The sequence below is a fragment of the Arthrobacter sp. STN4 genome (assembly GCF_024539665.1).
Taxonomy (GTDB): Bacteria; Actinomycetota; Actinomycetes; order Actinomycetales; family Micrococcaceae; genus Specibacter.
Genome location: NZ_JAKZGX010000021.1, coordinates 1 through 56,253 on the forward strand (window position 1 = coordinate 1; position 56,253 = coordinate 56,253).

The following is a 56,253-nucleotide window of genomic DNA, read 5'->3' on the forward strand; positions in this document are numbered from 1 at the left end:
GACGAGTCCACCGAAAGGCACGTTTAACGAATCAACGGCCAGATCAAGGCTGAGTCACATCCGGGTGGATTCGCACCATCCTGCCAGCCGGTGCCAGACCAGCCAAATCCAATTAGAGATCAAGGCTTAGCCCGCGACGGCACCGCCGTCGCCAAGCAGGAAACCACACGACGGTAGATATTGTTGGCCCCTTCGGAGTGGCCCGTTGAACGCCCGACCAAACCATAAAGCGCGAGGGCAACGTCACCGGCTGGATCCGCCTCGCCTGACCATTCTCGTCACAACCAGCACCGACACGCCCTGAGCGTGAATTCCGTACAGATCTTCCACATGCCCAAAGCGTGCCGTCTTTCCGTCATTGACGCTGACCCCACCATGCCGGACACTGCCTGGCCGGCACAATACTCGGGTCCGCAGCGCCTTGCCCCCACGTCCACCCGCCGCCACTCCCTGAGCCCTGTATGCGGCAGGGATGGGCCCGCGAGCAGGGCGTACAGTGGAAAATATGGATGCGTTGACAATCTTCACAGAAAAGCACCCAGCGCGTCCCATTCACCACCTCCTGCAAGATGCCCAGGCCGGCGGAGAACAGGCGAGGCATTGATCGGGCCCGGGTGGGCTCCCGCCCCGCACCACTCGAGGCGAGCCATGGGCGCGCAGGCCCGCAGCGCGTTCCTGGCCGTTGTGACCGCGGCCGCGTTCCTGACATTTACGCAGGCGTTCATGGTGGCGCCGATCCTGCCACAGCTCGCCGCCGCCTTCGGCACGGAGGTGGGCACTGCGGGGCTGGCCGTCCCCGCCTACCTGATTCCCTACGGGCTGATGACCCTGTTTTGGGGTCCCCTCTCGGACCGAATCGGCCGGCGCCCCATCATTCTCGGCTCCTTGGTGGTCTTTGCCGTCTTGACGGCCGCGACAGCGCTGGCGCCAGGGGCCGAGGTATTCATCGTCATGCGCACAGCCACGGGCATTGCTGCGAGCGGCGTGGTTCCCATCTCGCTGGTATTGATCGGAGACGTTTTTCCCTTCGCCGAGCGCGGCCGGGCCCTTGGCTGGCTGTTCGGAGGGATGGCCGGTGGAATTGCAGTGGGCTCGACGGCGGGCGCGCTGGCCGAACCCGCCGTCGGCTGGAGCGGGCTGTTTCTGGCTTCCGGGCTGGCCGTCCTGCTCGTGGCGGGGTTCGCGGCTGTTCTTCTTCCTTACCGGCAGCACGCCCCGGCAGCGCTGCCCTGGCGCGCGGTGGCCGGAGGGTACTGGCTGCTGCTGGCACATGCCAGGGGTTTGCGCACCTACGGCTTTGTCCTGGTCAATGCCCTGGTCCACTCCGGCATTTATACCTGGCTGGGCGTCTACCTCGTCCAACGTTTCAGCTTGGGCCCCGTCGGCGTCGGGCTGGCCCTGCTGGGCTACGGCGTGCCCGGCTTCGTCTTCGGCCCGCTCATTGGACGCCTCGCCGACACCTTTGGCAGGGCCCGCATCATTCCCTCCGGCATGCTCGTGGCAGGCTCATGCGCTCTGGTCCTTGCGGTGGATCCCCCATTGTCCGTCGCAGTCGCGGCTATCGCCGTCCTTTCCCTGGGGTACGACATGACCCAGCCACTATTCGGCGGCATCGTCACCGACCTTCCCGGCAGCACCGGCCAGGCCGTAGGCCTGATGGCCTTTGTCCTGTTCCTCGGCTTCGGCACCGGAAGCCTGGCCTTCCAAGGTGTCCTGGGCGCAGGATTCCCACCCGCCTTTACCGTCTTCGGCGCCTGTGCGCTTGTCGCTGCAGCCCTTGCCGTGCCACTTTTCCGTTCCGAACGCCCAGGCGCAAGCCTCTTTCAAAAAGGGGACGGGGCAACGTAGGATTCGATCCAGCCTGAGACGAAGGAGCCGGCCATGGCGCACGCAGAAAATGAAGTGTTCATCAAGCGCAACACCCGCGACGTTTACGACTTCCTGGCCAACGGACTCAACAATCCGCTCTGGCGCCCCGGGGTTACCCAGGTGCGCCTCGCCAGCGGGCCGGCCTCCGGGGTCGGTGCGGTGTACAGCCAGCGGATGGCAGGCCCCGGCGGGCGGAGCATTGACGGCGACTACCAAATCAACGTGGCCGAGCCGGGGGTGCGGCTGGGTTTCGACGTGGTTGCCGGCCCGGCACGGCCCACCGGCAGCTTTGCCCTCTCCGGGCACGACGCCGGCACCACGGTGTCCTTCAGCCTGACCCTGGAGCCCAAGGGGCTGATGAAACTGATGGGGCCCATGGTCACCAAAGCAATGCAGGCGGAAGTGGCCCAGCTGGAAAACCTGAAACGCGTGCTGGAGCAGGATTCCTAAAACACACCTGGTAAACAACACCGCGGCCAGCCGTCCACGGTGCCGGCCCCATGCCCCATGCGTGGCCGGCCCCGACGGGTCGTCCGAAATCGGCCACACCGCTAGTTCAAGCGAGCAGGGGCGCGCGCCCGGCAATGTCGGCGCGCACGGAACTGTTCGGGCGCAAGTGCAGGCCCGCGCCGCACCGAATGGGCAATTTTGGCCGTGGGGACCTGGGCGGCTGCCTTTGCTGCCGGCGCCAGGCGGTTCCGTTCCCAGGCACCCGTCCCTTGACATTGCCAAAACGTTTTTGTAATGTCTCTCACAGACAATGCCAAAACGTTTTGGAGGACTTGATGCGCAGCAGGATCGGAATCCGCGAGGTCGCGAAGGCGGCCGGCGTTTCGGTGACAACTGTCTCCCACGCGCTCAACGACGTGCAGGGCGCCCGCGTCAATGAGGAGACCCGCCAGCGCGTGCTGGCAGTGGCGGCGGACCTGAATTATGCGCCCAACCGGCTGGCGAGCGGGCTGCGCAACCTGCAGTCCCAGACCATCGGCTTCATCAGCGATGAGATCTCCACGACCCCCTTTGCGGGGAAGATGATCCTGGGGGCCCAGCACGCGGCCAAGAAGCACGGCCTGCTGCTGATCATGATCAACACCGACGGTGACGCCCAGGCGGAGGCACAAGGCATCCAGGCACTCCTCCAGCATCAGGTGGATGGCATTGTCTACGCCACGATGTACCACCGGCGCATCCAGGTCCCGGACTCACTGAAGGGCATTCCCGCCGTCCTGCTTGACGCCACGTCGCCGGAGGCCTCCCTGCCTTCGGTGGTCCCCGACGAATTTGGCGGTGCACGCGCCGCCATGCATGAACTGCTGGCCGCCGGCCACCGGCGGATCGGCTTTGTCTCAAACCAAGACGCCATTCCGGCAACTGCCGGCCGGCTCGACGGCGTCAAGGCGGCCTTTGCCGGGCACGGGCTGCCTTACGATCCGGCCCTGACGGTGGCGGCCGAGTCCAGCACGGACGGCGGCTACACGGCTGCCATGCAGTTGCTGACGCTGCCGGCACGTCCCACGGGCCTGTTTTGCTTCAATGACCAGATGGCCATGGGGGCCTACAGGGCTGCGGCAGAACTGGGCCTGAAAATTCCGGCCGACCTTTCGGTCGTCGGCTTTGACAACCTTGAATTGATTTCAGGATTTCTCCACCCGCGCCTGACAACGGTGCAACTGCCCCACTACGAAATGGGGGTATGGGCCATCAACCGGCTTGAGGAGGAGATCGCCCGCGCCAAGGACGGGCCACATGAACCGTTGCGGACTGCGTTGGATTGCCCAATCGTCCGCCGTGCCTCCGTCGCACCGCCACCCCTGCTGTAAGCGGGGTGGCGGGTCCGGGGCAACGGACGCTCGTTGCAGCGAGCGTTTCCGGCCGGCAAAACCACCGGTCAATACCACAATGGAGGAAATACAGTGAAGTTCCATAAATCGCGGCGGCTTCTCACCGCCAGTATAGCGGCCATGGTCATCGCGGCACCGCTGGCGGGATGCAGTGGCACCGCCAGCGCTTCCGGCGGGTCCGGGGGATCAGGAAACTCGATCACGCTGTGGACCCACAATGCCGGAAATCCGGCGGAATTGGCTGCGGACCAGAAAATTGTTTCCGCCTTCAATTCCAGCCAAAGCAAATACAAGGTCACTGTCCAGGCGTTTCCGCAAGCGTCGTACAACCAGTCCGTGGTGGCTGCCGCCGCTTCCGGCAAACTCCCCTGCGTCCTGGACATGGATGCACCGAACGTGCCCAACTGGGCCTGGGCCAAGTACCTCGCGCCGCTGGACCTTGGCACCTCCCTGAAGGGACAACTGCCCAGCACCATCGGCAAGTGGAACGGGAAGGTCTATGCGGTTGGCTATTACGACGTGGCCCTGGCGATGTTTGCGCGCAAGTCGGTCCTGACGGCTGCCGGCATCAGGATCCCCACCATCGACACCCCGTGGACCCAGGACGAATTCAACCAGTCCCTGGCCGCGCTGAAGAAGACCGGCAAGTGGGCTGCCCCGCTTGACCTGGGCACCAGCGGCACCGGGGAATGGTGGACGTACGCCTACTCGCCCCTTTTGCAAAGCTTCGGTGGCGACCTGATCAACCGCACCAACTACCAAAGCGCTGACGGGGCACTCAACGGCGCCAACGCGGTCAACTGGGCCACGTGGATGCGCGGGCTGGTCACGCAGGGCCTCATTGCCCAGAAGTCCGGCGCGGATGCCAACGCCGACCTCACCAACAACAAGACAGCCATCGAATACAGCGGATCCTGGGCCGCGGCGCCCCTGTCCAAAACGCTGGGCAAGGACCTGGCGGTCATCCCGCCGGTCAACTTTGGCAGCGGCCCCAAGATCGGCGGCGGGTCCTGGGAATGGGGCATGACGAACACCTGCGAGAACAAGGCGGCTGCCACGGCCTACCTGAAGTTCTCCCTCCAACCCCAATACCAGGCCTCTGTGGCTGTCGCGGCGGGAACAATCCCCGCGACGTCCTCCCCCGCAGCCCTGAAGCTGGACCCCAGCTACGGCCCCGGCGGGTCGAATGAAATCTTTGCCCAAATATCGCGCAAGTATGCCGAGCTGCGGCCCCCGACGCCGGCCTACCCGTTCATCTCCACCACCTTCACCACGGCCGCACAGAACATCCTGGCCGGTGCCGATCCCAAGAGCACCCTGGACCAGGCGGTACGCGGCATCGACGCGAACATCAAGACCAACAACGGCTACAAGTAAGCCGCCACTCCCCCTCGTCCGGGTGCGGGCTGCCGCCCGCACCCGGACCCACACCTTTGGACAGCCCATGGTTCTCATTCACCCCTCCCGCGCGGAGACAGCACCGTCAGTGAAAAAACCCAGCCCACCCCGCAAGGTCAACCGCGGCCGGCGGAAAGAATCGCTCACAGCCCTGGGCATGGTGGCCCCCGCGGTCCTGCTCCTGGCCCTCTTCATTTTTGTCCCCGCCGCCTTGGCCTTCGTGTTGGCATTCACCAACGCCCAGCTCATCTCGCCCAACCCGATTGGGTTTGTGGGCCTGACCAACTTCATCCAGCTCTTCCAGGATCCCGTCTTCTACCGGTCCCTGCTCAATACGCTTTACTTTGCCGCCGTCGTCGTCCCGGTCCAGGGCGGGGCCGCCTTGGGCCTGGCCATCCTGGTCAACACCAAGACCCGTGGCACCAGCTTCTTCCGCACCGTCTACTTCCTGCCGGTCGTCACCTCCATGGTGGTGGTATCGATGCTCTGGCTGTTCATGTACCAGCAAAACGGCCTGATCAACGAACTTATCCACCGCCTCACGCTCGGCCTGGTCACCGGACCGGACTGGCTGAACAACCCCGCCACCTCCATGCCGGCGATCATCCTGATGTCGGTGTGGCAGGGCGTCGGCTTCCACATGGTCATTTGGCTTTCGGGGCTGCAAACCATCGCCCCGGATTTGCACGAGGCAGCCTCCCTGGACGGAGTCAGCGCCTGGCAGCGCTTCCGCTTTGTCACCTGGCCCGGCCTACGCAACACCCGCGCCCTGGTGCTGGTCACCATCACCATCCAGGCCCTGAGCCTGTTCACCCAGGTCAGTGTCATGACCCAGGGCGGGCCCCTGTACTCCACCTCAACGGTGGTCTATGACGCCGTCCAGACCGGCTACCAGCAGCAACAGACCAGCTACGCCTCGGCGATCTCCCTGGTGTTCTTCGCCCTGGTCCTCATCGTCGCCGCGATACAGCGCTTCCTCACCCGAGAAAAGGCCTAACCCCATGGCTACCACCACAGCCCCCGCACGCCGCCGGCCCGCCCAGGCCCTCCGCCGTGCCCCGAAACCGCGCCATATTGTAGGCACCGTGGCCAAAATCGTCCTGGCCCTGGTCTTCGTCCTGCCCATCGTGTTCATGTTCGTCTCCTCCCTGAAGCCGGACGCGCAAATCTTTTCGGACCTCGGCTCGATCAATGCGTTCCTGCCCACCGGACACATCTCGTTCGCCAACTATGCCGGTGTGTTTGACCGCGTGCCGATCGTGACCTTCCTGATGAACTCCGTCGGAATCTCGGCGGCCACCGTCATCCTGGGCCTGCTGGTGAACTCGTTGGCCGCCTTCGCACTTTCCCGCATGCGCCTGCGGGGCAAGAAGATCATTCTCACCGCCATCATCGCCACGCTCATCGTTCCCTTCGAAACACTGGCCCTGCCCCTGGTCTGGTGGGTCAACCAGCTGCCCTGGCTGCAGGTCAACGGCTTTAGCCTGGCCCTGACGCACGGCTGGCTGGACACCTACCGGGTCCAGATCATCCCTTTCATCGCCAATGCCTTCTCCGTCTACCTCTTCCACCAATATTTCGACAGCATTCCCAAGGAACTCGACGAGGCAGCCCGCATGGACGGGGCCGGCTGGTTCCAGATCTACCGCACGATCATCATGCCGCTCTCCGGGCCGGCCATCGCCACCGTGGCGATCCTGACCTTCCTTCCGGCCTGGAACTCCTACCTGTGGCCCATCATGGTGGTCCAGTCCGAGAACCTGCGCCCCGTGATGGTGGGTGTGGAGTACTTCTACCAGCTCAATGTGGCCTGGGGGCAGATCATGGCCTACACCACCCTCATCACACTGCCCATCCTGGTCCTTTTCATCGCCTTCCAGCGGTCCTTCGTCAACAGCATCGCCTCCACCGGCGTCAAGGGCTGAGAACATCCCAAGACCCGGCCCTGGCCCGCCAACCACCGCCGAAAAGCACCTCCACCCGCCACCAGCAGAACCCGGCACCGAAAGAACCCCACCTTGACTTCCACCACCATGCCCGATTCCTCCAGCACCGCAATCGCAGGCACTGCCATCGCCAGCGGGGACCGGCCACAGGACCGGCCATCCAACCTGGCCCGGGAACACGGACGCCCCGCGTTTCACTACACCGCACGGGACACCTGGATCAACGATCCCAACGGCCTGATCCTCCACAACGGCATCTACCACCTGTTCTACCAAAACAATCCACGGGGATCGACCTGGGGCAACATGTCCTGGGGCCACGCCACCTCAGTGGACCTGCTCCATTGGACGGAGCATGCCCCGGCCATCGTCACCGATGCCTGCGAGGACATCTTCTCCGGCAGTGTGGTCTTCGATGCGTCCAACAGCTCCGGCCTGGGCACCGCCGAAACACCGGCGCTCGTTGCCATCTACACCAGCGCCTTCAAGCAGGAGTCGGAGCACTGCGGCGAACAGGCCCAGTCACTGGCCCTGAGCCTCGACGGCGGCTATACCTGGGCCAGGCACCCCGCGAACCCCGTACTGACCCGCAATTCCGCCAATTTCCGCGACCCGAAGGTCTTTTGGTACGGCCACGGCCCCGAGGCCTGCTGGGTCATGGTCGCCGTCGAGGCCCAGGAACGCAAGGCCGTGTTCTATAAATCGGGCAACTTGACCGATTGGGAATTCCTGAGCGAATTCGGCCCGGAGAACGCCACCGGCGGCGTGTGGGAATGCCCGGACCTGTTTGAACTGCCCGTCGAAGGGGCTGCCGGCGCCACCAAATGGGTGCTGACCATCAATTTGAACCCCGGAGCCGTGTCCGGAGGATCCGGCGGGCAGTACTTCATTGGCCATTTTGACGGCACCACCTTCGTCCCTGAAAGCACCGTGACACAAGGACTGGAACCCGATCCCGACTGCCTGCGCCGTTATGGCTGGCTTGATTGGGGGCGGGACTACTACGCCGCGGTTTCCTTCAACGGCGTGCCCGGCGGCCGGCGAATCATGGTCGGCTGGATGAACAACTGGGACTATGGCGCGGACATCCCGACGGACCCCTGGCGCGGGGCCATGGCCCTGCCACGCGAAGTCCGACTGCGCACCATCGACGGACGCATCAGGCTCACACAATCGGTCGCAACGGAGGTTCTCCAGGCCGGCGGTGCCGAACCGTCGTACACTGCCGTCCCCGGCCCCATCGAGGAAGGCCGCCACCTGCTGCCCGTCCCGGCCCACGGGACAGCCCAGCGCATCGACGTGGACTTCACCCCCGGGACGGCGTCCACGTTCGGCCTGATCGTGCGCGCCGGCGCCGGCGGCGTCGGAACAAAAATCGGCTACGACACCGCGAGCGCATCCGTGGTCGTTGACCGGACCGCATCTGGGGACACCGGATTCAACCCGTCCTTTGCCTCCATCGAGCACGCCCCGGTGGCGTTGGCCGGCGGCCACCTGAAACTGGGCATCCACCTCGACAGCACGTCCGTGGAAGTATTCAGCCATGACGGATTGACAACGCTGACGGAACAAATCTTCCCACCGGACACCGCCCGCGAAGTCTGGCTCTACGCAGAAGGGGGAACCGCCCAGCTCCACCAGCTCACCACCACCCCCTTCGGAAACTAGCCCGCAGGCGCCATCCCTTTGGGGGGCACCCGGCGCGACGCTGATTCCCGTCCGGTCCCGGGAGCGGGAGGGACCGGCCCTGAGGGCAGGAGCCGCCCCGGCACCCTGCTGCGAAGCAAGGGCGCCACCGGCATTCGGGCACAGCGGCGGCCGCCCGGCGCCTTCCCCTGGTCCGGGCCCGTGCCCCTATCCGAGGACCAACCGGGTGGTTGCGGCAAAATTAGGTGCCGTCCGTTCGTCATGGGCGGTGCATCGCCGCCCGAGCAGTGCATTGACGGCTTCCTCGAGGCAGCGGGTCTCAGCCGGCACACCCCTCCGGATGGTGCCGTCGCCGTCGATGACGACACAGCCCCACGCATACAGGGCGTCGCAGCCCAGCGCACAGGTGAGCATGGCGTTGGCCTCGAAGTCCATGCGTTCCCGGTCGGTGGATTGCTCGCGCGGCTTGATGTGACCGGCGTTCAGGAGCCGGGCGGGCAGATCTTCGCCGCAGATGGAGCAGCTCGCACTCCGGCGTCCGCGCAACAGGTTTTTATGGAGATACTCCTGTTCCAGGCGGGTGGCCGAATCGGCCGGGTCTCCAGTGCCCCACACACTGCCCGGGCGTCCGCGCAGGCTCCCCGCCGGCGACGGCAACCCGTCGATGCGAGCTGCAGCCAGGAGTGCCGCGCCGTCGTCGTCGCTGAGGGGGGACACATAGCGCCGCACGGGTTTCCCCGACTCGGTGAACGGCCCCGGGCCGCCGCGCCCGGACAGTTTCGCCGCGCGGTCCCGGTGGACGCATAACCCGGTCGCGACGGTGTTGACCCGGACGAGCCAGCCGTCGTCGCCCTCCCCCACCAGCCGCTCGTATCCCTCAGGCCGCGCATGGGCGTGCCGTTCCTTCGCGACAACGCTAACGGCCCGCACGTACGGCCCGAAGTAGTGGAAGACGACATCGCCCTGTTCCATCTTTTTCAACGCCTCAAGGCTTTGCGCCGGGGCCCCGTCGGCCGCGTGGCAGACCCAGAGGGTGCCCTTCTCGATCGCTGTCCCGTAGTTCCGGCCATGGTGGACCCACCAATATCGCATCTGCAGTTCTCCTTGCGTGTTACCGGTTTTCGCCGTGGATCCGCTGTGGATCCACGGCGCCTGCATCGGGGATGCCCGTGGCGTTTCCCGCATTGCCAGTTTCACAGGACCACGCTGAGAAGCCGCTGAGAAGGTCCGGGACGCCCGGGCGCGGTGCGGTGACCGCAGCCGACGCCGCGACGGTCCTGCCTTTTCCTCAGGAACGTCTCAGCTTGGGTGCGCCATACTCATCTACGAGGGAAGGAGATGGATGCGGATCTTATTGGTGGAAGACGAGACGCTGTTGGCCGAGACGGTGCGGCGCGGCTTGACGAATGAAGGATTTGTTGTGGAGGTCGTCCATGACGGGGTCAGCGGCCTGTGGGCTGCAACGGAAAATCCCTACGACGTGATTGTCCTGGACTTGATGCTGCCAATGAAGAGCGGTTATGACGTGCTCAAGGAATTGCGCGGGCGCATGATCTGGACACCGGTCATGATGCTCACGGCCAAGGACGGTGAATATGACCAGACCGATGCCTTTGACCTGGGCGCGGATGACTACCTGACGAAGCCATTCAGCTTCCTGGTGCTGGTGGCCAGGCTGCGGGCCCTGATCCGGCGCGGGGCACCCGAGCGTCCCGTCGTGATGACGTTGGGGACGTTGCGGCTGGATCCAATGAACCGCAGCGTCCACCGCGGCGACACGCTGATCCCCCTGACCGCGCGCGAGTACGGGCTCCTGCATTTCCTCATGCGCCGGCATGACGCGGTGGTCTCGAAGGCCGAAATCCTCGACAACGTCTGGGATCCTACCTTTGAAGGCGGCGACAACGTCGTGGAGGTCTACATAGGGTATTTGCGTCGCAAGATCGACGCCCCCTTCAATCTGTCAACCCTCTCCACCGTCCGTGGCATGGGTTACCTGCTCTCCGCAGACCGTGACCCCGCCCAGGCCCCCGTCCACGGCACCCGGGGATAGGAGCAGTTCAAAGCGGCAGCCTCCGGCCGGCGTCGAGCTGGTGGTAATGGTGCCGTGGTGGGCCTTCATGATGGTGGCGGCGATGGCCAGGCCCAGTCCGCTGCCGCCGCTTTCGCGGGAGCGGCTCTGGTCCAGGCGGACGAACCGCTCAAAGATCCGCTCGCGGTCGGCCTCCGGTACGGGGTCGCCGTCGTTGTCAATGACGACGCGCACCAACCCCGGGCCTGCACCCAGCCCCACGTTGATGGCCGACCTTGCGTGGCGGTTGGCGTTGTCCAGCACGTTGCGCAGCACCTGGCCCAGGCGGTGTCCATCGCCGGTGACCCGGGCAGGGGTCAGGCTGGCCGTGATGTGATGCGGGCTCAGGGACCGCAGCCGGCGGATTTCGGCCGCCAGGATGTCGTCCAGGTCGACGTCCTGGGCCGTGACGTGGATGCCGTCGTCATTGGCCTTGGCCAGGGTGAGCAGGTCATCGACAAGGTAGCTCATGCGGGCCGTCTCGCTGCTGAGCATGTTCTGGAGTTCCCGCCAGCTCTCCCCGCTGTGGTCGGCGACGGCGATTTCCAGCCCGGCGCTGATGGTGGCCAGGGGGCTGCGCAGTTCGTGGCTGGCGTCGGAAACGAAACGGCGTTGTTCGACGTCGGAGGCCTGGAGCCGGTCGAGCATGGTGTTCATGGTCAGGGCCAGGCGGTGGATTTCGTCGTTGGTGGCCGGGACGTCCACCCGTTCGCTGAGGTGGCTGGCATTGATCCGGGCCACCTGGCCGCGGATCCTCCCGACCTGGCGCAGTGACCTCCCCACCAGGATCCACACCGAAACGCCCACCACCACGAGAAGCACGAGTGTGGCGCCCAGGAGGAACCAGGCGACCGTGGCGACGGAGTCCGCCTCGACCTGCACTGTCGAGGCCACGACGACGGTGTAGGTGCCCTGCCCGGTCTGCACACCTTCGGCGGTGATGAGGAACGCGTCCGTGTCGCCAATGCCCTGCAGGCTGGAGACGTCCTCGGTCTTGGTCGCACCCGGGCCGGGGCGCAATTGCGAGAGCGGAGCCCTGGCCGCCGATTTTTGCGAGGCCGCCACCACGGCCCCCTGCGGGCTGATGATTTGCACGTACTGGCCGGTGTGGGCCGTGGTGGCCAGTGAATCCCCCGCATCCTCGACATCCTCGCTGGTGATCATCGCCACCACGTCCGATGCCGTGGACTTCGCCGCCCTTTCAGTGGTGGCGATGAGTGAGCTCTGCAGGAGCACCAGCAACAGCAGGCCGCCGGCAACCAGGGCAAGGGCAACCACGGTGACGGCCGTCGCCGTCGCCCTTTTGCGAACGCCCCAGGCACGCCCTCGGCGTCGGGACGGGCGGGGCCGCGGCTTGGGTGGAATCATGGTTCAACCTTGCCTCCGCGGGTGTCGATTGCCTAATTGCCGCCCCCTGCCTTCTCAGCGTCCCCCCAGCGACGGCGCGGCACCGTCCGGGGAGCCCGTGCGGCGCTGGTTTACTGGGCCGTGCGGCGCTTGCGCAGGTCCCAGGCCAGGATGATCGTGGAGGCAACCGCGGCCACGGTGGCGTACATGCCGAATGCGGGGACCGCCGGGCTGATCACGAAGACCACAATGACGGAGACCAGCACCGCGATGACGGCGGTCCGGGGCTGCTTGAGGTGTGCCAGGGCCTGGACGGGCACCGCGCCGAACACGGTCGCCACAATGTAGACCTGCATGACGTGCAGGATGGTCGGCGGGAGATTGGCAATGAACCACGTGCCGAAGAACCCGACGACGAGGACCAGCGAGGTCAGGTGCACCATCACGGCCCCGCTGATGGCTGACACCGGGGCCGGCCCGCCCCGTCGGGTGCCCGGGCGCGCCCCGATTGCCGTTTGTGCCGTCAGTGCGGCGGGGAGGAGCTTGTTGGCGATGTTGCCGATCATGAACGCCTGGTATATGGAAGACTCGCCGAGGATCGGGAAATACGTCACGGGCTCAATCATCCACAGGAAACCGAAGGCCCCGGCGACGGCCAGGAAGGCGGTGAGTACCTGGGCCGGGGTGGCACCCAGCCCGGCGAAGAACAGCAGGTAGGCCGGTGCGGCCAGCGAGATGGCGAGGCCAACGAGCATGGTCAGCCGTCCCCACCGGGACGTGGTCCGGTCGAACTCCCTGAGGCCGTCCCGCGTGGCTGCGGATATTCTCGGTGGTGCCTGGCATGGTCATGGCGTCCCCTTTCAGTGCGCGGTCGTGATGAAGTAGGCGACGGCGAGTCCGACGACTATCGAAATGCCCTGGGACCATTCGGTGACCCATTTCTTCCGGGTGGCCCGGGAGATGAAGATGCAGGCTGCCATGGCGCCGGCAGCGCCGAGGTAGGCGAAGATGTGTGTGCTTGAGATGGTGAACTGCTCAAGGCCCAGGGTGAAGAATGCGGCAAGCATCGCCGCGGCCGGAACGATGGCCAGCAGGGTCGGGTTGGTGTGCGTCAGCGCCGTGTTGCCCTTCATCAGAAGGGGCGTGAGGACCAGGGCGCCGATCATCCACATGGCCCCGCCCAGGCTGATGGCGGCGAAGGCGGCGATGGCACAGAGCCACAGGAATGGCTGGTTGGCAACGGCGAGCACAGCTCCGGCCGCCGTCTTCCCAAGCGTGGGGTGCGTCGATATCTCCCTGTAGGTAGGGCTGGCCTGTTGCCGTCAGCGTGGGCCGGCGGCGGCCGCAAGGGACCCGGCGTCGGCCGGTGAGGTGTGGGACTTCCTGTGGTGTTCGATCGTGGCGGTCCGGGTTGCCGCGTCGGTTTCCTTGTAGTCGTCCTGCACCCAGTCGAAACCGATCGCCTCGTGGAGGAGGAGGTCCGTTCCGGAGGCCAGCGCCACCAGGTTCCGGCACGGGGCGGTGTCGCCCGAGATCGTGACCGAGCGTCCGGGGCCGGGTTGGCGTTCGGCCCGTAGCCGGTGCCGTCAGGGATCCGGATGTCCTCGGCGGAAAAGATGCTGTGCGGGGAGTCCCGCAGGGAATCGAACATCCTGTCCGTGGTGTCAGCAGGGTAGGCGCGCAAAAGATGGCCGACCCTGGCAACGGTCCCGGCCGTCGGGGTGTCCGCGAAAAGCGGGGCAACGGTGGAGGCGGCCCGGGGGTTGACGGGTGGCAGGAGCACACGGTCACCGGGGCCGATGATGCCCACCGCCGGCCCGGCCGGCGGTCCCGCATCATCCAGCCGAACAGCAGGAGGTTCGGCAGGTCAACCGTGTGGTCTGAGTGGAGGTGGGTGAGGAAGACGGCCCGAAGGTCGTGCGGTTCAAGCCCGGCCTGCGCGCATTGCCCGCCTGCCCCGCGTCCGCAGTCCACGAGGTAGACGGCGTCGCCCACCACGACGGCGGTGGAAATGCCATGGCGGGCGGGCCTGCCGCCCCGGGACGGCCACCACCGCGGGCCTCCGGCGGTACCGAGCAGAACAACGCGTGGATTCAGGTCCGGCAAGGGATGTGCTCCTCAAGGGGACAGCTGGGATGTCTCCACTATGAGCTGCGCAACATATTATGAAAAACGAAACTGTTTCCAAACGATATTTGAGTAAATCAATGAATCAGGCAGTCACCCTTCGCAGCTCGAGTACTTCGTCGCGGTTGCCGAGGAAGGTTCGCTCGTCACCGCAGCCAGGCGCCTTCACATCACCCCGGGGTCGCTGTCCGTTGCGCTGAGCGGGCTCGAGCACGCTCTGGGCCTCCAGCCGCTGGTCCGCCGCCGGGCCAAGGGTGCCTCCCTCACTGCCGCGGGGCGCGATCTCATCGCGCTCACCCGGCACGTGCTGGGCGCCGCTGCGTCCCTTCAGACGGCGGCGGGGGACATCCGGGGCGAGCTGCCCGGTCCGCTCAACCTCGGCTGTTTCGACACGCTCTTCCCCTGGCCCATGCCGCTGGTCCTGGAACACTTCGCCCGACACCACCCGCGGGTTGGGACCATCCTGCACGAGGCGTCATCGGACGGCCTGCAGGCCCTGCTCCAGGGCGGCCAGCCCGATGCCGCCTTCATGTACCGCCTCCACGCCAGCGTCCCGCTGGAGAGCACCACGATCTCGGGGATGAGGCTCCAGCTCGTGTTGCCGGCAGGCCGCCGGCTTCCGCGCCAACATCAAGTGGAGGTCCCGCAACGTCGAAACCATCCGGGCCGTCGTCGGGCGGGGCCTGGCGTATTCGGTCATCATGGGCAGGCCGCTGGGTGACCGCACCTACCGCGGCGACCCGCTGGTCTACCAGGAGATCGCCGACGACCTCCCGGCCAACTCGCTCCAGCTCTTTTACCCGCCCGGCTCCCTGGGCAACGCCAAGGTGCGGGCGCTGCGGGATTTCAGCCGCGACGTCCTGGCCCGGAACGGTGCACCCATGACGGCACTTGCCGCCGAGCAGCCCTGCCGCGGGACTGCAGGAAGCCCGGGGACCGGCCGGCTACACCGCTTCGGGCCCCGTGGCCCCGAAGGCGGCGGAGACGACCCCGAGGAACCGTTCCAGCGCAGGCGAGGGGCGCATTTGGGCGGAGCGGATCAGGGCCGGCCGCAGCGGCGCCACCCCGCCGGCCACCTCAGCGATCCGCACACCCGGCGTAAAGGGGCCCACCAGGTCCATCGGCATCAGGCCCACCCCGATGCCCGCCGCAACCAGGGGCAGCGTGGTCTGCAAGGTGGAGACGTACTGCACCCGGGCCGGCCTGAACCCCTCCCTGCGCCAGAGCTCGTCCGCCAGCTCGGCCAGCCCGGGGAAACCCGGCACGGCCTCCGGGATGATCCAGGCGTCCTGCGCAAAGGAGGCAGCGTCCACGGGACCGCCGGCCTGCTCCCGGTCCAGGGGCGTCACCAGCCCGAGCGGCATCTCGGCCAGCGGCTCAACGACCAGCGACGGGTAGGCGGCCGCCACGGATGCGGTATCCGTCGGCGCAATGAACCCGACGTCGGCGCCGCCGTCGGCAACCAGGTTCAGCACACGCAGCGGCTGCGGATCGGACAGCAGGACCTCCACTTCCGGCGCCTCCACACGGAAGCGCTTGAGCAGCGGGGGCAGCAGCGACCAGGAGATCGAGGGCACGCACGCTATCCGCAGCCGCCCTCCCAGCCCCTGCCCGATCCGTTGGACCGACTCCCCGACCCGCTCGGACCACCGCAGCAGGTCCCGCCCCTGTTCCGCCAGCAAACGCCCTGCGGCCGTGGGCTCGACCCCGCGCGGCAGGCGCTGCAGCAGTTCCGTCCCCACCTCGCGTTCCAGGGCCTGGATCGCCTGGCTCAGCGGCGGCTGCGTCATGTGCAGCCGGCGCGCGGCCAGGGAGACGGACCCTTCCTCCACCACGGCCAGAAAATATTCGAGTCTTCGCAGGTTCATAGTCGCATTTTATATGGGGTTAGGCGGTAATTGATATTTGTCATATGCATATCCCTGCCCCAAGCTGATAGTGATTCACAACACACCAACTTGTCTTAGCGGAGGTCCCATGAGCCGTGCCCCATCCATCACCCGCCGAACAGCCATCGCGCTGGCCGGCCTGTGCGTGGTCCTGCCCATCGCCGGGTGCGGCGTGGGCATGGGCAGCGCGAAAGTCCTTGGCGCAGGCGATCCGATCAAGGTCGGCGTCATCCCCGTGGCGGACTTCGCGCCCGTCTACATCGCCCAGGAGGAAGGCTACTTCAAGGACGAAGGCCTGAACGTCCAAACCCAGGTCATGCAGAACGCCGCCGCCATCGCCCCCTCCGTGATCAACGGCCAGCTTCAGTTCGGCACCGCTGCAATCACGCCGTTCCTGGCTGCGGTCCAAAAGGGGCTGCCGCTCAAGGCCGTCGCCAACGGCTCCTCGATCGCGGCAAACCCGGCCCTGGACCCCTCCGCACTCGTCGTCGCCAAGGGCAGCACCATCAAGGGCCCCCGCGACCTCGAAGGCCACACCGTCGCGGTGAATGCCCTCGGTTCCATCGTCCACGTTGTCGCGGCGGCTGCCATCAAGAAGGACGGCGGCGATCCCTCGAAGGTCACCTTCGTGGCCATGCCGTTCCCCGACATGATCCCGGCGCTCCACCGCGGAGCCATTGACGCCGCGTCGCTGGTTGAGCCGTTCCAGGTCAAGGCCGTCGCCACGGGTGCCCGGGTGATCGCCCACCCGTATTCGGCCAGCCTGACCCCGGACGGCACGTTTACGGTGATCTTCACCGCCGGCCCGTTTGCGGAGAAGAACCCGGAGACCGTCAAAAAATTCCAACGGGCCATGGACCGGGCCAGCCTGCTCGCGGCCAGCCACCCGGAAAAGGTGGGGCAGGTCCTGGCGAAATACGGCAAGCTTCCGCCGGAGGTCTTCGCCAAGATGCGGGTGCCGATGTACACCGACAAAATGAGCATCCCCGCCATCGAAAACACGGCAAAACTCATGCAGGAACTGGGCTTTTTGCCCGGACCCGTTGACGTCAAAGGAGCCGTCTGGCCATGACCACCAACACCACCGTCCTTGACTCCGGGGCGGCCCTCCGCCCCTCCCCTCCACAGGCACGACGGCGGCGCCACCCGGCCGCCACGTCCGCCGGCCGCTTCGTGCTGGGAGCCGGCACCGTCGTCCTCGCACTCGCGTTCTGGGAGGTCCTCTCCCGCACCGGCGCCCTGCCGCCCGACGCGATCCCGCCGGCGTCCGCGGTGCTCGCGGAGTTCGCCGCACAGCTCTTCCTGCCGGCGTTCTGGGCCTCGCTCTGGGCCACACTCTCCGTGGCGCTTCTGGGCCTGGTGCTGATCATCGTGATCGCCACGCCGCTGGCCCTGTTGATCGGGCTGGTGAAGCCTTTCGCGGAGTCGACCTGGTTCCTCGTGGAGTTTCTCAAGCCCATCCCGCCCGTCGCCCTGATCCCCCTGGGCCTGCTGCTCTGGGGTCCCAGCCCGGGAATGAAACTGTTTTTGATCGTCCTCGGTGCCCTCTGGCCGCTGCTCACGCAGCTGGTCTACGGCGTGAAGGAGGTCAACGGCGTCGCCACCGACATGGCCCGCAGCTACCGCCTCGGCTGGTGGCTCACCACCTCCCGCCTGGTGGCGCCGTCCATCCTTCCGTTCGCGCTGACCGGCCTGCGCATTTCCGCGGCCATCGCCATCATCGTCGCCGTCGTCACCGAAATGATCGGCGGCGCCACGGGCCTGGGCCAAGGCATCGTCGTTGCCCAATCGGCCGGCGCCCTTACCCAAATGTACGCGCTGATCCTCGCCGCCGGCCTGCTGGGCCTGGGCCTCAACGCGGCCTTCCGGGCAGCCGAAAAGCCCCTGCTGTTCTGGCACCCGTCCATGCGCGAGGAGGCGTCCCGATGACCACCACCCGCGCCGCGGCACGCGCCGTCACCCAGACCGCCACCCGCGCCACAACCCGCCCGCATCCCCTGCGGCTGCTCGCACTGCGCACCTGGCTGCCAGTTGTCCTGATCGTTTGGTGGTGGCTCGCCTCCGCCGGCAGCAGGTCGCTGTACTTCCCGCCACTGTCCACCATCCTCGAGACGCTTCAGCACGACTGGCTGGGCCCCGGCCTGACGGCAAACCTCCTCCCCAGCCTGGGCAAGTTCCTGGCCGGCTTCCTGATCGCCGCCGCCTGCGGGATCGTATTCGGGCTGCTGATCGGCATGTCGCGCACCCTCGCCGCCGCCGTCGAACCGATCGTGCAGTTCCTGCGCTCCCTGCCACCGCCGGTGCTGCTGCCGATCGGGATCCTCGTGTTCGGCATCGGCGCCCCCATGAACATCGCCATCATCGCCTTCGGCGCCGTCTGGCCCACCCTACTCAACACGATCGACGGCGTCCGGTCGCTGGACTCCCAGGTCCGGGACATGTCCCGCTCCTACCGGCTGACCCTGGGCCAGCGGGTGCGCTACATCGTCGTGCCCAACGCGGGGCCGCAGATCTTCGCCGGCCTGCGCACCACGCTGCAGATCTCCATAATCCTGATCGTCGTCTCCGAAATGGTCGCTTCCGTCAACGGGATCGGCTACTACCTGCTCAACTCCCAACAAACCTTCGCCGTCCCCCAGACCTGGGCCGGAACCCTGCTCCTCGGGGCCCTGGGCTACGTCGCCAACCTTCTCTTCCTGCGCATCGAGTCCCGCGTCCTGCGCTGGCACTCCGGGATGCGCGCAGCCTCCGGAAAGGACGCCTGACATGACCACCCAACCCACCACCACCGAGCCCAACCCCGAGGCGCCCAACCCCGCGGCCCCCGCCACACCGCCCTTCGGCGACGTCCTCCTCGAACTGGAACAACTGCGCAAAAGCTACGGATCCACCCAGATCCTCGACGGCGTCGACCTCTCCGTGCGCAGGGGCGAATTCGTGTGCATCGTGGGCCCTTCCGGCTCCGGAAAAACCACGCTCCTGAAATGCATGGCCGGCCTGCTCGATCCCAGCGGCGGCCGCACCGTCTTCGAAGGTGAGACCGTCACGGAGCCGCCGGCCAAGCTCGCCGTCGTCTTCCAGGACTACTCCCGCTCACTGCTGCCATGGATGACCGTGGCCGCCAACATCGGGCTCCCGCTGAAAAACAAGCTGCCCAAGGCCGGGCGCCCGGCACGGATCGAGGAAGTCCTGCGCGCCGTCGGCCTGTCCGGGAAGGGCGGCCTGTACCCCTGGCAGATGTCCGGGGGCATGCAACAACGTGCCGCCATCGCCCGCGGGCTGGCCTACCAGCCCGACGTCCTGCTCATGGACGAGCCCTTCGCCGCCGTCGACGCCCAGACCCGCATCGAGCTGGAGGACCTTGTGCTGCGCGTCCGCCAGGACTTCGACACCACGGTCATCTTTGTCACCCACGACATCGACGAGGCCGTCTACCTCGGCGACCGCGTCATTATCCTCTCCGGGGCACCCACCAAGGTCACCCGCAACATCACCGTCGACCTCCCCCGCCCCCGCGACCAGCGGGACACCAAGCTGCTGCCCGACTACGCACGGCTCCGCGCGGAGGTCTTCGAACTCATCCAGGCCGCCCAATCCCACGCCTCCATCGCCTAGCACCCCTCGAGGAAAATCCCCATGGCACACCTCCCCCTCACGGCCGAGCAGGCCGCCCTGCACCGCACCCGCGTCACCCTCCTGGGCACGGCCGGCGGCCCGCCCTGGTGGGACGGCTCGGACCGGGCCGGCATCTCCACCGTCATCTCCGTCGGCGACGAGCACTACCTCATCGACTGCGGCGAGGGCTGGGGCCCGCAATTCCGCAAGTCCGGCCTGGGACCCGCCGGCTTCCAAAAGGGCCTGGACAACCTCCGCGGCGTCTTCATCACCCACCACCACTCCGACCACATGATCGACTACCCCAACCTGCTGCTGCTGGCCTGGCACAACGGCTCCGACGGGCTCAAGCAGCCCATCCAGGTGGTGGGCCCGGGCGACCGCGGCGCGCTTCCCCCGATCTTCGCCGAGGAAAGGCGCGAACACCTTCCCGAGGTGTTCAACCCCGATTCCCCCACCCCCGGCCTCGTCGAATCCACGCAACGCCTCCTGCAGGCCTACTCCATGGACATCAACGACCGCATGCGCGACAACGCCAAGCAGGACCTGCGCGAGATCTTTGAATTCCACGACATTGAACTGCCCGGCGGCACCGGCCACGACCCGAACGGAAACCCGTCCCCGGCCATGGAACCCTTCGAGGTCTACCGCGACGAGAACATCAGGGTCACCGCGATCCTCGTGGACCACCGGCCGATCTTCCCCGCCTTCGCCTTCCGCTTCGAAACCCCCGACGGCGCCATCGTCGTCTCCGGGGACACCGGCGTGTGCCAGAACCTGGTGACCATCTCCCAGGGAGCCGACATCCTGCTCCACGAGTGCATCGACATGGACTGGGTCGACGGGCTCATGGGCCCCGACTCCCCCAAGCCGGACCCCAACCTGATGCAGCACATGCTCGCCGCCCACACCGCCATCGAAGAGGTCGGACCCCAGGCCGGGAAGGCCGGCGTCGACACCCTCGTACTCACCCACCTGGTCCCCGGCAACACGCCCGTCGAAAAGTGGGAAAAGGCGGGCGTCGGCTTCTCCGGCACCCTCGTCGTCGGCGAGGACCTCATGGCCTTCGGCCTCGGCGCACCCGACGGGCCCCCACGGACCGGAGGCGCGTAGCTGCAGCGCGCACGTGCCCTGCGCCGATGGTGCAGGGCACGGACACCCGCCTACACTGGAGACACATGTCACATTCAGGCACCACACTTCCAGCGGGATTCACCCGGTTTTCAACCGACGGCCTGCCGAGCGGGCGGCGCATCCCCCAGTGGGAACGCCACAACGCCCGTGCCCTGGTTGGCCTCGCGGCGGCCACCGACGGTGCGGCAGGGCTTCGTGCCACGGAACTGAACCTCTCCCTGCCGCGGCTCGGCCTGGCCAGGGTCACGGGAACGGCCCACCGGGTGTCCCGGGACGAGGCGCAGGTCGCCGCCCACCCGGCCGGCGGGATCGTCGCCTACCTCGCGGTCCGGGGTGCCGGGCGCTTCATGCACCGCGGCGGCACCGAAACGGTGGCCCCCGGGCAGGGCCTGCTGATCGACGCCGACCAGCCCTTCGAGCGGGACTTCGCCGAGGGCCTCACCGAGCTGGCCGTCAAGGTGCCCCGCGGCGTCCTGGCCGGCGCCGCGTACCTGGCCCAACCACGCTTGTTCGAGTTCGGCGGTTCCGCCGACGCGCCCGGCGCCCGGCTCGCCGCGGCCGCCGGCAGCGCCCTGTCCGGACGCCCTGCACCCTGGGACGCCCTCGAGGACACACTCATCGGGCTCGTCACCGAACTCCTCACGGACGGGCCCGCCGCCGGGCACCTGGAGGCAGCCGAGGCCTTCATCCGCACCCACTACCGGCGCCGGGAACTGTCCGTCCCCGGCATCGCCACGGCCATCGGCCTGTCCGAACGCCAGCTCTCCCGCGTTTTCGCCGCCTCGGGACGCAGCGTGCCCCAGGCAATCCTCGCCGCCAGGCTCGAGGGCGCCCGCCGGCTGCTCGGCACCGCGGCACTGGGCCACCTTCCCATCTCCGACATCGCGAGCCGGTGCGGATTCTCCTCCCAGGCCCAGTTCGCCCGCAGCTACCGGGACCTGTTCGGCGTGCCGCCCCTGCGACACCGGCGCGAGCTCCTCGCCACACCATAGCCGCCCTGCAGTGGACGCTTTTTTGTGTTTTTCCGCCATGATCGCCCTCTCCCTGCCGTGAGACGCCGCTCACACCCATGATTGATTCAACCCCGCCGGCCGAGCAGCCGGCCAACAACAAGGAGTTCCCATGGTTGTCTTCAACGACGGCGTCGCCGAGACACAAACGCCGGACACCACGCTCGTGGAGACCGACGTCCTGATCGTCGGTTCCGGCCCCGCCGGCTCGTCCGCGGCCCTCTTCCTGTCCTCGCTGGGCGTGGCGAACATCATGATCACCAAGTACCGCTGGACGGCCAACACGCCGCGGGCGCACATCACCAACCAGCGCACCATGGAGATCTTCCGCGACCTCGGGATCGAGGAACAGGTCCTGGCCGAGGCCACCCCCCACGCGATGATCGGGGACACCGTCTTCTGCACGTCGATCGCCGGCGACGAGATCGGGCGGATCCTCACCTGGGGCAACCACCCGGCACGCCATGCGGACTACGAGCTCGCCTCCCCGTCGCTGAACTGCGACATCCCGCAGACGTACCTGGAGCCGATCCTGGTCAAGAACGCGACCATGCGCGGCACGCAGGCCCAGTTCTCCACCGAATACCTCTCCCACACCCAGGACGACGACGGCGTCTCCGTGCGCGTGCTCAACCGGCTCTCCGGCCACGCGTACACGATCCGCGCGAAGTACCTCATCGGGGCCGACGGGGCCCGCTCGAAGGTCGCCGCCGACGTCGGCCTTCCCCTGGAGGGAAAGATGGACATCGCCGGGTCGATGAACATCACCTTCAAGGCCGACCTGGCCAAACTGGTGGGCCACCGCCCCTCCGTCCTGTACTGGGTGGTCCAGCCCGGTTCCAACATCGGCGGGATCGGCGCCGGACTGGTCCGCATGGTCCGACCGTGGAACGAATGGCTCATCGTCTGGGGATTCGACATCTCCCAGGGCACGCCCGAGGTCACCCGGGAGGACGCACTGCAGGTGATCCGCAACCTGATCGGCGTCCCCGACCTGGAGGCCGAGATCACCGGCATCTCGCTGTGGGGCAACAACGAGCAGTACGCCACCACCCTGCAGTCCGGCCGGGTCTTCTGTGCCGGTGACGCCGTCCACAAGCATCCGCCGAGCAATGGGCTGGGCTCGAACACGTCCATCCAGGACTCCTACAACCTGGCGTGGAAAATCGCCGCCGTGCTCAACGGGCAGGCCCCGGCCGGCCTGCTCGAGACCTACACTGCCGAGCGTGCGCCGGTGGCGAAGCAGATCGTCACCCGCGCCAACCAGTCCGGGCGCGAGTTTGTGAAGCTCTTCGACGCCCTGGGCCTCACCGCAGGGCAAAGCGAGGCCGAGATGCTCGCTGCCATCGAATCGCGGAAGGACAACACGGCCGCGGGCGCCGCCAAGCGCGCCGCGATCCGCGAGGCGATGGAAATCAAGAACTACGAGTTCAACGCGCACGGCGTGGAGCTGGGCCAGTACTACCGCTCGGCCGCCATCGCCTCCGACGGCACGGAACGGCCCGTGCCGGCGCGCGACGCCGAGCTGTACTACGAACCGTCCACCCATCCCGGTGTCCGCCTGCCCCATGCGTGGGTGGGCGACTGGACCCGGAAGTTCTCAACGCACGACCTCGCCCCGTACGGCCGGTTCACGCTCTTCACCGGCATCACCGGCACGGCCTGGGACGGCGCCGCCCGGAAGGTCTCCGCCCAGCTCGGGGTCCCGGTCAAGGCGGTGGTGATCGGCCCCGGGCAGGAGGTCACGGACCTGTATTTCGACTGGGAGCGCCTGCGCGGCGTGGCCGAGGACGGTGCCGTCCTGGTCCGGCCCGACAAGCACGTAGGCTGGCGTTCGCAGGGCCTGCCGGCCGATCCGGAAGCCGCACTGCAAGGCGCCATCTCAACCATCCTGGGCAACGGAGACAAATCATGAAGCTGACATTCGAACACACCACCCTGGGCCAGCGGGTGCTCTTCGGTTCCGGCCAGGCCGCAGACCTGGTGGCCGCGGAGGCCGCCCGGCTCGGCGCCGGCAAGGCCATGGTCATCGCCTCCGACTTCGAGATGGCGATGGCCCGCACCGTCGCGGCCGGAATCGACGTGGCGCTGTGGCACAGCGGGGTGGTGATGCACGTACCGCTCGAGACGGCCCAGGCCGCCCGCACGGCCGCGGAAGAGGCCGGCGTCGACCTCATCGTGTGCGTGGGCGGCGGGTCCACCACCGGGCTGGCCAAGGCGGTTGCCCTGACCACCGGCTTGCCGATCCTCGCGGTCCCGACCACCTATGCCGGCTCGGAGGCCACGAACGTGTGGGGGCTGACGGAGGCGTCCCGCAAGACCACCGGGGTCGATGACAAGGTGCTGCCGGTGACGGTTGTCTACGACGCCGAACTCACCCTCTCCCTGCCCGTGGAGATGTCCGTGGCCTCCGGGCTGAACGGCATGGCGCACTGCATCGACTCGCTCTGGGGCCCGCGGGCGGACCCGATCAACGCGGCCATGGCCTCCGAAGGCATCCGCGCGCTCAGCCGGGGGCTGCCGGCGATCGTTGCCGAACCGGCAGGACTGCCCGGCCGCGAGCAGGCCCTCTACGGGGCGTACCTTTCCGCCGTCGCATTCGCCTCGGCCGGATCCGGCATGCACCACAAGATCTGCCATGTGCTCGGCGGGACGTTCAACCTCCCCCACGCCCAGACCCATGCCGCCGTGCTGCCCTACGTCCTCGCGTTCAACGGCCCGGCCGCGCCCGAAGCCCGGGCCCGCATCGCGGCGGCCTTCGGCTCCGACACCGCACTGGGCGGGCTGCAGGAGCTGCGCGGGAGGCTTGATGCACCCAAGGCACTGAAGGACTACGGCTTCACCGCCGCGGACATCCCCGAAGCCGTGGCGGTGGCCCTGCCCGCCATCCCGGCCAACAACCCCCGCCCGGTCACCGCCGCGAACCTGACCGCGCTGCTCACCGCCGCACTTAACGGCGACGACCCCAAAACCCTTTCCGACCAGTTCCAGGAGGAACCACGATGAGCCAGAACTCCCCTTCCACCGCCGAAGGCGCGGCAGCCACCGCCGCAGCCACAGCACAGGCCGCCGTCGAGGAGCGCCTCACCGGGAACGTCCTCCGGTCGTTCCAGGACTGCGCGAATCCGCGGCTGAAACAACTCATGGAGTCGCTGGTCACCCACCTGCACGCGTTCATCCGCGATGTCCGGCTGACCGAGAAGGAATGGGACGCCGCCATCGCGTTCCTCACCGCCGCCGGGCACATCACCGACGACAAGCGCCAGGAATTCATCCTGCTCTCCGACGTGCTGGGCGCCTCGATGCAGACCATCAACGTCAACAACGCCGCCTACAAGGACGCCACCGAGGCCACCGTCTTTGGCCCGTTCTTCGTCGACGACGCCCCCGAGATCCCCCGCGGCGGCGACATCGCCGGCGGGGCGGCCGGTGAACCATGCTGGATCGAAGGCACGGTCCGGGACACCGACGGCAACCCCGTATCCGGCGCGCGGATCGAAGTCTGGGAAGCCGACGAAGACGGGTTCTACGACGTCCAGTACACCGACGGCCGCGTCGCCGGTCGGGCACACCTGTTCTCTGACACGGACGGCAACTACAACTTCTGGGGCCTGACCCCGACACCGTACCCGATCCCGCACGACGGTCCCGTCGGGAAGATGCTCGAAGCCACCGGCCGGTCCCCCATGCGCGCGTCCCACCTGCACTTCATGGTCACCGCCCCCGGCCTGCGCACCCTGGTCACGCATATCTTCGTCACCGGCGACAAATTGCTCAAGTACGACACCGTGTTCGGCGTCAAGGAATCGCTGATCAAGGACTTCGTGCCGCAACCCGCCGGGACGCCGACGCCCGACGGGCGCGAACTGGGCAATGACGTCTGGGCCCGTGCCCGGTTCGACATCGTCCTCGCCCCCGCCACCGCATAGGCCCGCCGGTCCCGGGCCGGCCGCCGGACCGGCCGGCGCCCGCGTCCACCCCGGGATCGTCCACCCCGGGATCGTCCACCCAGGGAACCCCTACCCAGGGAACCGCCGCACAGTTGCCGCGCGGCAGGAACGTCGTGGGCATGGGGGTCCTGCACGTCGGGGCGGCCACGGCCGCGGGCTGGGTCGACGATGACAGTGCCATTTCGCTCCGTGGATTCCTCGTGGACCACAGGCACGAGGGCCACGGCTACGGGACGAAGGCGGCGCTGGCCGCCGTCGGGCTTGCCCGGGACATCGCCGCCGAGCTGGGGCTGCCGGCGAACGGCGTTGTTCTTGGTGTCAACGAGCGCAATGGTGCGGGCCGGGCGGCCTATCTCAAGTCCGGATTCGTTGACCGCGGACGGTACCTGGGCGGCCGCTCGGGACCCCAGCACATCATGTTCCGGCCGTTTCCACCCGCGGCCGACTGCGTTTGGGTGCCGTGTCGCCAGTTGGACCTGGCCATCACGGTGGTGTATTCCCGGTCACGGCAGTTGGGGCCCGGCTCCCGGATGCACGAACCCTGACATCTCCGCTGCTTCCAGCCAGGCAGCCTGCAATTCCGCGCGGGCGTCCGGCATGATCATCTTTTCGAACACGGCACGCTCCCAGGAGCAGGCCGGCGGCCGGTGCTCCCAGGCCTCAATGAGGGCCAATCGTGCTTTCTCGTAGCGGGGGGACGAGATGGTCCGGTAGGTGCCGTCGGGCCCGGGGATATTAAGCCCCGGGACAGTGGGCCCGGCGAGGCAGGCCCCGTCACCCTGGCCAGGGACCGTGCCTGGATTTTCCATGCCTGCAACCAAAGCAGGATAGCTGTGTGCCACGACTGGGACCTACGATTCAATGACGGAGCCACGCTGAATATCCTATGAACAGGCTATGGACGTCAATGCAGGATCGCACGAGTGGCGGGTACCCGTCTTTTGCGGCTTAGAGTGGCGCGAAAGGCGGGCCGTACTTGCTTTTTTGCAAGTACTGCCGGCAGTAGATGCACCCTGCCCGGCAAGGCGGCAGTCAGCCCCATTCCCGGGCGGGAATCCCGCACGGCCGGATATGCTCGACGCATGACCCCCGATGACCACCTCGCAGCGCTGGCCGGCAGCCTCGAGCGTCTCATGACGATTGCGCGCCAGCCCGGCGGATTGCCCGCCCGCCCCGTTCCGGCCTGCCCCGACTGGACGCTCGGGCAACTTTTCGGGCACCTCGGGTCAATCGAACGCTGGGCGGCGAACATCGTTCAAACAGGGACATACGTCGAGGAACCGGCCCCGCCGGCAACGGGCGCCGCGGCATGGTTCCTCGACGGCACGGGCCCCTTCCTCGCCGCGATGGGAGCCCTCGACCCCGAGGCGCCGTGCTGGAACTTTGGCCCGCCGCCGCGCAAGGCCGGTTTCTGGCTTCGGCGCCAGGCACACGAACACGCCATCCACCTGGTCGACGCTTCCCTCGCCTCGGGTGTGGACGTGCCGGGATTCGCGGATGGCTTCATGGTCGACGGGGTTGACGAGGTCCTGGCCATGTTCGCCCCACGCCAGCTCCGGCTCAAGCGCATGCCGCCCCCGGACGGGGCCGTGGCCTTCCACGTCCCCGGGGCCACCGGCTGGACACTCGGCGAAGGGCCCGTCACTGCCTCGATCACCGCCCCGGTGCGGGAAATGTACCTTGGCCTTTGGGGCCGCTGGAACCTGGCCGGAAGCGCGGCCGTCGACGGTGACGCGGACCTGGCACGCCGGGTCCTGCACGGCCCGCTCACACCGTGAGCGGGAGCACCCCGGCGCCCCGGCCCGGGTGCAGGCCTCAGTGGAGGTGGCTGCCGCCGTTGATGTCGACCGTGGTGCCGGTGAGGTAGGCGGCATCCTCGGAGGACAGGAACGTAATGACGGCGGCGACCTCCTCGGTGGTGGCGGTCCGTCCCACGGGAATGTCGCGGGCGATCGCCGCTTCCTGGTCATCGGTGCTGCCGACCCGGATGTTGGTGTCCACGGCGCCGGGCGTAATGGCATTGACCGTCACCCCCGAGTCCCCAAGTTCGCGGGCCAGCGCCTTGGTGAAGCCGAGGATCGCAGCCTTGGCCGAGGAATAGGGGACCTTGCCGAACACGCCGCCGCCGCGCTGGGCGGAGACGGAGGACATGTTCACGATGCGGCCCCATCCGGCGTCGATCATTTCCGGAAGGAACGCCTTGGTGACGAGGTAGGTGCCGGTGGCGTTGACGGCCATGATCCTGTTCCACAGTTCCAGGGTGGTCTCCAGGAACGGCACCGGCGAGGTGATCCCGGCAATGTTGACCACGGCGCCGACCACGGGCAGGTTGCCGGCTGCCAACTCGGCGCTGACGGCACCGTGGGCGGCAGCAACCGAGTCCTCACTGGCGACGTCGACGGCATGGCCGAAGGCGGGGACATCAAATTCGTTGCCGACTTCCCTGGCAATTTTGGCCGACTTCTCGCCGTCGAGGTCCAGGATGGCCACGGCCCACCCCTCACGGGCGTAGCGGCGGGCGGCGGCCAGGCCGATGCCCCGCTCGGACGTGGCTCCGGTCAGGACGGCGGTGCGCTGGATGGAGTTGGACATGATTCTCCTTGAAGGTTGGGCGAAACTGGATGGGGTGAAAAATTTCAGTGGCGGGTGATGGGAACCACACTAGGACTTTTCAGTGTCAACAGTCAACCTCTGAAGTTGACTGTTGACAAGAATGAATGATCCGGGTCACACTGTCGTATCATCTGTTAACAGTCGACATCACGATGCCGAATGCATCGGTCGCCGTTTGAAAGGGATATAAGACCATGAGCAACGATGCTCTCTCGATGCGCGGACCAGTCCACGGCACCAAGGACGCCCGGCGCGTTGCCCTCGGCTCCAGCGTGGGCGCCGTCATCGAAACCTACGACTTCATCGGTTTCGGGACGGCGGCCGCCCTGTACTTCGGCACTGCCTTCTTCCCCGGTGCCGACCCCGTGACCGGGACACTGGCCTCCTTCGCCACCCTCGGCGTCGGCTTTGCCGCCCGGCCCCTCGGCGGCATTCTCGGCGGCCACCTGGGTGACAGGCTGGGGCGCAAGCCGGTCCTGGTGGCCTCGCTGGTCCTGATGGGCCTTGCCACCTTCGCCATCGGACTGCTGCCCACGTATGCAACCGTGGGCCTACTGGCCCCGGCGCTGCTGGTGTTTGTCCGCATTGTCCAGGGCCTGGCATTCGGCGCGGAATGGGGCGGCGCCATCCTCATGAGCTACGAGCACGCACCCTGGAAGAAGAAGGGCAAGTACACCGGCATGGTCCAGGCCGGCTTCCCCGTGGGACTCCTGCTGGCCAACCTTGTTTTCCTCTTCAGCGTCCACCTGGGCAATTCATGGGCCTGGCGCATACCGTTCCTGGCCAGCATTTTCCTGGTCGCCGTGGGGCTGGTCATCCGTTCCAAGGTTCCCGAGTCCCCCGTCTTTGACGAAGTGAAGGCCTCGGGCTCCATCGTGAAGTCGCCGATCGTGGAAGTCATCAAGACCGACTGGCGCAACATCGTGCGCGGCATCGGCCTGCGCATCGCTGAAACGGCCGGTTACGCCGTCTCCATCACCTACATGATCTCCTACCTCCACACCACCGGCCTGTCCAGCAAGACCGAGACCCTTCTGGCCCTGAGCATTGCCGCGGCGATCGGCATCTTCGCAACTGCGGCGTGGGGCCACCTCACAGACAAGATTGGCCGCCGGCCGCTCTACATCTGGTCCTGCGCCTTTGCCGTGCTGTTCGCCTTCCCCATGTTCCTGCTGGTCAACACGGGGCTGTCCATCCTCGTCATCCTGACGGTCATCATCTCCTACGCCGTCTGCCAGAACTCGCTGGCCGGTGCCCAGGGCCCGTGGTTCCCCGAACTGTTCCAGGCCAAGACCCGCGCCTCCGGCGCGTCCCTGGCCTATCAGGTCTCGGCCATGGTCTCCGGCTTCACGCCCTTCATCACCACGCTGCTGTTCCTCAGTTTCGGCTGGGCCGGCCCCGCCGCACTCTTCCTGCTCTACGGCCTCATCGGCCTGGTCGCCGCCATCAGCACCCGCGAAACCTGGGGCAGGCGGGAACGCCAGCTGGCGGATGAGGCCACCAAAAGCACACCGTTGACCATCGACGCCTAAGCCCACGAAAGGCAGAACCCACATCATGTCCACATTGGATACGACCACCAGCCGGCCCCTGGCCGAAGGCACCTTCGAGGACCGGGTGGGCGCAGCCACCCAGGCCGCGTACCGCATCCGGCACCACGCCCTGAACATGGGCGAAGTCCAAGGCCAGGGCTATGTCGGGCAGGCCCTGGGGGCGGCGGACATCCTCGCCACCGTCTACACCAGCCAGCTCACCTTCCGGGCCGGCGAGCCGGACTGGGAAGGCCGCGACCGCTTCCTGCTCTCCACCGGCCACTACGCCATCGGCCACTACGCGGCACTGGCCGAGGCGGGCATCATCCCCGTCGGGGAACTGGAAAGCTACGGCTCCGACGACTCGCGCCTGCCCATGTCGGGCATGTCCACCTACACGCCCGGGATGGAAATTTCCGGCGGTTCCCTGGGCCACGGACTCTCCATCGCCGTCGGCACGGTCCTCGGCCTGCGCCACCAGGGGTCCGGCGCCCGAGTGTTCAACTTCCTGTCCGACGGCGAGCTTGATGAAGGCTCCACGTGGGAAGCGGCGATGGGCGCCCACCACCACCAGCTGGGCAACCTCACCGCCATGGTGGACATCAACGCCCTCCAGGCCGACGGCAGGACGGACACCGTCCTGCGCACCGAACCCCTCACCGAGAAATGGCAGGCGTTTGGCTGGTACGTACAGCGCGTCGACGGCAACAACACCGCCGCGCTGCTGGAGGCCTTTGACAACGCGGCGGCGAACGCCAAGCCCCACGGGCAGCCGTCCGTCATCCTCTGCGACACGAAGGTGGGCCGCGGCGTTCCCCTGCTGGAGGACCGCGAAAAGGCGCATTTCATGCGCATCGAAGAACACGAGTGGCAACTCTGCCGCGACCAGCTCAGCAACGGTTACGAAAGGACGGCCCTGTGATGGCCACAACACTGGCACCGGCCAATAAACCCAAGACATCCGCCATGATCGCCTCCTTTGCCGATCCCGGACAGAAGACCTCGCCGGCACCGTTCGGGCATGCATTGGCGAAGGCCGCCGAGGCCGACCAGCGGATTGTGGGCCTGACCGCGGACCTGGGCAAGTACACGGACATGCACATCTTTGCCCGGCAGCACCCGGACCGCTTCTTCCAAATGGGCATGGCCGAACAGCTCCTTTTCGGCGCCGCCGCCGGCATGGCCCAGACCGGGCTCATTCCCTTTGCCTCGACGTATTCGGTGTTCGCCGCGCGCCGTGCCTACGACTTTCTCTGCCTCGACATTGCCGAGCCAAACCTGAACGTCAACATCGTCGGCGGGCTTCCCGGGCTGACCACCGGATACGGCCCCAGCCACCAGGCCACCGAGGACATGGCCATCTTCCGTGGCATGCCGAACCTGACCATCGTGGACCCCTGCGATTCCGTCGACATTGAGCAGGCCGTCCCCCAGCTGGCCGCCAGCGACGGGCCCACCTACCTGCGTCTGCTGCGCGGCAACGTGCCCACCGTCCTGGACGAATACGACTACACCTTTGAACTGGGCAAGGCCAAGGTGCTGCGCGGGGGCACCGACGTGGTCCTGGTATCCAGCGGGCTCATGACGATGCGCGCACTCCAGGCCGCACAGGCGCTGGAGGCACACAAGGTGGATGCCGCCGTCGTCCACACCCCCACCATCAAGCCCTTTGACTCGGCCACCGTGCTGGCCGAACTCGCCGGCGACCGCCTGGCCCTGACACTGGAAAACCACACCGTGGTAGGCGGGCTGTTCGAGACCGTCGCCTCCGCAGTGGTGACGGCCGGCCTCAACAAGCGCGTCGTGCCCATCGGCCTGCCGGATGCCTTCCTGGACGCCGGTGCGCTGCCGACGCTCCACGACCGCTATGGCCTGTCCGTGGCAAGGATTGTGGGGAAGGTACTGGCGGAACTGGGCTGACCCGCCCTCCGTCGCACAATACGACGCAAACGGGCGCGGGACCTCCCAAAGGTCCCGCGCCCGTGGCGTAGTATCAACTGTTAACACCTGACAGTAAACAACTGCCCGCCCACGCCGAGGAACACACCATGCCAGCAGCCACCGCGTCCCTTCTGGGACTGGAAAAGAAGAGCCTGCGGGAGCAGGCCGTGTCCTCCCTCCGCACCGCAATCACCAGCGGCGCCCTGGAGCCTGGCCGGCACCTCGTCGAAACCGAGCTGTCCGACATGCTCCAAATCAGCCGCGGCACGCTGCGCGAGGCCTTGCGCCAGCTCGCCCAGGAAGGGCTGCTCACCTCCGGCACACGCGGACGCCTCTCCGTCCGCCACCTGGATGCCAAGGAAATCCGCGACATCTTCGCCGTCCGCGCGGCCCTGGAATCCCTGGCGGTGCTCACGCTTTGCGAACGGCCGAACCGGACCGCCGTCATCAAGTCGCTGCGCAGCGCCGTCGACCGGATGAACGCAGTAGCCAACGAATCCCTCGAGGAGCGGATTGAGGCAGACCTCGAATTCCACCGGACCCTGTGCACGTTGACCGGCAACCAGACGCTGCTGCACTCGTGGGCGTCGCTGGAAGGATCCATCCGCATGTCCATCATGTTCGCCGGGTTGGAGAAGGCCGTCAGGAACATGCGCGTGGACCGTCACTACGAAATCGTTGCGGCCATTGAGACCGGAGACCCCGAAGCGGCACGGTCCGCCGTGGTGGACCACATGGACGTGGCCGCCGGGAACCTGGTCGCCTAGCCCGGGACTGCTGCCCGTTCCCTGGCACCGCAACGGCCGGATCGGCACGACGGCGCATCCGGGGTGTTTTGCCCCGGCGGGGCCGGCTGCACTTCACGGGTGGTGCCGGTGCTCCATCTCGGCGGCGGCCGCCTTTTTTGCGTCCTTCTCGGCACGCAGGGCCTCTGCCTGCTGCTGTTCCTCAGCCTTTTCCTGGTGGATGACCCCGGCCAGCAGCTTCTCCATTTCCTTCGCCACGCCGGCCGCCGAGGCCGGGTTCTGGCCGGTCACCAGCCGCTCGTCGACCACGACCTTTTCCTCAAAGACGCCGGCGGAGACGTGGGTGGCGCCCTGTTCCTCGAGCCGGTCGGCCAGGAAGAACGGGATGACCTTGTCCTTCCCTGCCGCGACTTCCTCGTCGTTGGTGAAGGCGGCCACCTTCCGGCCGTTGACCAGATGAATCCCGTTCGCCAAATCCACATTCACCAGGCCGGCCGGGCCGTGGCACACCGCGCCCACCACGCCGCCGGCGTTGTAGACGCCGGCCACCAGCTTCTGCAGGCCTTCGCTGTCCGGGAAGTCCCACATGGCGCCGTGGCCGCCCACCAGGTAGAGGGCGTCATACTGTTCGGGGTCAACGACGTCGACCCGGGCCGTGTTGTAAAGGCCGGCGCGCGTGGTCTCGTCCTGCGTGAAGGCCACCTGGACGGGGTCCCCGGCATCCACCACGTCGCGCGGGGGCTGGCCGCCCTGGATGGAGGCGAAGTCAACGAAATGCCCGGAATCCTTGAAGACTTTCCAGGGATGGGCGGCCTCGGCCACGTTGTAGCCGGTGCTCTCCCCCGTAGCGCCGATCTCGGAAACACTTGTCAGTACCATGAGGATCTTTTTCATGAAATGCTCCTTTCGTACCATTTCCACCCTAGGCACGTGCCGGCGTGCCTGCATAGCCCGGTCCGGGTCCCCCGCGCGGCCGACGCGGCGATTGTGACGTTGGGAGGTGCGCATGAGACCTCCCCGCCCGGGGGCGGCCTGCCACTTCATTACACTCGTTCCATGAGTGAGACTGCCGCCAATTCCGTGACCCTTCGCTTCCTCGCAGCCCCCACCGACATCGGGCACAGCGGCTCGGTGGATGCCGGCACCGTGCTTGAGTGGGTGGACAAGGCAGCGTATGCCGCCGCCGTCGGCTGGGCGAAGTCGTATTGTGTGACCGCCTACGTGGGCAACATCCACTTTGCCGACCCCGTCAACAGCGGCGACATGGTGGAGGTGGAGGCGACCATTGTCTACACCGGCCGGTCCTCGATGCACATCCGCACCGTGGTTTCCTCCGGCGACCCCAGGGGCGGCACCCCTACGATGCGCAGCCAGTGCATGGTCATATTCGTGGCCGTGGGCGACGACGGCAAACCCGTCCCGGTGGCCCCCTTCGAGGCCGTGACGCCGGCGGAGCTTGCACTTCGCGACGACGCCCTGGCCCGGATCAAGGTCCGCGACGAGATTGTGGCGGCCATGAAGGCCCAGGAATACACCGCTGCCGGCACGGCCGAGCGTGTGGTCCTGCGGTTCATGGCCGCGCCCACGGATGTGAATTGGGGCGGCAAGGTGCACGGCGGGATCGTGATGAAGTGGATCGATGAAGCGGCCTATGTGTGCGCGTCGCGATACTGCGGCATGGACACCGTTGCGGTGTTCTCCGGCGGCGTGCGGTTCTACCGGCCGCTGCTGATCGGCCACGTCGTGGAAGTGGAGGCCCGGCTCGTTTACACCGGGATGAAGGGCATGCACATCGCGGTCCACGTCCGTTCGGGGGACCCGAAGGGGCGCGAGATGGACCTCACCACCTACTGCCTCACCGTGATGGTGGCACGGGACGACGCCGGCACCTCCGTCCCGGTTCCGCCCTGGGTGCCGATCTCCAGCGAGGACAAGGCGCTGCATGCCCACGCCCGCGACCTGCTCGAAATCCGTGGCCGGGTGCCGGGCAACAGGCTTCCCAACCACCTGTTGCCCGCTTAAAGGCGGCCCGCCCCTGCTGCTCGACGCCGCAGCCGTGGATCACCGGCACCGGTAGAGTGGCCGTGTGGACGAACGGGCATTGGTTCTTGGTGGCGGCGGAGCGGCCGGCAACGCGTGGCTGATCGGCGTGATCGCCGGGCTGCTTGAGGCCGGGTTGGATGCAACACTGGCCGACCTGGTCATCGGCACGTCGGCCGGGGCGACCGCGGCGGCCCAAATAACCGGCGGGACGCGGCCCGCGGAACTGTATGCCGCCATCCTGGCCGCCCAGGCCCCGCGCCGCACAGACCCGGCCCGGCCCGGCGGCGGACAGGGTCCGGTGCGTCCGGCGGGCAGCCACATGGAGACCACCGGCGCCATCATTGCCGCGGCCCGGGACGCGGCCGGGATGCGCCGCGGCATGGGGGCGTGGGCGATCGGGAATGCCGCGGCTTCGGACGCTTCCGTGCCCGCACGGTGGCGCGCCACCGTCGCCTCCCGGCTGTCTGGCCTGGACTGGCCGCAACGCCGCCTGCTCATCACGGCCGTGGACGCACAAACCGGCGAACCGGCCGTGTTCGACCGCCACAGCGGGGTTGACCTCGTGGACGCCGTGGCCGCCAGCTGTTCCAGCAGCACGGCCCATGGCATCGGCGCCCGCCAGTACATCGACGGCGGCTACCGAAGAAACGAGAACGCGGACCTGGCTGCCGGATGCGCGCGGGTGCTGGTGCTCTCCCCCTTCGGCGGCCGGACGCGGCACCCGCTGGGCTGGGGCATGCAGCTCGCGGCCCAGGTCGGGGAGCTGCGCGCGGGCGGCAGCAGCGTCGAGACCGTCTTCCCGGACGGCAACTCCACACAGCTGTTCGGCGCCAACGCACTGGATCCCGCGCTGCGCCCGCCCGCCGCCCGGGCCGGTTACCGCCAGGGCAGCGCCCTCGCCGGACAGCTCGGCGCATTCTGGCACTGACGCCTGGCGCATCTGCGCCGGACCGGAGGCGGGTCCGGCGCATGGGAGTTTATGCGCACAACCCGCCCCGGGTCCGGCGCAGAAGCGACGGCTGCCGGCTCAGCAGTCAAACACGGACCAGCAGATGTCATTGCGCAGCCGCTGGTCGTCGAGGACCAGCTCGCGGATGGGCTCCGGAAGCTGCGCGCGCTGCCACCGGCACTCCGACCGCCCCGCTGCCACGCCTTCGCCGGACAGGGCAGCTGCCCGGGCGGCCTTGATGGCATAGGCGGCGGCACCAAGCCCGTGTGCGGCGACATGGGCCACGGCGCCGGCCTGGCCTGCCGCATACGCCGCGTGGCGTGCAGCCCCCTGCAGATCCCTGGCGGCACCCATGGCATGGCCGCCTGCCGCCCGGGCCTCCATCATCTTCACCTCGCCACGGGCCCAGGCACGGGCCTGCCCGATCGCCTGGCGGGGACGCGGGTCATCCGGGCGGACCGATTCGAAGAGGGCCAGCACATGCTCCGCGCACGTTGCCGCCCACAGGGCGAGCAGTTGGTGGTCCGCGTCGGTCAGGGTCCCGCCGCGCCGGATGGTCACGAGGCGCGGGTCCGGAACCTTCGACAGGATCATGGCCAGATGCTACACCCGGGTGCCCTCGTCCCGGCCCCTTTTAGGACAGAAACTTCTCCGCTGTGAGCGGCAGTTCCCGGATGCGGATCCCAGTGGCGTTGTAGGCCGCATTCGCGATGGCTGCCGCCGCACCCGTGATGCCGATTTCGCCGATTCCCCGGGCCCCGAGGGCCCCGGCGTGGAGGTCGACCTCCTCCAGCCAGATGGCGTCCACGTCACCGACGTCGGCGTTGGCGGGTATGTGGTAGTCGGCGAGGTCATGGTTGACGACCAGGCCGAAGCGTGGATCCATGATGCCTGCCTCGTGGAGGGCCATGCCGATTCCCATCGTCATCCCGCCGATGAACTGCGAGCGCGCCGTGCGGGGATTGATGATGCGCCCTGCGGAGAAGACCCCGAGCATCCGTGAAACGCGGAGCTCGCCGGTGTCGGCATGCACGCGCACCTCGGCGAACTGTGCGCCAAAGGAGTGCAGCGCATACCGCCCGGCCTCGGGATCCTCCGGCGCCGCCGCCTGGGTCGCGGCGCCGGCCGGCGGCCGGTCGCCATGCTCCTTCCGGAAGGCGTCGGCCGCGGCGATGATGGTCCCGCCCCAGCTGGCCGTGCCCGAGGACCCGCCGGCCACGCTGGCCACGGGCAGGGAGGTGTCGCCGATTTCCAGCCGCACTGCCTCCAGCGGACAGTCCAGCGCGTCGGCGGCAATCTGGGCCAGGACGGTCCAGCTTCCCGTGCCGAGATCGGCGGCCCCGATCTGCACCGTGTACGTCCCGTCGCCGCCGTAGGCAATGCGGGCCGCGTTGCCGGGGTTGCGGTAAAACGGGTACGTGGCACTGGCGGCCCCGATCCCCACCCGCCAGCCGTCTTCCAGCCGGCCCCCGGGGACCGCGGAACGCCGATCCCAGCCGAACCGCCCGGCACCCGTGGTGAAGCATTCAAGCAGGTGCCGGCTGGAAAACGGCTTCCCGGTCTCCGGGTCAAGGTCCGGCTCGTTGCGGGCCCGCAGTTCCAGGGGATCCAGCCCGCAGGCTTCGGCCAGTTCGTCCATGGCCGTTTCCAGTCCGAACATCCCGGGACACTCGCCGGGCGCCCGCATCCACGACGGCACCGGCACGTCCAGCGGAACCAGGCGGTGGCTGGTCCTGCGGTTCGGGGCCGCATACATCATCCGCGCCGGGACGGCCGTCTGCTCGGCAAACTCCTTGATCCGCGACGTCAGCTCCACCACCTCGTGCGAGATGGCGGTGAGCCTGCCGGCGCCGTCAGCGCCCAGCCGCACGTGCTGGACCGTGGGGGTGCGGTAGCCGGCCAGGGAAAACATTTGCTGGCGCGTCAGGGCAAACTTCACCGGCCTGCCGTTGCTGCATTGCGCCGCCATCACCGCCAGCACCACATGCGCGTGCGGCAGGCCCTTGGAGCCAAAGCCGCCGCCCACGTTCGGGGCGGCCACCTGGATGTTCTCCGGCGCGATCCCAAAAAGCGGCGCCAGTGTCTGCCGTACGGCATGGACGCCCTGCGTGGAGTCGTACAGCACCAGGCTGTCACCTTCCCAGGCCGCCACCGTGCTGTGAGGCTCCATGGGGTTGTTGTGCCCGGCGGGCGTCGTGTAGGTCTGGTCAAGCACGACGGCGGCTTCCGCCAGTGCCGCCTCGACGTCGCCCGCGGCGGTGTCCGGCACGGCCCCGCCGTTGACCTGCCCCGGCGTGTACTGCCCGGGGTGGCCGGCCGTGAAGCTCGCATCGTGGACCGCAATGTCATAGCCCACGGCGACCAGCCCGGCCGCGTGGCAGGCAATTTCCCCTGTTTCGGCCAGCACGGCGGCAATGAACTGGCCCCGGAAGCCTATCCCGGGCCCCTGCAGCACGGCGTACTCGGCATCGTCGCTGCGGGCCAGCCTGGGGGCGTTGAGGTGGGTGAGGACGGCGATCACGCCAGCCACCGCCTCCGCCTCCGCCGTGTCAATCCAGCTGACCGTCCCCCGCGCGATGGTCGCCTGGACGGGGAACAGGTACACGGGGTTCTCCACGGGGTGGTCGAAGGCGTAGGGGGCGGTGCCGCGCACCTTCGCCACGCCGTCGACGCGCCGGAGGCTGGTGCCCATGGCCTTGGATGCCAGCAGTTCAGCCATTGCCGCCCCTCCCCGTGAGATCCCGGAGCACCGCCACCATGGCATTGGCCGCCAGGGGAATTTTGAAGGCGTTGCCCGCCAGCGCCACCGCGGCGTCCAGTTCGGCCGCGGCCGCCCTGCCGAAATTCGTTTCCGTCGGCTGCGCGCCGCGCAGGAGTTCCTCGGCGCGTTCGGCCCGCCAAGGCTTGTGGGCCACCCCGCCAAGGGCGATGCGCACCCCCGCGATGGTGCCGCCGTCGTCCGCCAGCTCCACGACGGCGGCCACGGACACCAGCGCAAACGCAAACGACGCCCGGTCCCGCACCTTGCGGTAGGCCGAGCGGCGGTGGCTGCCCGGCGGCAGGTCCACGGCCGTGACCAGCTCGCCGTGCGCCAGCACGGTGTCGCGCTCCGGTTCGGCGCCGGGCAGGCGGTGCAGCTCCGTCAGCGGCAGGGTGCGCTCGCCGCCGGGGCCGAGGATGACGACGGTGGCATCCAGCGCGGCCAGCGCCACCGCCATGTCGGAGGGGTGGACGGCGACGCAGCTGTCCGAGGCCCCGAGGATGGCGTGGTTGCGGCTGTACCCCCCACGGGCCGGGCAGCCGGAGCCGGGCTCGCGCTTGTTGCACGGCAGGCTGGCGTCCTGGAAGTATGGGCACCGGGTGCGCTGGAGCAGGTTCCCGCCGGTCGTGGCCAGGTTGCGCAGCTGTCCCGAGGCCCCGGACAGCAGCGCCTGCGACAGGACGGGATAGCGTTGCAGGATCAAGGGGTGGGCGGCGAGGTCGCTGTTGGGCACCGCCGCGCCGATCCGGACCCTGCCGTCGGGGAGTTCGGCCACGGTGTCCAGCGGCAGCCGGCTGACGTCCACCAGCAGCTCCGGGGTGGCGACCCCCAGCTTCATCAGGTCCACCAGGTTGGTCCCGCCGCCCAGGAACATGGCGCCCGGCCGCCGGGCCACGGTGGCAACCGCGGCGGTGGCATCGGGTGCCTGTTGGTAGTCGAAGGGCCTCATGGTCGTGCCCCTGCCGATGCCGTGCCGGAAGTCCGGCCCGGATCAGCGGCGTCGCGGATCGCCGCCACAATGTTCACATAGGCGCCGCAGCGGCACAGGTTTCCGCTCATGCGCTCGCGGATTTCCGCATCATCGAGTTCCACCGCCCGGCCCGGATCGGCCGTGACGTGGCTTGGTTGTCCGGTGGCCGCCTCCTGCAGCATGCCCACCGCCGAACAGACCTGGCCGGGCGTGCAGAAGCCGCACTGGAGCGCGTCCCGGGCCAGGAAGGCCTCCTGGACCGGGTGCAGTTCCCCACCGCCGCCGCCCAGCCCCGCGGCCGTCACCACCTCCGCCCCGTCGTGGGCGACGGCCAGCACCAGGCAGGAGTTGACGCGCCGGCCCCCGAGCAGCACCGTGCAGGCCCCGCACTGGCCGTGGTCGCACCCCTTTTTCGGCGAGGTGACCCCCAGCCTGTCCCGCAGCGAGTCCAGCAACGTGGTGCGGGTGTCGACGGTCAGCGTCCTCTCTTCGCCGTCGACCAGCAGTGATATCCGTTTGTCCATGAAAGGTGCGCCTCCGGTTGGTACGGCCGCTTCGCAACGGGCCGGCCCCGGTTTCGGGTGCGGGGACGGCCCCTTTCGTAAGCTATCCCACCGGAGTGCGCCGGACAACCCTCCACGGACAATTGCGTGCCGCCCCGTGGCGGGCAGCCCGCGCCAGGCCGCCCGCCCGCGGAGCCTACGCCGTCGGACGCGTGATGGGCGCGCGGTGGTACTGCTTCGGCGCGTAGGGCACCTCGGCCCCCAACGCGGCCGCGGCGCGCAGCGGGAAGTTGGGGTCCCGCAGGAGTTCGCGCCCCACCATGACGACGTCGGCCAGCCCGGTCGCGACGATCTGCTCGGCCTGGTGCGGCTCGTCGATCAGCCCGACGGCGGCCGTCGGGATCCCCGCGGCTGTGCGGACCGCGGTGGCGAACGGCACCTGGTAGCCGGGGCCGACGGGGATCCTGGCCGAGGGGACGTTCCCGCCGGTGGAGATGTCCGCCAGGTCCGCGCCGTGCTCCGCCGCCCACCGCGCAACGGTCTGGGTGTCCTCAAGGGTCCAGCCGCCGTCGGCCCAGTCGGTGCCGGAGAAGCGCACCAGGACGGGGACGCCGTCGCCCACCGCGCCCCGGACGGCGTCGATGGTTTCCAGCAGCGCACGGGCCCGGTTGGCGAGTGTGCCGCCGTAGTTGTCGGTACGCGTGTTGCTCAGCGGCGAGAGGAACTGGTGGAGGAGGTAGCCGTGCGCGGCATGGATTTCAACCAGGTCAAAGCCGGCGTCCATGGCCCGGCGGGCGGCGGCGGCGAAGGCCTCGGTGATGTCCCGGATCCCGCCAGCCGTCAGCGCAGCGGGCGTGTCGTAGCCGGGGAAGGCCACGGTGCTGGGGCCCACGGTGGTCCAGCCGCCGTCGGCCGCGGGGACCGTGCCGCGCCGCTCGTCCCAGGTCCGGAACACCGAGGCCTTGCGCCCGGCGTGGGCCAGCTGTATCCCGGCGGCGGCACCCTGCGAGTGGATGAAGCGCACGATCCGGGCGAATTCGTCACGCTGGGCGTCGTTCCACAGGCCGAGGTCCTGCGGCGAGATCCGGCCCTCGGGGACGACGGCGGTGGCCTCGGTGAACACGGCACCGGCCCCACCCCGGGCGAACGACCCGAGGTGGACCAGGTGCCAGTCGCCGGGCATCCCGTCCTGCTGCTCCGCGGAGTACTGGCACATGGGCGTGACCCAGATCCGGTTGCGGACCGTCAGGCCGCGCAGGGTGATCTCTTCAAAAAGCGCTTTTGTCATGGGGAAAACTTTCTGGTGCGGGGGTCTTGCCTTGGGCAACGCCGCGGGCGCGCGGCTGATTCCCCCAACAGCCTACGGGCCCGGTGACCGGGGCGGCACCGTCAGCGGGGAGCCGTGCTGCGGACTACCCGCCTGGCCGCAATGGCACGCGCTGCCGGCAGGCTGCCGATGAGGAGCAGGGCCAGCGCGGCAACGCCCACGGCGGTGCGGGCAGTGTCGTGGAAGGCAAAGGCGGCGACGGTCAACGGACTGCTGACGACCATCGCCCAACCCGCCCAGGCCGGAATGATGCGGGCACGCCACAGCGCGATCCCGAACAGCACATAGGCCACGAGATGGCAGATGACGTAGATGATGAGGTAGCTGCCCATGACGGCATCGTTGGTGAAGGCGTCCAACAGTGCTGCGTTGGACGCCTGGCCGGGCTGCCGGGCCATGACGCTGGCGAGGTCGTCCAGGGCGGCCAGTGCCGCGAAGGGCGCCCACCCGATGATCCCCAGCAGGCCGCCAATGGCCGCCAGCCACGGCCTGCGCCGGTAGGCAAGCCAGGCCAGGGCGACGGCGCCGATGGGCAGCAGGTAGGAGGCTGCGACGAAGGCAGCCAGGTGGGTTGCGTTGGCCGCCGGGCCGGCAGCGGCGTTGGCCTGGATGGTTGCCGCGCCCGTGCCGTGGATTGCCGGCGCCAGCAGCCCGCCGAGCAGGTAGCCGAGCGGCCCGCCCACAATGGCCACCGCACCAACAATCCGCAGCAGCCGTCCAGGTCCTGGGTTGGGAGTTCCCGCCATGGGTGCCATGCTACTCCCCGTGCTCCGGCCCCTTCCCGCGGCCTTGGCCCATACTGCGGCGTTGGCCCTTCCCCGGCCGGGCCGGTCAGCCCGGGGGACGCAGGATGTGCCGGGCCTCGCGGACCGCATAGTAGACAATCACCAGCCCTGCCACGGGATCGGCCCACCACCAGCCGGCCAGATCGTCCAGCAGCACGCCGCCCAGGACCGCCGTCGCCAGCAAGCCGTCGATGAACGTCACCCGGCCCTCGGCCGCCAGCACAGGATTCCCCAGTGCCCGCCCGGTGCGCGCCTTCCCGGCAGCCAGCAGGAACATGGCTGCCGCCGTGACCGCGGTCCAGCCGATCCCGGCGGGGCTCGGCCCGGCCCGGTGGCCGGCGGCAAGTGCGGCACCGGACTGCAAGACCAGGTACGCGGCCAACGCCAGGAATGCCCAGGCAATGAGTTTCAGGGCAAGCCGCCGGCGGTTTTCCCCGCTCCCGGACAATTCCCAGACCACCACCGTGCTGGCCCCGATTTCGATCAGGCTGTCCAGGCCAAAACCGGCCAGCGCCACGGATCCCGCCCAGATCGACACCACGGCCAGTACGACGACGCCCACCACGTTCCAGCCGAGCGTCACCCCTTCGAGCACGAAGCCCCGGCGGCGCAGGCGGACGATGTCGGCGGCGCCGTCGATGGTGGAGGCTGGATCAACGGCGGGTTCGGCGGCGGGGAGGTGCGGCCCCGTAGCGGCAGGCGATTCGTGCGGCGGCTTGCCATGCGTGCGGCTCCGGGCGTCCCTCCCGGCGTTGCGGCTGCCCACGGCATGGCTCCCTTCGGCGACGACGGTCCCTTTCAGTCCCACGTTACCCGGTCGCCGGAGTCAGGCGGTGCCGGCCGCCCGTTGCAGGAGGTAGCGGCGGACGGCGGGCTGCGCGGTGGCTGCCGCGGCCTCCGCAAAGGCCGCCGCGGCCTCCGCCCGCCTGCCGTCCCGGGCCAGGAGGTCCGCCCGCGTGGCCAGAAAGGGCTGGAAGTGTTCGACGGCGGACGCGGCGGTTGGGCCTTCCCCCGCACCAAGTGCATCGAGTTGCGCCAGCCCGGCGGCGGGCGAATCCGTGCGGCCCGTGACGGCGGCCAGCGCCACCCGGGCGCCGAGGCTGGGGGCTGTTGCCACGAGTGCCGTGTACAGGGTTCGCAGGGCCGGCCAGTCGGTCCGCCCCGTGCGGGCCCGATCGCAGTGCACGGCCTGGATGGCGGCCTCAAGCTGGAAGCGGCCGGCGGCCCCTGCCGCGGCGGCCCGGCGCAGGTGGGACTCCCCTTCGGCAATGAGCCGGGCGTCCCACCTGTCCGTGTCCTGCGCCTCGAGGGGAACAAACGGGCCTCCGCGCGCCGGCGCACGGGACTGGGAGAGCGTGATCAGGGCGGCCAGCCCCCACGCTTCGGGTTCGGTGCGCAGCAGGGCGGCCAGGGTCACCGCCAGGTAGAGCGCCTCGCCGGGCAGGTCTTCCACACCGGATCCGCCGGGCACTTCCGGGCCGTCGGCGAAGGACAGCGCGTAGCAGCCGTAGATGGCCTCAAGCACCGGGGGCAGCCGTTCCGGCATGGCGTCCCGGCCGGGCACGGTGAAGGGAATGCGGGCTGCCTTGATGCGCTTCTTGGCGCGCACGAGCCGCTGCGCCATGGCCGCAGGCGGGACGGCGAAGGCGGCGGCGATCCTGGCCGCGTCAAAGCCCAGGACCGCCTGGAGCATCAGCGGGGTCCGGATGGCGGCGTCGATGGCGGGGTGGGCGCAGGTAAACAGCAGTTCCAGGCGCTTGTCGCCTATGGCGTCGACGTCGATTTCGTCGAGGGCCGGCATGGCCGGGCTTCCTTGCCTGCCTGCGTCCGTGAGCGGCAGCGACGTCCTGCTCGCGGCTGACTTCCAGGCGTCGCGCTGCCTGTTGCGGGCCACCGTGAGCAGCCAGGCCTCCGGCTTGGCGGGGACGCCGCCGGCGGACCAGCTGACCAGGGCTTGTTCAAAGGCGGCGGACAGGGCGTCCTCGGCCAGGGCGAGATCTCCCGTGGACGCGGCAAGAAGCGCCACGAGGTGCCCGTAGGAGACGCGGGCTGCGTGTTCGGCCGCGGCCCGCGCCTCCGGGGAGGTCATGTGTTGGGCGTCCAGGCGCCGTCCACGGTGTAGGTGGCCCCGGGGCGGATCTCCACGGCCCCCCATTCCACGGACGGTGCCTGCCCGGCCCACCCGATGGCGGCGTCCAGGTCCGCGACGTCGATCACGAACGTCCCGCCCAGCTGGTCCTTCGTGTCGGCAAACGGGCCGTCCTGCACCCGCAGGGCGCCGTCGGCCGTGGTCAGCGTGGTGGTGCTCGACGACGGCTGGAGCACCTCGGCGCTGATCAGGACGTTGGCCTGCTGCAGCGCGGCCGCGTAGCTTTGGAAGGCCTGCCGGCCCTCCGCAAGCGCCTCTTCGCCGAGCGCCGCGGCATCCATTTCCGGGTAGTGCAAAAGCAGTGTGTAGCGCATGGTTCATTCTCCTCGATCGGGGCGGTGCCGTCCACGGGCGGCGCCGCGTCTTGTCCGAGGCACGACGGCGGCGGGCTTGCCGGGTGGCCGTGCTTCACGAGGATGACGATTGGGCGGCGGCCGGATCGACACCCGCAGGGCAGGGATGACCCTCGACGGACGGGAACCGCTCCCAAAATCAACACCGAATGCCAGGTGACACCCGTCACAACCGGCCAGTAGCGGCGTAGCGTTGTCCGTGCACCCAAAGGTCCATGCACCTATAGGAGGGGACACATGGAGTCAACACCAGCCATCATCGTCGGATTGCCGGATTTGATGCACGCTGCACGCGTCGAGGCGCGGGGCATCATGGAGGAGTACAAGGGGGACTATGTTGCCGAACACCGGGCCGTTCTGGCCAGGCTCACGGCAGCGGAGGTCGTCAGCGAGGAAGAGGCGGAGACCCTGCTCGGGCTCTACAAGCTCGGATATGAGGCGGGCGAGCCAAAGGGCGATCCCCGGCGGGCCTACTTCGAAACCCGGGAGATTTACGCCAAGATGCTCGCCGGAACCAAGCCCAGCCCGGTGGCACTTGTCATCGCATCAGCGGCCCTGGGTTCCTTCGAAGTGTCCGTTGACCCCGGAGGCTCGACGACGGTCACGATCGCCAGGGTCAGCTACGGCTCCAGCCTGTCAGGGATCGGGGCGGGCATCGGCACCCTGCTGGGCGGGGTTCCCGGCGGCGTCCTGGGCGGGGCCATCGGGGGGCTGATCGGCGGGATCATTGACGACAAGAAGGGCAAGGGCAAAACCTGACGGGGTCCGGCTGCCGCCGGGCGGGCGGCCTACCGCCCCAGGGCCGCACGGACCGCCGGCAGCACCTCGGTGGCCAGCAGCTCGATGGAACGCAGCGTCGCTGCCTGGGACAGCCCGCCCAGACCCACCTGGGCGAGGAAGCGCGTATGCCCGAGAACCTCGTGCTCCCACAGGATCTTCTCGACGACCTCGGCCGGGCTCCCGGCGAACAGCGCACCGCGGGGACCGGCCCAGTCCTCGAAGGCCGCGCGGTCCAGCCGGCCGGTCCGGGGCATGTTCTGGCCGATGTACTGCGAATAGTGCGGGAAGAACGTGTTCCTTGCCCCTTGCGAGGTTTCCTCCACATAGAAGTGCGAGGTCACCCCGATCCGCCCCGGCCCCCGGCCTGCCTGGCCGACTGACTTGCGGTAGAGCCCGGCCAGGGGCGCGAACCGCGCCGGTGTCCCCAGGATCGCCAGGTACAGCGGCAGCCCCAGCCTGCCGGCCCGCGCGGCGGAGGCCGGCGTCCCGCCCACGGCCAGCCACACGGGCAGTGCAGCCTGGGCCGGGCGCGGCCAAACTCCCGCATCCGTCAGGGCCGGGCGGGTGGTGCCGTTCCAGGTGACGGGGTTTTCGTCGCGGATCTGCAGCAGCAGCCCGAGCCGGTCCTCGAAGTATTCGTCATAGCGTTCCAGCCGTTGGCCGAACAGCGGAAAGGACTCCAGGTAGGCGCCCCGCCCGGCGGTGATTTCCGCGCGCCCGCCGCTGACCAGGTCCAGTGTTGCGAAGTCCTCGAAAACGCGGACCGGATCGGCACTGGAGAGGACGGTGACGGTGCTGGTGAGGCGGATCTGTTGCGTCTGTGCCGCGGCCGCGGCCAGCACCACGGCGGGCGAGGAGACGGCGAAGTCTTCGCGGTGGTGCTCGCCCACCCCGAAGACGTCCAGGCCGGCCTGGTCGGCAACACGCGCCCATTCCAGGATGTCGCGGGTGCGTGCCAAGGCATCGATCGGCTTCCCTGCGGCGTCGCGGGTGAGCTCGCCGAAGGTGAAGATGCCGATCTCAAAGGGCGCCGGGGCGCTCATGCGCGGGCGACCGCCGCGGCACCCACCTCGGCCGCGATGAAGCCGCGGACGTCGTCGAGCTCCGCGGCGTTGATGCTGTGCGCCAGTCCCGGGTACACGCGTTCAACCAGGGAGGTGTGCCGTGGCAGGTACTCGCTCGTGCGGGCGACGGCGACCGGGGCGATCACCCTGTCTTCGGCGCCGCGGCCCCAGAACAGCGTGGGGAGGCCGGCGAGCAGTGCGTCGTCCCCCGGCTGCGGCGCGCCCAGCACGAAGCCGCCCAGGACGACGGGGGCCTGCACCCGCTCGGGGCGCGTGCGCAGCAGCTGGGTGGCCATGAGCCCGCCCTGGGAGAAGCCGATGGGCACAATCCGGGTCCCGGGGTCCACATTGGACTCAACCCAGGCCCAGATGGCCTCCGTTCCCTGTTCCACCGGGGCGGCGTCGGGGACCCCGGGCGTGGTGATGGGGAACCAGGCCGCGCCGCCGTTGCCAAGCTCAATCGGTGCGCGCAGGGATGCCCACGGCAGGTTGAGGCCGAGGGCCGGCGCCAGGGAGGCAAGGTCATGCTCGTTCGAGCCGAAGCCGTGGAGCATGAGCACCACGGCATCGGGAACGGGGTTGGCGGTCCAGCCGGGCGAGCGCACGTCGCGCAATGTGGTGTTCATTCAATCTCCTTGGGTGTGGGAATCCTGTTGCCGTTGACTCAATGCAAGGATACACCAATTACTTGTAGCTTCAACTAATTATGTCTGGCCGCCCGCTTTGGGATCGACGCGCACCGGGCCCGCGGGGATGCGCCGCGGCAGCGCCGGCCGTTACCCTTTTGTGACACTGGCGGCCCATCGTCTAGAATCGATGACTGATGCCAGCAATTCACGAAGCCCCGGACCAGACACTGCCCATGCCCCAGCACGGACCCGTCTTTGTCGACGCGTCCGGCCGCCGGCTGCGGCGGTTCAAGGTCCTGGGTCTCGGGGTACTTGCCTTGGCGGCAGGTTATGTGGCCCTCCTGCTGGTTGCGTTGATCGCCGGGCCGAATGCTGCCGCCCCCTTCCTTCCGCTGGTTCCCGTTCCGCCCGCACCGGCAGCGGCACCGGCCCGCCCCACTGCCACGCCGTCGCCCGGCCAGCTTCCGGCAGCCGCTGCGGTGCCCGCGCCCAGTGCCGTGGCGGTGCCCGCCAGCGACCGTCAACCGGCAGCGGCCCCCGTTGCCCGGAACACGCCCGCACCGGCAGCGGCATTCCCGGCGACGACACCCGCCCCGAGCAACGCCAGCCCCACGCCCCAGCCCGCGGTTGCCGTCCCCACGCCCGCCGCCGTCCCGACCGCACAACCCACCTCCCCCGGCAAGAGCGGCACGGCCCCCGGCCAGGCCACCCGGCCGACGGCGCACCCCCACCCGTGAGCGTGCGCCACCAGACCGGGCGCCGGGGCAAGGGTGCCGCCCCTGCCAGTGTCCGGGCCCATTGGCTGGTCCTGGCCGCCGTCATCCTCGCCCTGGGTTTTGCCCTCATGGTCCAGGGCTACATGAACCACCTCGCCGGGATCGGCGACGACTCGGTGTCCTCCAGCGGTTCTGCCAGCGCCGTCCCGGAGGCCGTCTCCCACGGCGGCCCGGTGGTGGATGCCCGCGGCGGTTCCGTGCGGACCGTTAGCCCGCCGGCCCGCACCCTCGCCCTCACCTTCGACGACGGCCCCGACCCCGTGTGGACGCCGAAGATCCTTGACGTGCTGCGCAAACACCATGTGCACGCGACCTTCTTCGTCGTTGGTTCGGCGGCTATCGACCACCCCGACCTCGTGCGCCGCATCGTCGCCGACGGCAACGAGATCGGCGTCCACACCCTCACCCACACCGACCTCGGCACGGCCCCCGCCTGGCGCCGCCAGCTGGAGGTCCAGGGAGCAGGGAACGCCGTCATCGGCATCACCGGCCAGGCCGCGTCGCTGTTGCGTCCGCCGTACAGCTCCGAGAACGACGCGATCACCAACGGCACGTGGTCGGCCATGCAGACGGTGGCCCGCCAGGGGTACCTCACCGTCCTGAGCACGGTGGACAGCGAGGACTGGCGGCGGCCGGGGGTTGCCGCCATCGAACGGAACCTTACGGCCGCCGGCCCGCACGGCCAGGTCCTCCTGATGCACGACGGCGGCGGCAACCGGGCACAGACCGTCGCCGCACTCGACTCCGCGCTGTCCCGGTTTGCCGCGAAGGGTTACCACGTCACCACGGTGGGCCACGCCATCGGCATTGACAGCATGCGCCCGGCCACCACGGCGGAGAAGCTCAGCGGCACGGCATTCGTGTGGGGCATCCGGGTCAGCGACTTCATTGTCTCAGCCATCACCTGGGCGTTGCTGGCCGCCGGCATCGTCACCTTCATCCGGGCCGTCCTGGTGGTGGGCTTTGCCGCCCGCCACCGGCGCGCCGCGCGCCGCAGCCGTGCGGAGGGCAGCGGGCGAAGGCGGGTGGACGTGCCGGTCGGCGGGGGGATCACCGAACCCGTGACCGTCATCGTGCCCGCCTACAACGAATCGGCAGGCATTGAGGCAGCTGTCCGGTCCATTGCCGCCTCGAGCCACCCGGTGGAGATCATCGTGGTCGACGACGGCTCGAGCGACGGGACGGCCGACGTCGTCGAGGCGTTGGGACTGCCCGGCGTCAGGGTGATCCGCAAGGAAAACGGCGGGAAGCCCTCGGCGCTCAATGCCGGCTTGGAAGCCGCCAGCCACGACCTGGTGGTGATGGTCGACGGCGACACCGTCTTTGAGCCGGATACCGTCCATGCGCTCATCCAGCCCTTCGCCGACCCGCGGGTGGGCGCCATTTCCGGCAACACCAAGGTGGCCAACCGCGGCGGGGTGCTGGGTGCCTGGCAGCACATTGAATACGTGGTGGGCTTCAACCTTGACCGGCGCCTGTTCGACGTCGCGGAGTGCATGCCGACCGTCCCGGGGGCCATCGGAGCCTTCCGCCGTGACGCCCTGGCTGCTGTGGGCGGGGTCAGCGACGACACGCTCGCCGAGGACACCGACCTGACCATGGCGCTGTGCCGCGACGGGTGGCGCGTGGTGTACCAGGAAGACGCGCGGGCCTGGACGGAAGCCCCGGCGGACCTGGGCGCGCTGTGGAAGCAGCGCTACCGCTGGTGCTACGGCACGCTCCAGGCCATGTGGAAGCACCGCGGGGCGATGGTGCAGCGCGGGCAGGCCGGCAAGCTGGGCCGGCGCGGGCTCAGCTACCTGCTGGTCTTCCAGGTGCTGCTTCCGCTGTTCGCCCCCGTCGTCGACGTCTTTGCCGTCTACGGGCTGATCTTTCTTGACCCGGTCCGCATCGGGGCCCTCTGGCTGGCGTTCCTGCTGGTGCAATGCCTCATGGCCGCCTACGCCTTCCGGCTCGACCATGAGAAGCTTCGCCCGCTCTGGACGCTGCCGCTCCAGCAGTTCGTGTACCGCCAGCTCATGTACCTGGTCGTCATCCAATCGGTGGTCACCGCCGTGGCCGGCGTGCACCTGCGGTGGCACCGCATGGAGCGGTACGGCAGCCTGCGCGTTCCGGCAGGGAACCAACCCGGCCCGGACACCGCCGCGTCGCCCGCGCCGTAGATTTCGCGGCGGCTGCGATGGGGCCGGCAGGCAGCCTTTTGCCGGTCCCTCGCGGACGGCACCGGCCACTGCCGTTCACCGTGGCGTCGGGCACAGTTTCCCGGGTTCACAACCACTTCCCAGCCGCCGGCCAGGGCTTTCATGCGCCAGCCATTTCCAAATTGCAGGATGAACCCATGCCTGCCATGTCCCGCCTCAAGCGCACGTCGACGGGATCGGCGGCCGCGGCCGCCAGTGGGGGTAGCTCCGCAGCGCTCCCCCAACGAAAGCGGGGCCAAGCCGCGAGAACGGTGTGAATAGACACCGTTCTCGCGGTTTGGCCCCTTCCTCGACGGGCGGCGCGGTCGCGTCAGGCCACAGGGTCCCGGCGCAGCAGGGCCCCGGACGCCACCGCCGCTGCGGCAACCAGGAGCGCCAGCGTCCCCAGCCCCGCGGCGAGGCCGGCCACGGTGGCGATGGCGCCAACCAACAGCGGGCCGCCGGCGTCCCCGGCCTCCCGCCCGATTTCAGCGGCGCCCATGGTCCGCCCCATCCGCTCCGCCGGCGTGGCGGCGGCAAGGTGCGCAAAGCCAAGCGGGGTGGCCATCCCGATCCCGCAACCAATGACCACCGCGGAGCTGTAGAGCGTGACCGGAAGCGGCACCACCGCGAGCAGTGCGATTCCCGCAGCGATCATGCCCAGGCCGAGTCCCATGCCGGCCGGGGCGGACACGCGCCCGCAGTCCCGCAGCCGGCCGGCCAACGGCTGGGTCAGTGTCGAGGACAGGGCAAGGAACGCCACGACGGCCATGCTGGCGAACACGTCCAGGTGCAGCCTGCTGCCCAGCAGCGGCAGGAAGCCGACGGCCACGCCCAGCGAACCCGTGGCTGCGGCCAGCACCAGGGTGGGCACCAGGAAGGACCGCCGGGTGCTTTGGCGGACCAGCTCGGCCACGGTGTACCGCGGGCGCGGGAGGACCGGCAGCGCGGGCATCGCGAGCCAGACCCATGCCGCGGCCACGGCCGAGATGACGGCCATCGACAGGAACAGGGCCGGGAAGCCGCCGGCCCAGATGAGCCCGGCACCAAGCAACGGCCCCAGCACGTAGCCCAATCCCTTCCACGAACCATACTTGCCGAAGTAGCTGCCGGCGGCCGCCGGGCCCGAGAGCCGCGCCACCGCCGCCGACGAGGCCGGGGAAAAGGCTGAGGCGGCCGCGCCCTGGCCCAGCCGGGCCAGCCCCAGCATGAGGGGGCTGGCCGACGTCGTACCCAGCAGGGAGGCGACGGCAAAGCCCACCAGGCCGGCCACGATGACGGGCTTGGCCCCGATCCTGTCGCTCAGTGATCCGAAGACCGGCTTGAGGATGACCTCGGCGACGTCGTACAGGGCCAGCAGCACGCCAAAAGTGAGCAGCCCCAGTCCGATCCCGCCGCTTTCCGCGCCCAGTCCTGCCGCGATGCTGTGGGCGCCAAAGGCCGTGGTGAATCCCGCGGCATAGAGCGGGGCCAGGGCCCGGGCGGAGGGACCGGGCGCGGCGGTCGACACCGGCCCGGCGGCGTTGCGGCGTTGCGGGGCGCTCACGGGGCGGAGTCCTGTCCAGCGTCCGGCGGGGCTGACACCGACGGGCCGCCGTCACCTGCCGTGCCATGGACGGCCTGGTAGACCTGCTCGGCGTAGCCGTCCAGGACAACCGTGCAGTCGCGCAGCCGCCCGCCGGCGGCCTTGGCTTCCGGCAGTTCCAACACGTCACGCTTCTTCAGGTCCCGGTACCAGCGCCGCAGCCTTTCCAGGCTTTGCTCCTCTTCCTCGAGCTCGGCAAAGGTGAACTTCCGCTTCTGGATCTCCTTGGCAATTTCGGCCTCGAACTTGCCGCAATCGGCGGTGAACTCGGCCCACTCATCCAGCCGGACCGAGGTGAACGCCTCGCGGAGCATGGCGGCCGACGCCTCATCCCGGGGGGAGGCGTCAATGACGGCCAGGGTCCCGCCGCCCCTGCGGCACAGTTCGCCGGCGAGGTCCAGGTCCGCCTGGAATGCCGGGCCGGCCGGCAGCGTCCACACCCCGGAGGACACCGGCACGGCGCCGGCCTTGCGCAGCTGGCGCCACACGGCCACGCGGTGGCGGGACGGTTCGGAAGGAATCTGTGGCAGGATCAGGACCCACCCCTTGTTTTGTGTCACAATTGGAATTGTAACAGTCGTTACGTTTTGGAGGGAAAATGACGCACGCAAGCCCGCGCAGCACGGCACTGGACAAGACGTTCAGGGCCAGCCTGGTCCTGAAAGGCCTGGACGGCGTCCTGGAACTGGTGGGAGGGATCCTCCTGCTGCTGGTTTCGCCCGCCCAGCTGGGCTCGGTGGTCCGTTTCCTGACGCAGCACGAACTCTCCGAGGACCCCCACGACCTCGTGGCCACGACGCTGGTGCACCTGGCCGGGAGCCTGACCCTCTCCGCCACCCTGTTCGGCGCCATCTACCTGCTGCTGCACGGCCTGGTGAAAGTGGCCCTGGTCTGGGCCGTGCTCAGGGACAGGCTCTGGGCATACCCGTGGATGGTCGTCTTCCTGCTGGTCTTCATCGTCTACCAGTGCTATGAACTGGTGGTCGCCTTCACCTGGGGAATGGCGCTGCTGACCGCCTTCGACATCTTCATCGTCTGGCTCACGCTGCGCGAATACAGGGCCCGCCGGGGACGGACGGCGGGCCAGGCCGCCAGTCAGCCGGCGTCGAACCACGGGCCGGGCACGGACCAAGGCTGACCCCCGCCGCGGGTTGATCCAAGGGGTCTGGTGCCGGGCGGGACGTTGTGTTTAGCTTGACGTGGCCCTTGCCGACCACACCTTCATTTGTCCATCCGCACCATCAGGAGAATATCAATGACACTGCCTACAGAACTCAGCGAGGGCGTTTGGACGCTCGACCTTGCCCACAGCGAGATCGGCTTCACCGTCCGCCACGCCGGCATCAGCAAGGTCCGCGGACGCTTCATGGACGCCACGGCAGAGGCCCGGGTGGGCGACTCGCTGGCCAACTCCACCCTGCACGCCGTCGTCAAGACCGCCAGCTTTGACTCCGGCGACGCGAACCGTGACCAGCACGTGCGCAGTGCGGACTTCTTCGACACGGACAAGTACCCCGAGATGAAGTTCCGGGCCACTGCAATCGAGGGCGACGGCGAGGAGTACACCTTGACCGGGGACCTCACCATCCGCGACGTCACCAAGCCGGTGGAACTGGAAGTGGAGTTCACCGGCGTGGCCGTGGACCCTTTCGGCGCCACCCGCGCCGGCTTCACCGCCGAGGCCGAGATCAGCCGCAAGGCATTCGGCCTGACCTGGAACGCTGCCTTGGCGGCCGGCGGACTGCTGGTCAGCGACAAGGTCAAGATCGAGCTTGACGCGGCACTCGTGAAGCAGGCCTGACCCCGGGACCTAAAGCCCTCCGGCCCCGCACCCGGGCCGGAGGGCTTTTGTGCCGCCCGGCCCCGGGAGCTACGCCTTCCGTCCGTCGTCGTCCCCGCCGTCGTCCTTCAGGGACACCTTGGGGATGGGCTCGGTGCCCGGCGGGGGCGGGGTGAGCACGGAGGCGTAGTCGCGCTCACTGGAGTACCGCAGGAAGGACAGGTGGGCCTCGTAGCGGTCCAGGACATCGTTGATGACCTGTTGGCGCGTCAGGCCCATGAGGTCGTAGCCCTCGGTGCCGGTCAGCGTGAACACCTCCAGGCGGTAGTAGACGTCGGTCTCCCGGGACATGCTGCGTCCGCCAAACATGGGCACCGGGGCCTCCACCGCGGCCACCTGGTAATGGAAATTGCGGTGCTGCTCCATGTTGACCACCAGGGTGTGTTCGTGGATGCCCGTCTCGGCGTTGGGGGTGGACGTCAGTGCGGCATCGTAGCCCAGCTGCTTGAACTCATCGGCCACGTCCCGCAGCGCAGGCTCCACCACACGGTCCATGAACTGCGCCACGGCCTTGGTGGACGGGTAGGAGCGCAGGTGGGCCAGCCGCTGGCGCCAGGTCTTTTCCGGTGTCTGCCCGCCGTGCATCGCGGCCGAGCGGCGCCGCATCACCTGGCCCTCGCGTTCGGCCCGCTCCATCCGCAGGACCTTCGAAAAGGAGGCCATGACGAGGTAGGCGATGACTGTCACCGGCAGGGCGAAGATCAGCGTTGCGTACTCCATGGTTGCCACGCCGCCGGCCACCAGCATGGCCACGGTGAGGAGGGCGGTGACGAGGGCCCAAAAGATGCGCAGCCACTTCGCCCCGTCCACGGAAGGGTCCGGAATGGAGGAAGAGAAGTTGCTCATCACCATGGCCCCGGAATTGGCGCTGGTGAGGTAGAACAGCAGCCCGGACAGCGTGGCCAGCCCAATCAGGAACGGCGCACCCGGGAACATCTGCAGCAGCGAATACCAGCCGTGTTCAGGGCTCTTGATGGCTTCCTGGGCAAAGGCGGCGTTCCCGTCCAGCACTTCACGCAGGGCGCTGTTGCCAAAGATCGAGACAATGAAGAAGTCACACAGCACCGGGGCGGTGATGGCGGCAATGACGAACTCGCGCAGCGTGCGTCCGCGGGAAATGCGGGCCAGGAACAGTCCCACAAACGGACCCCACGCCAGCCAAAAAGCCCAGAAGAACAAGGTCCAGCCGGCCATCCAGTCGACGCCGCCGGGCGAATACGCAAAGGTCTGCAGGGTGCGTTCCGGCAGGGTGAAGATGAACCGGCCGATGTTCTCCACCATGGCGTTGAGCAGGAAGGAGGTGTTGCCGGTGACCAGGATGTAAAGCATCATGGCCGCCGCCGCCCACAGGTTCAGCTCGGAAATGATCCGGATGCCCTTGTCCACCCCTGAGGTGCAGGCTGCGACAGTCATGATGACGGCCACGGCCACCAGGGCAATCTGCAGGGCCAGGCCCTCCTGCAGCCCGAAGAGCCAGGCGATTCCGACGTTGAGCAGGACCACGCCGATCCCCATCGAGGTGGCCACGCCAAAGACGGTGCCCACGAGGGCAAAGATGTCGATGGCGTCGCCGGTGGCGCCGCGCACCGCTTGCCCAGCAGCGGGTAGAGGGCGGCCCTGATGGAGAGCGGCATGCCCCAGCGGAAGGCGAAGTAGCCCATGGCCATGCCGAGCAGGGCATAGATGGACCAGCCGGCAATGCCGTAGTGGAACATGGTCCAGACCACCGCATCCTGGGCCGCGACAGCGGATTCCGGCGTGCCCGACGGCGGCGAGACGTATTGGGTGATGGGCCCGGTCACCGAGTAAAAGAGCATGTCGATGCCCACCCCGGCGGCGAAGAGCATGGCCACCCAGGTGAACAGGTTGTATTGGGGGCGGGAATGGTCCGGCCCCAGGCGCACACTGCCTTCCTTGGACAAGGCCACCCACAGGACGAACACGATGACCAGGGTGATGGTGAGGACGTAATACCAGCCGAGGTTCGTCGCGATCCAGGTGACCACCGCATGCATGGTGTCCCTGGCACCTTGGGGCATGGCCATGGCCCAGACGGAGAAGGCAATGATGATGGCGGCGGAAATAATGAACACGCGCCAGTTGACATGCGGCTTGCGGCCCTCGGCAAGCTGGGCCGCGGTGGCCAGCTCGGCGGGCCCCTTGCTCAGTTCGCTGCTGGTGATCGGCGGGCGGTTCTCGTCCGGCTCCTGGGGCCTGCGCCGATCGGTGGCGCCGAACCGGCTGCGTTCGACCATGGCTTCGGGGGCGTGCCTCCGGCCGTGCCGGGCGTTTTCGGGGTCGGCCATGATCGTCTCCCTTGTTCCAGTTCCGCATTCCCACACCGGGCCGGACAGGCCACCGGCAGCCCATGCCAGGTCACCGGCGCGGCACGGGTGGTGCGCGGTGGCGGCCTGCCTTTCCGAGCTTACAGGCGGATGTAGGCCCAGCCCTCCCACTGCCGTTGGGCGAGGTGGACGACGGCGGACGGGACCGGCAGGATGCCAGGTGCCAGGCCGGCCGCATCCACGGCTGCCGAGCGCATGCTGTTTTCGCAGGCGCGGACGGCGATGCCGCGCTGCAGGGCCTCGGCCACCGGCCCGGCCAGGGCTCCCCCGGAAACCAGCGCCGCAACGGCCGGGCCCTGGATGACAATTTCAATGTCCGCGCCGGGGAGGCCGGCGGCAGCGTTCAGGGCACTGCGGAAAACTCCCGCCACGTTTTCGGCACCCACACCGAATCCGTGCATCAGCAGGCCCCGCGGTGCGTCGTTGCGCTCAACCATGATGTGTCCTTTCAGTGGAACCTCGACCCTATCAAGCATCGATTGGGGCCGCGATCCCGGCACTTAGGGCACAGCGGCAGCGTCGCCGCGCGGGCCCCGGC

Annotated in this window: 52 protein-coding genes and 3 pseudogenes; 31 read left to right on the forward strand and 24 right to left on the reverse strand. The window is 68.5% G+C overall.

Annotation, left to right across the window (positions count from 1 at the left end):
- Window positions 1–648: 648 nt before the first annotated feature.
- From MMF96_RS14085 to MMF96_RS14115, 7 genes are all read left to right on the forward strand, one after another.
- Window positions 649–1,848 carry an MFS transporter gene (locus MMF96_RS14085; RefSeq protein WP_256883898.1) on the forward strand — a complete coding sequence of 400 codons (1,200 nt, stop codon included), beginning with the start codon at window positions 649–651 and terminating at the stop codon, window positions 1,846–1,848.
- Window positions 1,849–1,881: 33 nt separating this feature from the next.
- A complete protein-coding gene (locus tag MMF96_RS14090; protein ID WP_256883899.1) occupies window positions 1,882–2,319 on the forward strand; it encodes an SRPBCC family protein in 438 nt (145 codons plus the stop codon).
- 335 nt (window positions 2,320–2,654) lie between these two features.
- Complete coding sequence (locus MMF96_RS14095; RefSeq protein WP_176616057.1) at window positions 2,655–3,689, forward strand: LacI family DNA-binding transcriptional regulator; 1,035 nt, start codon at window positions 2,655–2,657, stop codon at window positions 3,687–3,689.
- A gap of 93 nt (window positions 3,690–3,782) precedes the next feature.
- On the forward strand, window positions 3,783–5,087 hold the full coding sequence (locus MMF96_RS14100; RefSeq protein ID WP_256883900.1) for an extracellular solute-binding protein: 1,305 nt from the start codon (window positions 3,783–3,785) through the stop codon (window positions 5,085–5,087).
- Window positions 5,088–5,154: 67 nt separating this feature from the next.
- A complete protein-coding gene (locus tag MMF96_RS14105) occupies window positions 5,155–6,105 on the forward strand; it encodes a carbohydrate ABC transporter permease (RefSeq protein ID WP_176616056.1) in 951 nt (316 codons plus the stop codon).
- 4 nt (window positions 6,106–6,109) lie between these two features.
- Window positions 6,110–7,033, forward strand: a complete 924-nt coding sequence (locus MMF96_RS14110) for a carbohydrate ABC transporter permease (RefSeq protein WP_256883901.1) — start codon at window positions 6,110–6,112, stop codon at window positions 7,031–7,033.
- A gap of 93 nt (window positions 7,034–7,126) precedes the next feature.
- The gene (locus tag MMF96_RS14115; protein ID WP_306295896.1) at window positions 7,127–8,722 is read left to right on the forward strand and encodes a glycoside hydrolase family 32 protein; all 1,596 of its coding nucleotides are present in this window, start codon (window positions 7,127–7,129) and stop codon (window positions 8,720–8,722) included.
- 186 nt (window positions 8,723–8,908) lie between these two features.
- Here MMF96_RS14115 and MMF96_RS14120 read toward each other — a convergent pair whose 3' ends face one another.
- Window positions 8,909–9,793 carry a hypothetical protein gene (locus MMF96_RS14120; protein ID WP_256883902.1) on the reverse strand — a complete coding sequence of 295 codons (885 nt, stop codon included), beginning with the start codon at window positions 9,791–9,793 and terminating at the stop codon, window positions 8,909–8,911.
- Between the two features lie 250 nt (window positions 9,794–10,043).
- Between MMF96_RS14120 and MMF96_RS14125 the strand changes: the two genes are divergently transcribed.
- A complete protein-coding gene (locus MMF96_RS14125) occupies window positions 10,044–10,754 on the forward strand; it encodes a response regulator transcription factor (RefSeq protein WP_256883903.1) in 711 nt (236 codons plus the stop codon).
- Here MMF96_RS14125 and MMF96_RS14130 read toward each other — a convergent pair.
- The 5 genes and pseudogenes from MMF96_RS14130 to MMF96_RS19940 form a co-directional block, all read right to left on the reverse strand.
- Complete coding sequence (locus tag MMF96_RS14130; protein WP_256883904.1) at window positions 10,665–12,140, reverse strand: cell wall metabolism sensor histidine kinase WalK; 1,476 nt, start codon at window positions 12,138–12,140, stop codon at window positions 10,665–10,667. The genes MMF96_RS14125 and MMF96_RS14130 overlap by 90 nt on opposite strands.
- A gap of 110 nt (window positions 12,141–12,250) precedes the next feature.
- On the reverse strand, window positions 12,251–12,874 hold the full coding sequence (locus MMF96_RS14135) for a hypothetical protein (protein WP_256883905.1): 624 nt from the start codon (window positions 12,872–12,874) through the stop codon (window positions 12,251–12,253).
- 105 nt (window positions 12,875–12,979) lie between these two features.
- The gene (locus tag MMF96_RS14140) at window positions 12,980–13,369 is read right to left on the reverse strand and encodes a DUF5058 family protein (protein ID WP_256883906.1); all 390 of its coding nucleotides are present in this window, start codon (window positions 13,367–13,369) and stop codon (window positions 12,980–12,982) included.
- 72 nt (window positions 13,370–13,441) lie between these two features.
- Window positions 13,442–13,621, reverse strand: a complete 180-nt coding sequence (locus MMF96_RS14145) for a hypothetical protein (protein WP_256883907.1) — start codon at window positions 13,619–13,621, stop codon at window positions 13,442–13,444.
- A 361-nt stretch (window positions 13,622–13,982) separates the two neighbouring features.
- Window positions 13,983–14,117: pseudogene (locus tag MMF96_RS19940) on the reverse strand (MBL fold metallo-hydrolase); the annotation flags it as partial.
- A 205-nt stretch (window positions 14,118–14,322) separates the two neighbouring features.
- Between MMF96_RS19940 and MMF96_RS19945 the strand changes: the two are divergent.
- Window positions 14,323–15,049, forward strand: a pseudogene (locus MMF96_RS19945) (LysR family transcriptional regulator); the annotation flags it as partial.
- Window positions 15,050–15,190: 141 nt separating this feature from the next.
- Here the strand turns inward: MMF96_RS19945 and MMF96_RS14155 are convergent.
- Window positions 15,191–16,114 carry a LysR family transcriptional regulator gene (locus MMF96_RS14155; protein WP_256883909.1) on the reverse strand — a complete coding sequence of 308 codons (924 nt, stop codon included), beginning with the start codon at window positions 16,112–16,114 and terminating at the stop codon, window positions 15,191–15,193.
- Between the two features lie 109 nt (window positions 16,115–16,223).
- Between MMF96_RS14155 and MMF96_RS14160 the strand changes: the two genes are divergently transcribed.
- From MMF96_RS14160 to MMF96_RS14210, 11 genes are all read left to right on the forward strand, one after another.
- A complete protein-coding gene (locus MMF96_RS14160; protein ID WP_176616047.1) occupies window positions 16,224–17,207 on the forward strand; it encodes an ABC transporter substrate-binding protein in 984 nt (327 codons plus the stop codon).
- Window positions 17,204–18,064 (forward strand): ABC transporter permease, encoded by an 861-nt coding sequence (locus tag MMF96_RS14165; RefSeq protein WP_176616046.1) that lies wholly within the window; start codon window positions 17,204–17,206, stop codon window positions 18,062–18,064. The genes MMF96_RS14160 and MMF96_RS14165 overlap by 4 nt, the downstream gene beginning before the upstream one ends.
- On the forward strand, window positions 18,061–18,900 hold the full coding sequence (locus MMF96_RS14170; protein WP_176616045.1) for an ABC transporter permease: 840 nt from the start codon (window positions 18,061–18,063) through the stop codon (window positions 18,898–18,900). Before MMF96_RS14165 ends, MMF96_RS14170 begins: the two co-directional genes overlap by 4 nt.
- 1 nt (window position 18,901) lies before the next feature.
- Window positions 18,902–19,750, forward strand: a complete 849-nt coding sequence (locus tag MMF96_RS14175; RefSeq protein ID WP_256883910.1) for an ABC transporter ATP-binding protein — start codon at window positions 18,902–18,904, stop codon at window positions 19,748–19,750.
- A gap of 21 nt (window positions 19,751–19,771) precedes the next feature.
- Entirely contained in the window at window positions 19,772–20,863 is a 1,092-nt protein-coding gene (locus MMF96_RS14180; RefSeq protein ID WP_176616043.1) for an MBL fold metallo-hydrolase, read from the forward strand.
- 65 nt (window positions 20,864–20,928) lie between these two features.
- The gene (locus MMF96_RS14185) at window positions 20,929–21,876 is read left to right on the forward strand and encodes an AraC family transcriptional regulator (protein ID WP_176616042.1); all 948 of its coding nucleotides are present in this window, start codon (window positions 20,929–20,931) and stop codon (window positions 21,874–21,876) included.
- Between the two features lie 130 nt (window positions 21,877–22,006).
- On the forward strand, window positions 22,007–23,809 hold the full coding sequence (locus tag MMF96_RS14190; protein WP_176616041.1) for an FAD-dependent monooxygenase: 1,803 nt from the start codon (window positions 22,007–22,009) through the stop codon (window positions 23,807–23,809).
- A complete protein-coding gene (locus tag MMF96_RS14195) occupies window positions 23,806–24,900 on the forward strand; it encodes a maleylacetate reductase (RefSeq protein ID WP_176616040.1) in 1,095 nt (364 codons plus the stop codon). The genes MMF96_RS14190 and MMF96_RS14195 overlap by 4 nt, the downstream gene beginning before the upstream one ends.
- Window positions 24,897–25,823 carry a dioxygenase gene (locus MMF96_RS14200; RefSeq protein ID WP_176616039.1) on the forward strand — a complete coding sequence of 309 codons (927 nt, stop codon included), beginning with the start codon at window positions 24,897–24,899 and terminating at the stop codon, window positions 25,821–25,823. The genes MMF96_RS14195 and MMF96_RS14200 overlap by 4 nt, the downstream gene beginning before the upstream one ends.
- A gap of 134 nt (window positions 25,824–25,957) precedes the next feature.
- On the forward strand, window positions 25,958–26,389 hold the full coding sequence (locus tag MMF96_RS14205) for a GNAT family N-acetyltransferase (protein ID WP_256883911.1): 432 nt from the start codon (window positions 25,958–25,960) through the stop codon (window positions 26,387–26,389).
- 537 nt (window positions 26,390–26,926) lie between these two features.
- Window positions 26,927–27,622: a maleylpyruvate isomerase family mycothiol-dependent enzyme gene (locus MMF96_RS14210; protein ID WP_176616037.1), complete on the forward strand. Its 696-nt coding sequence runs from the start codon at window positions 26,927–26,929 to the stop codon at window positions 27,620–27,622.
- A gap of 37 nt (window positions 27,623–27,659) precedes the next feature.
- Here MMF96_RS14210 and MMF96_RS14215 read toward each other — a convergent pair whose 3' ends face one another.
- Window positions 27,660–28,436, reverse strand: a complete 777-nt coding sequence (locus tag MMF96_RS14215; RefSeq protein ID WP_176616036.1) for an SDR family NAD(P)-dependent oxidoreductase — start codon at window positions 28,434–28,436, stop codon at window positions 27,660–27,662.
- Between the two features lie 215 nt (window positions 28,437–28,651).
- Here MMF96_RS14215 and MMF96_RS14220 point away from each other — a divergent pair, with 215 nt between their 5' ends.
- The 4 genes from MMF96_RS14220 to MMF96_RS14235 all read left to right on the forward strand — a co-directional run bounded on the left by MMF96_RS14220 (window position 28,652) and on the right by MMF96_RS14235 (window position 32,697).
- Window positions 28,652–29,989 carry an MFS transporter gene (locus MMF96_RS14220; protein WP_176616035.1) on the forward strand — a complete coding sequence of 446 codons (1,338 nt, stop codon included), beginning with the start codon at window positions 28,652–28,654 and terminating at the stop codon, window positions 29,987–29,989.
- Window positions 29,990–30,014: 25 nt separating this feature from the next.
- Window positions 30,015–30,911, forward strand: coding sequence for a transketolase (locus MMF96_RS14225; RefSeq protein ID WP_176616034.1), 897 nt, complete (start codon window positions 30,015–30,017; stop codon window positions 30,909–30,911).
- Window positions 30,911–31,909 carry a transketolase family protein gene (locus MMF96_RS14230; protein ID WP_176616114.1) on the forward strand — a complete coding sequence of 333 codons (999 nt, stop codon included), beginning with the start codon at window positions 30,911–30,913 and terminating at the stop codon, window positions 31,907–31,909. Before MMF96_RS14225 ends, MMF96_RS14230 begins: the two co-directional genes overlap by 1 nt.
- A gap of 128 nt (window positions 31,910–32,037) precedes the next feature.
- On the forward strand, window positions 32,038–32,697 hold the full coding sequence (locus MMF96_RS14235) for a GntR family transcriptional regulator (RefSeq protein ID WP_176616033.1): 660 nt from the start codon (window positions 32,038–32,040) through the stop codon (window positions 32,695–32,697).
- Window positions 32,698–32,790: 93 nt separating this feature from the next.
- Here MMF96_RS14235 and MMF96_RS14240 read toward each other — a convergent pair whose 3' ends face one another.
- Window positions 32,791–33,570: a type 1 glutamine amidotransferase domain-containing protein gene (locus MMF96_RS14240; RefSeq protein WP_176616032.1), complete on the reverse strand. Its 780-nt coding sequence runs from the start codon at window positions 33,568–33,570 to the stop codon at window positions 32,791–32,793.
- Between the two features lie 162 nt (window positions 33,571–33,732).
- On the opposite strand from MMF96_RS14240, the gene MMF96_RS14245 reads away from it, so the two are divergent.
- Window positions 33,733–34,698 carry an acyl-CoA thioesterase gene (locus MMF96_RS14245; protein WP_176616031.1) on the forward strand — a complete coding sequence of 322 codons (966 nt, stop codon included), beginning with the start codon at window positions 33,733–33,735 and terminating at the stop codon, window positions 34,696–34,698.
- Between the two features lie 64 nt (window positions 34,699–34,762).
- Window positions 34,763–35,647, forward strand: a complete 885-nt coding sequence (locus MMF96_RS14250; RefSeq protein WP_176616030.1) for a patatin-like phospholipase family protein — start codon at window positions 34,763–34,765, stop codon at window positions 35,645–35,647.
- A gap of 99 nt (window positions 35,648–35,746) precedes the next feature.
- Here the strand turns inward: MMF96_RS14250 and MMF96_RS14255 are convergent, their stop codons facing one another.
- The 9 genes from MMF96_RS14255 to MMF96_RS14295 all read right to left on the reverse strand — a co-directional run bounded on the left by MMF96_RS14255 (window position 35,747) and on the right by MMF96_RS14295 (window position 44,477).
- Window positions 35,747–36,262: a putative immunity protein gene (locus MMF96_RS14255; protein ID WP_176616029.1), complete on the reverse strand. Its 516-nt coding sequence runs from the start codon at window positions 36,260–36,262 to the stop codon at window positions 35,747–35,749.
- A gap of 40 nt (window positions 36,263–36,302) precedes the next feature.
- The gene (locus tag MMF96_RS14260) at window positions 36,303–38,387 is read right to left on the reverse strand and encodes a xanthine dehydrogenase family protein molybdopterin-binding subunit (RefSeq protein WP_176616028.1); all 2,085 of its coding nucleotides are present in this window, start codon (window positions 38,385–38,387) and stop codon (window positions 36,303–36,305) included.
- Window positions 38,380–39,378 carry a xanthine dehydrogenase family protein subunit M gene (locus tag MMF96_RS14265; RefSeq protein WP_176616027.1) on the reverse strand — a complete coding sequence of 333 codons (999 nt, stop codon included), beginning with the start codon at window positions 39,376–39,378 and terminating at the stop codon, window positions 38,380–38,382. Before MMF96_RS14265 ends, MMF96_RS14260 begins: the two co-directional genes overlap by 8 nt.
- The gene (locus MMF96_RS14270) at window positions 39,375–39,923 is read right to left on the reverse strand and encodes a (2Fe-2S)-binding protein (protein WP_176616026.1); all 549 of its coding nucleotides are present in this window, start codon (window positions 39,921–39,923) and stop codon (window positions 39,375–39,377) included. The genes MMF96_RS14265 and MMF96_RS14270 overlap by 4 nt, the downstream gene beginning before the upstream one ends.
- Before the next feature lie 175 nt (window positions 39,924–40,098).
- Window positions 40,099–41,190, reverse strand: a complete 1,092-nt coding sequence (locus tag MMF96_RS14275) for an NADH:flavin oxidoreductase/NADH oxidase (RefSeq protein ID WP_176616025.1) — start codon at window positions 41,188–41,190, stop codon at window positions 40,099–40,101.
- 101 nt (window positions 41,191–41,291) lie between these two features.
- Window positions 41,292–41,975, reverse strand: coding sequence for a hypothetical protein (locus MMF96_RS14280; protein WP_256883912.1), 684 nt, complete (start codon window positions 41,973–41,975; stop codon window positions 41,292–41,294).
- Window positions 41,976–42,060: 85 nt separating this feature from the next.
- Window positions 42,061–42,822 carry a cation transporter gene (locus MMF96_RS14285; RefSeq protein WP_256883913.1) on the reverse strand — a complete coding sequence of 254 codons (762 nt, stop codon included), beginning with the start codon at window positions 42,820–42,822 and terminating at the stop codon, window positions 42,061–42,063.
- Window positions 42,823–42,840: 18 nt separating this feature from the next.
- Complete coding sequence (locus MMF96_RS14290; RefSeq protein WP_256883914.1) at window positions 42,841–44,103, reverse strand: RNA polymerase sigma factor; 1,263 nt, start codon at window positions 44,101–44,103, stop codon at window positions 42,841–42,843.
- Complete coding sequence (locus MMF96_RS14295; protein ID WP_256883915.1) at window positions 44,100–44,477, reverse strand: YciI family protein; 378 nt, start codon at window positions 44,475–44,477, stop codon at window positions 44,100–44,102. The genes MMF96_RS14290 and MMF96_RS14295 overlap by 4 nt, the downstream gene beginning before the upstream one ends.
- 276 nt (window positions 44,478–44,753) lie before the next feature.
- Here MMF96_RS14295 and MMF96_RS14300 point away from each other — a divergent pair, with 276 nt between their 5' ends.
- Window positions 44,754–45,275 carry a hypothetical protein gene (locus tag MMF96_RS14300; RefSeq protein ID WP_256883916.1) on the forward strand — a complete coding sequence of 174 codons (522 nt, stop codon included), beginning with the start codon at window positions 44,754–44,756 and terminating at the stop codon, window positions 45,273–45,275.
- Window positions 45,276–45,304: 29 nt separating this feature from the next.
- On the opposite strand, the gene MMF96_RS14305 is transcribed toward MMF96_RS14300, so the two are convergent.
- Together MMF96_RS14305 and MMF96_RS14310 are read right to left on the reverse strand one after the other, a co-directional pair.
- Entirely contained in the window at window positions 45,305–46,339 is a 1,035-nt protein-coding gene (locus MMF96_RS14305) for an LLM class flavin-dependent oxidoreductase (protein WP_256883917.1), read from the reverse strand.
- The gene (locus MMF96_RS14310; protein ID WP_256883918.1) at window positions 46,336–46,986 is read right to left on the reverse strand and encodes an alpha/beta hydrolase; all 651 of its coding nucleotides are present in this window, start codon (window positions 46,984–46,986) and stop codon (window positions 46,336–46,338) included. Before MMF96_RS14310 ends, MMF96_RS14305 begins: the two co-directional genes overlap by 4 nt.
- A 197-nt stretch (window positions 46,987–47,183) precedes the next feature.
- Between MMF96_RS14310 and MMF96_RS14315 the strand changes: the two genes are divergently transcribed.
- Both MMF96_RS14315 and MMF96_RS14320 read left to right on the forward strand, forming a co-directional pair.
- Window positions 47,184–47,726, forward strand: a complete 543-nt coding sequence (locus MMF96_RS14315; RefSeq protein ID WP_256883919.1) for a hypothetical protein — start codon at window positions 47,184–47,186, stop codon at window positions 47,724–47,726.
- Window positions 47,723–49,927, forward strand: a complete 2,205-nt coding sequence (locus MMF96_RS14320) for a bifunctional polysaccharide deacetylase/glycosyltransferase family 2 protein (RefSeq protein WP_256883920.1) — start codon at window positions 47,723–47,725, stop codon at window positions 49,925–49,927. Before MMF96_RS14315 ends, MMF96_RS14320 begins: the two co-directional genes overlap by 4 nt.
- A 349-nt stretch (window positions 49,928–50,276) precedes the next feature.
- Here the strand turns inward: MMF96_RS14320 and MMF96_RS14325 are convergent, their stop codons facing one another.
- On the reverse strand, window positions 50,277–51,491 hold the full coding sequence (locus MMF96_RS14325) for an MFS transporter (RefSeq protein WP_375141442.1): 1,215 nt from the start codon (window positions 51,489–51,491) through the stop codon (window positions 50,277–50,279).
- A complete protein-coding gene (locus tag MMF96_RS14330) occupies window positions 51,488–52,090 on the reverse strand; it encodes a Chromate resistance protein ChrB (protein WP_256883921.1) in 603 nt (200 codons plus the stop codon). The genes MMF96_RS14325 and MMF96_RS14330 overlap by 4 nt, the downstream gene beginning before the upstream one ends.
- Before the next feature lie 38 nt (window positions 52,091–52,128).
- On the opposite strand from MMF96_RS14330, the gene MMF96_RS14335 reads away from it, so the two are divergent.
- Both MMF96_RS14335 and MMF96_RS14340 read left to right on the forward strand, forming a co-directional pair.
- A complete protein-coding gene (locus MMF96_RS14335; protein ID WP_176616018.1) occupies window positions 52,129–52,668 on the forward strand; it encodes a DUF2127 domain-containing protein in 540 nt (179 codons plus the stop codon).
- A gap of 117 nt (window positions 52,669–52,785) precedes the next feature.
- On the forward strand, window positions 52,786–53,331 hold the full coding sequence (locus tag MMF96_RS14340) for a YceI family protein (RefSeq protein ID WP_176616017.1): 546 nt from the start codon (window positions 52,786–52,788) through the stop codon (window positions 53,329–53,331).
- A 69-nt stretch (window positions 53,332–53,400) separates the two neighbouring features.
- Here MMF96_RS14340 and betT read toward each other — a convergent pair.
- Together betT and MMF96_RS14350 are read right to left on the reverse strand one after the other, a co-directional pair.
- Window positions 53,401–55,676, reverse strand: a pseudogene (gene betT, locus MMF96_RS14345) (choline BCCT transporter BetT).
- Between the two features lie 119 nt (window positions 55,677–55,795).
- Complete coding sequence (locus MMF96_RS14350; protein WP_256883922.1) at window positions 55,796–56,152, reverse strand: DsrE family protein; 357 nt, start codon at window positions 56,150–56,152, stop codon at window positions 55,796–55,798.
- Window positions 56,153–56,253 lie beyond the last annotated feature (101 nt).

Excerpts from the sequence above, each read along its gene's own strand:
- MMF96_RS14290 (WP_256883914.1), bottom strand. The coding sequence starts at position 44,103 with ATGACCTCCCCGGAGGCGCGGGCCGCGGCCGAACACGCAGCCCGCGTC.
- MMF96_RS14350 (WP_256883922.1), bottom strand. The coding sequence starts at position 56,152 with ATGGTTGAGCGCAACGACGCACCGCGGGGCCTGCTGATGCACGGATTC.
- MMF96_RS14120 (WP_256883902.1), bottom strand. The coding sequence starts at position 9,793 with ATGCGATATTGGTGGGTCCACCATGGCCGGAACTACGGGACAGCGATC.
- MMF96_RS14260 (WP_176616028.1), bottom strand. The coding sequence starts at position 38,387 with ATGGCTGAACTGCTGGCATCCAAGGCCATGGGCACCAGCCTCCGGCGC.
- MMF96_RS14230 (WP_176616114.1), top strand. The coding sequence starts at position 30,911 with ATGGCCACAACACTGGCACCGGCCAATAAACCCAAGACATCCGCCATG.
- MMF96_RS14195 (WP_176616040.1), top strand. The coding sequence starts at position 23,806 with ATGAAGCTGACATTCGAACACACCACCCTGGGCCAGCGGGTGCTCTTC.
- MMF96_RS14315 (WP_256883919.1), top strand. The coding sequence starts at position 47,184 with ATGCCAGCAATTCACGAAGCCCCGGACCAGACACTGCCCATGCCCCAG.
- MMF96_RS14180 (WP_176616043.1), top strand. The coding sequence starts at position 19,772 with ATGGCACACCTCCCCCTCACGGCCGAGCAGGCCGCCCTGCACCGCACC.
- MMF96_RS14155 (WP_256883909.1), bottom strand. The coding sequence starts at position 16,114 with ATGAACCTGCGAAGACTCGAATATTTTCTGGCCGTGGTGGAGGAAGGG.
- MMF96_RS14340 (WP_176616017.1), top strand. The coding sequence starts at position 52,786 with ATGACACTGCCTACAGAACTCAGCGAGGGCGTTTGGACGCTCGACCTT.
- MMF96_RS14095 (WP_176616057.1), top strand. The coding sequence starts at position 2,655 with ATGCGCAGCAGGATCGGAATCCGCGAGGTCGCGAAGGCGGCCGGCGTT.
- MMF96_RS14275 (WP_176616025.1), bottom strand. The coding sequence starts at position 41,190 with ATGACAAAAGCGCTTTTTGAAGAGATCACCCTGCGCGGCCTGACGGTC.
- MMF96_RS14110 (WP_256883901.1), top strand. The coding sequence starts at position 6,110 with ATGGCTACCACCACAGCCCCCGCACGCCGCCGGCCCGCCCAGGCCCTC.
- MMF96_RS14245 (WP_176616031.1), top strand. The coding sequence starts at position 33,733 with ATGAGTGAGACTGCCGCCAATTCCGTGACCCTTCGCTTCCTCGCAGCC.
- MMF96_RS14175 (WP_256883910.1), top strand. The coding sequence starts at position 18,902 with ATGACCACCCAACCCACCACCACCGAGCCCAACCCCGAGGCGCCCAAC.
- MMF96_RS14125 (WP_256883903.1), top strand. The coding sequence starts at position 10,044 with ATGCGGATCTTATTGGTGGAAGACGAGACGCTGTTGGCCGAGACGGTG.
- MMF96_RS14295 (WP_256883915.1), bottom strand. The coding sequence starts at position 44,477 with ATGCGCTACACACTGCTTTTGCACTACCCGGAAATGGATGCCGCGGCG.
- MMF96_RS14265 (WP_176616027.1), bottom strand. The coding sequence starts at position 39,378 with ATGAGGCCCTTCGACTACCAACAGGCACCCGATGCCACCGCCGCGGTT.
- MMF96_RS14220 (WP_176616035.1), top strand. The coding sequence starts at position 28,652 with ATGAGCAACGATGCTCTCTCGATGCGCGGACCAGTCCACGGCACCAAG.
- MMF96_RS14210 (WP_176616037.1), top strand. The coding sequence starts at position 26,927 with ATGACCCCCGATGACCACCTCGCAGCGCTGGCCGGCAGCCTCGAGCGT.
- MMF96_RS14215 (WP_176616036.1), bottom strand. The coding sequence starts at position 28,436 with ATGTCCAACTCCATCCAGCGCACCGCCGTCCTGACCGGAGCCACGTCC.
- MMF96_RS14270 (WP_176616026.1), bottom strand. The coding sequence starts at position 39,923 with ATGGACAAACGGATATCACTGCTGGTCGACGGCGAAGAGAGGACGCTG.
- MMF96_RS14090 (WP_256883899.1), top strand. The coding sequence starts at position 1,882 with ATGGCGCACGCAGAAAATGAAGTGTTCATCAAGCGCAACACCCGCGAC.
- MMF96_RS14235 (WP_176616033.1), top strand. The coding sequence starts at position 32,038 with ATGCCAGCAGCCACCGCGTCCCTTCTGGGACTGGAAAAGAAGAGCCTG.
- MMF96_RS14165 (WP_176616046.1), top strand. The coding sequence starts at position 17,204 with ATGACCACCAACACCACCGTCCTTGACTCCGGGGCGGCCCTCCGCCCC.
- MMF96_RS14300 (WP_256883916.1), top strand. The coding sequence starts at position 44,754 with ATGGAGTCAACACCAGCCATCATCGTCGGATTGCCGGATTTGATGCAC.
- MMF96_RS14310 (WP_256883918.1), bottom strand. The coding sequence starts at position 46,986 with ATGAACACCACATTGCGCGACGTGCGCTCGCCCGGCTGGACCGCCAAC.
- MMF96_RS14130 (WP_256883904.1), bottom strand. The coding sequence starts at position 12,140 with ATGATTCCACCCAAGCCGCGGCCCCGCCCGTCCCGACGCCGAGGGCGT.
- MMF96_RS14190 (WP_176616041.1), top strand. The coding sequence starts at position 22,007 with ATGGTTGTCTTCAACGACGGCGTCGCCGAGACACAAACGCCGGACACC.
- MMF96_RS14240 (WP_176616032.1), bottom strand. The coding sequence starts at position 33,570 with ATGAAAAAGATCCTCATGGTACTGACAAGTGTTTCCGAGATCGGCGCT.
- MMF96_RS14170 (WP_176616045.1), top strand. The coding sequence starts at position 18,061 with ATGACCACCACCCGCGCCGCGGCACGCGCCGTCACCCAGACCGCCACC.
- MMF96_RS14280 (WP_256883912.1), bottom strand. The coding sequence starts at position 41,975 with ATGGCGGGAACTCCCAACCCAGGACCTGGACGGCTGCTGCGGATTGTT.
- MMF96_RS14185 (WP_176616042.1), top strand. The coding sequence starts at position 20,929 with ATGTCACATTCAGGCACCACACTTCCAGCGGGATTCACCCGGTTTTCA.
- MMF96_RS14255 (WP_176616029.1), bottom strand. The coding sequence starts at position 36,262 with ATGATCCTGTCGAAGGTTCCGGACCCGCGCCTCGTGACCATCCGGCGC.
- MMF96_RS14305 (WP_256883917.1), bottom strand. The coding sequence starts at position 46,339 with ATGAGCGCCCCGGCGCCCTTTGAGATCGGCATCTTCACCTTCGGCGAG.
- MMF96_RS14085 (WP_256883898.1), top strand. The coding sequence starts at position 649 with ATGGGCGCGCAGGCCCGCAGCGCGTTCCTGGCCGTTGTGACCGCGGCC.
- MMF96_RS14135 (WP_256883905.1), bottom strand. The coding sequence starts at position 12,874 with ATGCTCGTTGGCCTCGCCATCTCGCTGGCCGCACCGGCCTACCTGCTG.
- MMF96_RS14225 (WP_176616034.1), top strand. The coding sequence starts at position 30,015 with ATGTCCACATTGGATACGACCACCAGCCGGCCCCTGGCCGAAGGCACC.
- MMF96_RS14335 (WP_176616018.1), top strand. The coding sequence starts at position 52,129 with ATGACGCACGCAAGCCCGCGCAGCACGGCACTGGACAAGACGTTCAGG.
- MMF96_RS14105 (WP_176616056.1), top strand. The coding sequence starts at position 5,155 with ATGGTTCTCATTCACCCCTCCCGCGCGGAGACAGCACCGTCAGTGAAA.
- MMF96_RS14200 (WP_176616039.1), top strand. The coding sequence starts at position 24,897 with ATGAGCCAGAACTCCCCTTCCACCGCCGAAGGCGCGGCAGCCACCGCC.
- MMF96_RS14160 (WP_176616047.1), top strand. The coding sequence starts at position 16,224 with ATGAGCCGTGCCCCATCCATCACCCGCCGAACAGCCATCGCGCTGGCC.